Here is a 56263-nt window from a genome sequence, read left to right as displayed (position 1 = left end):
CACTGTGCAGTGTAATCAAGAGCGAGTTCAAGGTTATCCGAGGCTTCGGCATCAATTGCTGCTTTTATAAGCTCATTGATATCTGCTCCTTCCTCGTAGTCGCCCATGGCATAGCATTCAAAGGCGACGAGCGCGCCCATTAAAGAGGTCTGTACCGAATCAATCATAAGGTCAATATCCTCGGAAATAGGTTCGACCTCGGCAAGAACGATATCTCTGATCTCCTCAAGAATATGTAAAGTCATTTCTTTGGAGAGCATCTCCTTTTCAAAGCGTGCGGTCACTTTCAGGCAGGCAAGAATTACATCATCTACCATATTAACGAATACAGCACTTTCCTTGCTGGCTTCTTCTTCAGACTCTTTGATCTGAAAACCGCTTTCCTTTGCCCGTCCGAGCCAGTTTTCCCAGCGCTTTTGGGTATAAAATTCATAGGGGGGGACCTGGTTCATTTCATGTTCAGGCACTTTTAACACCGCTTATAAACCTTTTTTATTAATAATCAGTCTTACTATTACTAAAAGGTGTTTGTTTATGTTCACCATGCAAGCTTTACCTTTTTCAAGGAAATGCCGGCTTCGCATTTTGAATCAAGGCTCTCGAGGACCTCTACAATTTTGCATTTGTCCCCTTTTATAAGCCCTTCAGGGTGGCATGTCTCATACTCAGCACACTCTCTCTTGCCACATTTGGCGGGCTCATACATAATTTTTGCCCCTTGAACTGCTTTTCTGGACTCCACACTTGTTGTGATGGGAGCCCTGCTGACATCCACCGCAAGAACCCCGCTGTCGTGCAGGAAACATTCGTGTATATCATTGCTTTTAATTCTAACAACTTTATACCTGCGACCGGGTTCAAGGTTAAGGCAGGTGTTCTTCAAACGGCATTTCTTGCATTCAGGCATTTCACCTTTGAATATGAATTCCAGACCTTCCCTTGCCAGCCGTGATCCGATGAGTGTTATTTTGGTATCGCTTTCTGTCATAATAGTTCTTCCATTTAAATTTTTTTCGGGCCTTTTCTGAGTTTTCAGGATATACCTGAGTTATCCCAAAAATTTTGAGTCCGGTACTGAATCCTGGCATGAAATAAGGCTTTAGAGTTGGATTATCCCGAATAAGCCGAATTCATCAACCAGATAAATCATTTGAATTTGAATGAACAATTGATCATGATTAAATCGAATCCTGCGTTAAAAGATTCTGCTTATTTATAGCATATTGCTTCGTGATGTTTTGGAGAATTGATAATTTTCTATTTCAGCCTGAATAAAACAACTTTTCAATTTATGACCTTTGTGATTCTTGCAACTTTCTCAGCTGCCGAGAGCGTCAGACCATTTCCGAGAATGGTGTATCTGTCCGGGCGGATGCTGTGCGCCTGCAGGAGCGCTTCAATTATATATTTATCCTCTATGCCGAGCTCTTCAGCATTCGTGGGAGCCCCGATTTTTTTCAGAGCATCCCTGATCTCCTGCCAGTTTCCTCCGTGCAGGTACATCATCATAATTGTACCAACCCCGCACTGCTCTCCATGAAGCGCAGCCTTTGGGGCAATCCTGTCAAGGGCATGGCTGAACATATGTTCCGATCCCGAAGCCGGCCTTGAAGAGCCTGCAATACTCATTGCGACCCCGTTTGAGACCAGAGCTTTTACCACAAGCCTGGCTGAAGTCTCATGGTCTGGCTTTATTGAATCGGCGTTTTCTATTACCACCCTTGCTGCCATTCTGGAGAGGGCAGCAGCGTATTCCCCGAAATACTCGTTTCGGAGACGGCTTGCAAGCTCCCAGTCCAGGACTGCGGTATAATTGGAAATGATGTCTCCACAGCCCGCTGCAAGGAACCGGTACGGAGCGGCCGAAATAATTTCAGTATCCGCAATCACAGCAAGAGGTGCCTGAGCCTGTATGGAAGCATTTTTTCCGTTGTCTATTACCGAGGCGCGAGAAGATGCGATGCCGTCATGAGAGGCTGCCGTGGGCACGCTGATAAAGGGAATTTCAAGCCTGGTGGAAGCGAGTTTTGCAAGATCGATAGACCTGCCGCTTCCCACCCCGAGCAAAAAGGTCGCTTCCGTATTCAGGGCTTTTTCCATTAATTTATCAACTTCTTCCATGGTTGCCCTGCACGTAAGGACCGTTTCCGTACTGTTCCCTGCGTCCTCCAGAAGTCTGCTGACTCTTTTGCCTGCAACATCCTGAGTAGTGCTTCCGGTGACTATCAGCGCATTTCCTTTGAGTTTCAGGTCCCTGCAGACATCTCCCACTTCTTCAAGGACGCCGTGCCCGACAAGCACGTCTCTTGGAAGCTGCATCCATTTTGCGCTGTTTTTATTAATGGTCAATTTCATACCCGCATGAATTTTTGATCGTGATAATGATAATTTATAATAGAGTTAATTAGAGTTAATTGATTGAGTATATAAACCCGGCTTAAACCATCCAGTCAGTGAGTAACCCGCTTGCCGGGAATAATAAATGCACTGTTATGTCAAATATCTATATTTATAAAGTATTTAACACCAGCAGATATCTGCCAGCAAATATCTATAAACTGAGGCTGCGGATAATAATGCCTGCAGAATACATAGGTAACTTACGAAAGATAGTATACATAGTTTAATAGGGAAACTTAATTCTTTAACTTAATCTCAAAAGAAATAAAGGAATGACTCGGGTAATTAAAACCTGAATTCTTTTTCTGGTTTTCAGTCCGTTTGGTGTTTCAGCCCATTTGGTGTTCCAGCCTATTTGGTGTTTCAGCCTATTTGGTGTTTCAGCCTATTTGGTTTCTCAGTCAATTTGGTTTCTCAGTCATTGGTTCTTCTTCCGGAAATGTCAAATTTCAAAGCCTGTTTCAGGTTAAATGCAGATATTTTTCCAGAACACAGGAGTTTATTCAGGGTAATTTACTTAAACCAATTCTCTCTATTGACATGTCTATAAACACTTACTTAAAACACTTACTTCACATGTCTATTAGCACTTATTTGACATGTTTATTAACACTTACCGCAGATGTAACTGCAAAGGTAAATTATAAAAAGATAGTTATATAATGCACATATAATATAAGACTCTCACAATGTGTTTGCTTTTTATCAAAGTTGAGCCTGGAGAAAGCAAAGAGATATCTGTAATTAAACCGAACACGGTTCACGGTTGAGCCACCATACCCGGAATTAAAAGATAAATTTATTCCAGATTATAATGCAGTAAACATATTCAGCTATATACTGTGAGTATTTATTCAGCTATACTGTGAGTATTAATTGTATCAGGTCATTGCCATTTTAAATGAGTGATAAGATGAGTTTTTTAATGGAAAAAATTTCACAATTTATCAATACCTATTATCTTGACCCCATAAAGGGCGATGAGGGGTATAACATTGTAAACACATTTACCTGGGCAGTGGTACTGGGTATCTGTATTTTCGGGGTTTTCAGGCTTCTTGAAAAGATGGAAGTGAAGATAACCCCAAAGTTCATTCTCTCGCTCCTGCCATTCGTGCTTGCGGGCTCCTCCCTGCGTGTGCTCGAAGACTCGCCTGCTAACATCTTTCACCCCCCTTTCAGCTATTTGCTTATAACTCCGAACATTTATTTCCTGGTCTTCGGAATAACAGTGATCTGCCTGTGGCTCTCAATAAGGCTGCAGAAGGCGGGGCTTGTAAAGGATTATCATCCTGCCTTTGCAGGCTTCGGGCTGGCATGGTTTTTATTGAACCTCGGAGCCCTGCTGTATTTTGAGGACATTGTAGTCCCTTACGTTCCGGTTTTTGTGCTTGGGGCAGGTACAGGGCTAACATTTGTCTTTTATCTGGTTGCCCGACACTTAAAATCCGCGATTTTCACTGATCCCCTGAACCTTTCCATCCTTCTTGCCCATATGCTGGATGCTTCTTCGACATATATAGGGATAGATAAACTCGGGTATTTCGAAAAACACGTGCTCCCCTCATATCTTATTAAACTTACGGATACTGCACTGGTTATGTATCCATTGAAGATAATTATCTTCGTAGGGGTTCTTTACGCACTTGATACCCAGTTCGAGAAAGATGATGAGTCAACCAACCTGAAAATGCTGATTAAAATGGTCATCCTGATCCTCGGGCTTTCTCCGGCAACCCGGAATACAATCCGGATGATGCTTGGCATCTGAAAAGTCAGGAAACAGGTGCCTCGCTGATACCGGGGTTCAATGTGTCAGGTTTTATTGGGGATAAACATGGAAAGAGAAGAAGAATATTCACGGGAAAAAAACGGAGAAATAATAGCAGAAACTCCTGACGGGGGGAAGGAAGAAAAAGCGTACCCTCCGCAAGAGAATGCCTATCTGGCTGGCAGCAGGGAAATAAAATCCCTGCCTGAAGAGAGAGGCGCCTCAAAGATATCAGAATTTACGGGCTACCTGCGCTTCATCCAGCCTTATGTCCTTTTTATTACCTTTGTGTTCTTCGGGGCTTTGCTTGCAGGTTATCATTCATCGGCAAATTTTCCGGAGATGGCGGACCAACTCATGGAAGGGTTCAGTGCCCGTTTTGCACCCCTTCTTGCAATGCCCCCGATAGTCATTATGTTCGGGATATTTCTGAACAATGCCTTTGTAAGCCTGCTTTTTCTTGTGCTGGGGCTTGCCCTTGGCGTCCTTCCTGTACTGTTCATCGCTTTCAACGGGTATATTGTGGGAGTTATCTCGCATATAGTAGCCCAGGAAAGAGGTCTCCTTTTTATAGTCCTTGCTCTCCTTCCTCACGGAATCGTGGAGCTGCCTATGGTTTTTCTGTCAGCCGGAATAGGGCTCAGACTGGGGCACCAGGTTTTTGCCGCCCTTATAGGCAGGCCTACTGAAATAAAAAAAGAATTTAAGGAAGGACTACAATTTTATTTTCGCTGGATTTTGCCACTTCTCTTTCTGGCAGCTATAGTTGAGACCTTTATTACACCTTTGATCCTGAGTTTCCTCTAAAAATCAGACAAACAGAGCTGCCGTGAGAGGGCAAACCAGCCCTTCACCATACCTTTATTATATGCCCCCCTCAGCTTACCCTATATTTATAAATGATTACTTCTATTAGAAAGGGTTTTAATAGGTAAAGCCGTTAATGGGGAAAAATCCGATCAGAACTTTTGTTTAACAAAATACGGCAGGCTAGCACAGGGACCTGCATTTCAGGAAATACTGCTTCAATACAGATCAAAAATCACACAGGCCAGTGCCTGATCACCATCTCACGGAAGTATCACTACCTCGAAAAAGCTGAGAGATATCACATATGATTGACAGGAAAGAAATAAAGGAAATTGTTGAAGGCTATTACGCGCACGCTGATAAGATAAAAATAGGGGCAATTGCCTCACACTCAGGGCTCGACATCTGCGACGGAGCAGTTGAAGAAGACTTCAGGACCCTTGCAGTCTGCCAGGCAGGAAGGGAGAAGACTTACACTGAATACTTCAGGGCTCAGAGAGACCATTACGGAAGAATAAAAAGAGGGATTGTCGATGAAACAGTTGTATATAAGAAGTATAATGAAATCCTTCTGCCCCAGAACCAGCAGAAACTGGTTGACGAAAAAGTGCTCTTTATCCCTAACCGTTCTTTTACTTCCTACTGCAGCATAGATGAGATTGAAGATAATTTCAGGGTCCCCATGGTAGGAAGCAGGAACCTTTTGAGAAGTGAGGAACGCAGCGAACAGCAGAGCTACTACTGGATCCTCGAAAAAGCAGGGCTTCCTTTCCCTGAGAAAATAGAATCTCCAGAGGACATCAACGAACTCGTAATGGTAAAACTTCCACACGCAGTAAAGAAACTCGAGAGAGGCTTTTTTACGGCTTCAAGCTATAAGGAATACCAGGAGAAATCCGAAGCTCTTATAAAGCAGGGAGTAATTACGCGCGACGCCCTTGAAAATGCCAGGATAGAGCGTTATATCATAGGACCAGTGTTCAATCTTGACATGTTCTACTCTCCTATCGAGCCGAAAATGAGCAAACTGGAGTTACTTGGCGTTGACTGGCGCTTTGAGACTAGCCTTGACGGGCATGTAAGGCTTCCTGCCCCGCAGCAGATGGCTCTTGCACCTCACCAGCTCACTCCTGAATATACGGTCTGCGGACATAACTCTGCGACACTTCGTGAATCTCTTCTTGACAAAGTCTTTGAGATGGGAGAAAAATACGTAAAAGCCACTCAGGAGCACTATGCGCCTGGAATTATAGGATCGTTCTGCCTCCAGACCTGTGTGGACAAGGACCTTAATTTCTATATTTATGATGTGGCCCCGAGAGTAGGCGGCGGGACAAATGTGCATATGTCAGTGGGTCATTCCTATGGCAATTCACTCTGGAGAAAACCGATGAGTACGGGCAGAAGGCTTGCCTTTGAGATAAGACGCGCTCTGGAGCTCGAGAAGCTTGATATGATCGTCACATAAATTTATTAAGGCTTTCCGGCATTAGTAGATATAAATTGTGCAGAAACCGTAAACTTTAAAAAGATCTCCTGAATCTGCGGGATTCAAGCAGTAATGAGATCTCGCTTTGAGTTACAATTACAATAAACCAAGGATCACATAATAAAATTAAGAATCAGACCAGGTTTGAAATTGAAATCTGAAAGCCCCAGGGAAGAAAAAAGTCCTGAATGCACAGATTTCGGAAAAATACCTGCCTTATATCAGATTATTTTCACTCTACTGGAGGAAACTACAACTTGAGTCAGCCCTGTGTTAATATCGGCATGGTAGGTCATGTCGACCATGGAAAAACCACACTTGTTAGAGCTTTATCCGGCGTGTGGACGGATACGCATAGTGAAGAAGTAAAAAGAGGAATTTCGATAAGATTGGGGTATGCAGATTCCCCATTCATGAAATGCCCGAAATGTCCTGAACCTCAGTGTTATACTGTCGAAAAAACCTGCCCTAACTGCGGAGAAAAAACGGAAGAGCACAGGACAGTTTCCTTTGTAGACGCTCCCGGGCACGAAACCCTGATGGCAACCATGCTTTCCGGTGCTGCAATTATGGACGGGGCAGTGCTTGTAATTGCCGCAAACGAAGACTGCCCGCAGCCCCAGACAAAGGAACACCTCATGGCCCTGGACATCATCGGGATTAAAAACATTGTTATAGTCCAGAATAAAATCGACCTTGTGTCAAGGGAAAAAATTATCGAGAACTACCACCAGATAAAAGAGTTTGTCAAGGGCACTGTTGCCGAAAATGCACCTGTAATCCCTATTTCTGCCCAGCAGAATATTAATATTGATATTCTCATCGACGCCCTGGAAACCCAGATCCCGACTCCTTCCCATAAAGTAGATAAGCCAGCCAGCATGCTGATTGCCCGGTCTTTTGACATTAATAAACCAGGTGCTTCAATTGAGGAAATCCGCGGAGGAGTTATAGGAGGAACCCTTACCGAGGGCGTGCTTCATCCCGGAGACGAGCTTGAAATCAGGCCTGGAATAAAGGTCACAACAGAAGGCAGCACCAGATGGATCCCTATTTTGACCACGGTTTCATCAATTTATGCAGGAGCAACAAAGGTAGATGAAGCAACCCCCGGAGGGCTTCTTGCCGTAGGAACTTATCTTGACCCTACCCTGACAAAGGGAGACTCCCTTACGGGGCAGATGGCAGGTGTTCCGGGTACCCTTCCTGAAACAAGGCACCAGTTTGTTATGGAGCTTCATCTTCTGGACAGGGTTGTGGGAGTTACCAGGGAAGAGAAAATTAATGAAATCAAGACCAGTGAACCCCTTATGCTCAACATAGGAACCGCTACAACTGTAGGTGTGGTCACAAGTGCCCGGAAGAATGAAGCTCAGGTGGCACTCAAGCGTCCGATAAGTGCAGCCATAGGAGCTATGGTTGCGATCAGCAGGAGAGTCGATTCCCGCTGGCGGCTCATTGGAGTAGGGGTAATAAAGAGTTGAAAATTATAATTGACACCAACGGATTCATGATCCCTGTCCAGTTCGGAGTGGATATCTTTGAAGAGCTGAAAAGGCTGGGTTTTAATGAGTTCTATGTGCCTGAAGCTGTTGTATTTGAAATAGAAAAACTCATAAAGCGGGAGAAAGGTTCAAACAGGACAGCCGCAAAGGTTGCCAGGTCCATGATGGAAAGGTGCATGCGGATCGCAGGCAAGGGACCTGCTGATGATGTGATCCTCAGGCTCGCAAAAGAGATGGGAGCGGCTGTTCTGACAAACGATATAGGGTTGAAGCGCAGGCTTGCTGAAAGCGGGATCCAGACCATATCCCTGCGCCAGAAAAACAAACTGGATTTTGTTTGAAAAACCCACCGGAGATTCCGGGGCAGCAGTTCGATTGATTAAGTTTACGGGTGATTAGCAGATGTATAAATTAATGAAACTCGTTGATACGGTTCGTATCCCTCCTACCCTTCTCGGGGAAGAAATAATGCCCACTATTAAAAATGCATTAAGGGAGAAACTTGAGGGGCAGGTAGACAAGAAACTTGGCTCTCTCGTTGCTGTTTACAATATTGACGAGGTCGGAGAAGGACATATCCTTGTCGGAGACGGGGCTGTGTACTACGATGTGACATTTGAAGCGATAATGTTCTACCCTGATCTCCAGGAAATCATAGAAGGCGAAGTCGTTGAGGCTGTAGGCTTCGGAGTTTTCATAGGGATGGGACCAATGGACGGGCTGCTACACGTCAGCCAGATCACTGATGATTTTATTTCCTATGATGCGAAAAATGCAAGGCTTGTTACTAAAAGCGGAGGCAAGTCAATTGCCGAAGGCGACCATGTAAGGGCCAGAATTGTCGCGGTCAGCATTAATGAGAGGGAGCCGAAAGAAAGCAAGATAGGACTTACCATGCGCCAGACAGCCCTTGGAAAACTTCAGTGGCTCGAAGAAGCCCGCAGAAAGAAACAGCCTCAAGAAACCCCAGGTGAAGAGGCTGCCTGAGTAAAAAAAGGCAAAAGAGAGGATTGCAATGCCAGAAAAAGTCTGTCGACACTGCCTGAGGGTTCTCGAAGGGCAAACATGTCCTGTTTGCGGAACTTCAGACCTTGCAGAAGAATGGAATGGACTTGTTATTATTCTTGATACCGAACGCTCGGAAATCGCAAAAAGACTCGGGGTTGACATCCCGGATAGATTTGCTTTGAAGGTGCGCTGAGTTGAGTGTTCATATCGAACTTCCGAGAGAACTTCGCCCACTTATGAAAAAACCCCTCGGTATTTTATACAGAGGAAAGGGCAGGGATACGATAGAGAAGTTTGCAGGGGAACTTTCAAGCCCCACAAAACTTATATCCGTAGGGGATGTTACTACCTTCCACCTGCTCGAAGCCGGAATTATTCCGGACATCTGTATTGTGGATGACCGAACCAAAAGGAAACCGGTATCCAGCGATGTTTCGGTCCGGAACAGGGACAAAGTATATGAAGAAGTTTCGGTTGACAATCCTGCAGGAATAATCACCGATGAGCTTATAAGAACTCTCTGCGAAGCGTTTGCTTCGGAAAAGCTTCTCCGCATTTTTGTAAGGGGAGAAGAAGATCTGGCAACCCTTCCGGTAATCCTTCTGGCTCCACCGGGGTCTGTTGTCCTTTACGGACAGCCCGATGAGGGCGTGGTCTTTGTAGAGGTCACCGAGAAAAAGAAAGAGGAAATAAGAGCTCTTTTTGAAAAGCTTATCAGTAAAAATCAGAATAATGAATTGGATAAAATACGGAGAATCCTAGATGGACATAAAGATAATTAAAGACAAAAAGAATCCACTTTTAAACAGAAGGGAACTGGATTTCATTGTGAAATATGAAGGTTCGACTCCTTCCAGAAATGATGTAAGGAACAAGCTTGCTGCAATGTTAAATGCTCCCCTTGAACTGCTGGTTATCCAGAGGATCAAGACCGAATACGGTATGCAGGAAAGCAAGGGCTATGCAAAGCTCTACGAAGACGCAGACCGCATGAAACAGGTAGAACAGGAATATGTCCTTAAAAGGAACGCTGTCCCTGGTTCGGAAACTGAGGGAGAAGAGGCTTAAGCCTTACCGAGGTGTATAAACATGGCAGTAAAAGATTATTACAAAGTCCAGGGCGACTCCGTAACCAGACTCAAACAGTTCTGTCCCAGATGCGGACCCGGTGTATTCCTTGCCGACCACAAAAACCGCCTCGCCTGCGGGAAGTGCGGCTACACCGAATTCAAGAAATAACCCGCAAGGGAAATCATAACTCATTTTTCAACCCGGAGCGCAGGAATTTTCCTGCAGCTCCTTTTACTCAGGTCTTTTTACAGAAGAAAATACCGCATATCTTTTCTTTGGAAGTTTATGAGGTTTTTGAATTATTCAGGGATGTTTTAAATTATTCAGATCCTTTCTTTGAATATTCCAGGATTTTTTAAATTATTCAGATCATTTCTTTGAATTTTTCAGTCTTTTTTAAATATTTCAAGATTTTTAAATAGGTCAGGATTTTTTAAATATTTCAGGACTTTTTAAAGTTTTCGGTCTTTTTTTGAATTTTTTGAGGATCTCTTTGAAACCTTTCAGTTTTTTCTTTCAGATTTCTTTCAGATTTTTTCCGACATTACAGGGCTCTGTTTTTCCTTAAGTAGCCAGAGTTTGCTTCAATATTATATAATTTCAAATCCCAAAAATTACATTATTGAAAATAAATAAATCAGATTTAAGGACTACTTTTATGCAAGATTTTATCTATTTTGTATGCTAATTTCTATTAGAAGTAATATTTCTGATTTTTACCGTCTCGAAAAAACCTGTGAAAAAACCGGACTTAAAAAGAGAGGCAGAAAACTGCTTCGGAATATATCAGAATATTATACTTAAAAAATACATTAAGGAAACAAAGACGCTTTCGGAAAGGATAGGGATAAAATATGCCTGGGGAAGATAAAACAAAAATAGTCAGAGTAAAGAATATTCGCATAAAAAGCCTTAAAGTAAAAGGCCTGAGACCGAAACCTCTTATTATAAGGAACCTGACATTAAGAGACGTCAGGAAAGCAAAGAGGTAACATGTCAGAGAAAAACACAGAAACAAAAATCATCACAATAAAGGAAGCGAACATAAAAAATCTGAAAATAAAGGGCTTGAGACCTGAACCTCTCATCATCAGGAACCTGACCTTAAGAAACGTAAGGCTGATATTCAAACTCCCGCCAGAAAAGAAGAAATAATGGAATTTAACTTCAAGATGTCTGTTTTTATTTATTTTACCGACTTTTATTTATTCTACTGACTTTTATTTACTCTACTGACTTTTATTTATTCTACTGACTTTTATTTATTCTACTGACTTTTATTTATTCTACTGACTTTTAATTTATTCTATTGATTTTTAATTTCAACACTTATTTTTTATTATTTTTAAGGATTGTTAAATCCATTACTGGTCTTTGCTTTTTTTTGCTGAATTTTAATTTTTATACTGATTATTATTTCATTTTATCAGAAAAATCCAAATTATAGATCAGTAACTCTTTTCTGCAATCATATTTATAGCCGGGAGCGTATATAATTTCACACAAATATTTTTAGAAGAGAACTCCCGGGGGAATATGCAGTCTCTTTACGCCAGAGCCTGGTACAGCAAAGCTCTTGCTCTTTTGAATCTCAAAAATCCTATAGGGTCAGAGAAAAATTTTGAAAAAGCTCTCGAGGCTTTTGATGCCCTGCTTGAGATAACCCCTAAGGACACGGTTGCCTGGCAGTACAGGGGAAATATACTCAGATACCTTGACCGTCCTGACGAAGCCCTGGAAGCTTTTGAAAAGGCTCTTGCTTTTGACCCGGAAAACATCCCGGCCCGCTACTTTAAGGGGCTTACTCTGGGGTATTTGAACCTCCCGGAAAAAGCTCTGGAAGCATTCAGAGGAGTAATCGAAAGAGATCCTGAAAACGCAGGAGCACTCTATTACAGCGGGCTTGCTTTAAACCAGCTCTGGAGGCATACTGAGGCAGTCTCAGCTCTTTCAGAAGCTCTTAAAATAAACCCTGATAACCCCGGAGCCTGGTACTACAGGGGGGTATCTCTCTACATTCTGAGAAAATGTATGGAGGCTCTGGAAGCGTTTGAAAAAACACTGGCACTTGAGCCTTCACATGCAGGAGCATGGGAGGGAAAGGCAAAAGCGTATCTATCCCTGGGCAGGAGAAGAGAAGCTCTGAGAGCGTGTGAGAAAGCTATTGAACTTGAACCCTCTTCCGCAGGAGCATGGGAGACCCAGGGTAAAATTCTGAAAGGCATAGGAAGGAGAGAAGAAGCTCTTGGAGCTTTTGAGAAGAGCCTTATACTTGAGCCCATGAACGCAGAAAACAGGCTGGAAAAAGGCAGGCTGCTGGGGAGTCTGGGAAGATGCGGAGAAGCGCTTCTGGAGTTTGAAAGTGTTCTTCAGATAGACAGTTCCCTTACTGAGGCAAAAATCAATAAGGGAAAAGCTCTTCTGGCTGTTGGGAACTACCAGAAAGCTCTCGATTCGTTCAGTAAAACGCTCAAAGAAGGCACGGAAAATTCAGAGAGCTGGGGAGGAATGGGAAGCTGCCTCCTTGCCCTCGGGAAATATTACGAAGCTATGAAGGCTTATGAAAGAGCCCTCGCGTTAGGAACTGAAAATAGCTGTACCCTGAGCGGAATCGGGGAAATCTATTACGAGCTCGGGGATTTGACCAGAGCCCTGGAGTTTTTTGAACAGGCTCTGAGCCTCGATATTGAAAACGCTTTTGCCTGGAATGGGAAGGGAAATGCTCTCTGCAAACTCGGTAAATACAGGGAAGCCCTGGAAGCTTATGAAAACCTCCTTACTCTTGACTATGAAAGCCTGCCTGCTAGATACAATAAAGGAATTGTCCTTTCCAGGCTTAAAGCCAGACTAAAGAATTCTGGAGAATCACTTGAAAACCAGTTCCAGACCGCTTTTAAAAAATACCTTGAATTGTCAGGAAAGCTATCTGAGAATAAAATAGGCTCTGAGGGATGGAAATGCAGGGGACTTGCTTTTGCCGAACTTGGGGAATACGAAGAAGCTATTAAAGCTTTTGACAGGGCAGCAGAGTACAGCCCGGAAGATATAACTCCAGCTGTTTACAAAGGAATTTCCTTAATATGCCTTAAGAGATATGAAGAAGCTCTGGTGCTCTTTGAGCAGGCAGAAGAGATTTTTTACACAAACATGGGTGCGGAAGGAAAAGGAGATCCGGATGAAGAAAAAAAGGTAGAAGAATCCTGGATGATGAATTTTGCCATGAATTCTGCCGGCAAAAAGCCCATACTGGAAATTCTCAGGAATGCAAAAGGTTTTGCCCTTGATGCTCTTGGCAGGTACGAAGATGCCCTTGAAGCCTTTGAGGATGCCCGAAAGGTTTCGGGAAACGGAAAAATTTCGTTCTCAGGAAAAGGAATTGTTTTTGCGCACTTCGGAAAATGGAAAAAAGCAATTGAAGAATTCGATAGTGTCCTTATTTTAGATCCTGAAAATGTTCCGGCTTCTGTTATGAAAGCCTTTGCACTTATAAAGCTTGAGGAATTTGGGAAAGCTGCCGAATTTCTGGAGAAATTGACATTAAAAGACCGTGATTCTGACCTTTCCTTATGCCTGCTGGGTTTTGCCTTTTCAAGGCAGGGAGAACTGGAGAAAGCCCTTCGAGCTTACAGGAAAGCAATTGAAGCAAACCCGAAAAACATTCATGCCAGAAACGGGCTTGCAGAGATTTACTTCATGATTGGGAACAGCACAGGTGCATTAAAGGAGCTTGAAGCTTCTATTGCGGAAGCCCCTGATAATGCATATTCAAGAAGTCTAAAAGGCAGAGTAGAACTTGAAGAACAGGAATGTGAAAACGCCCTTGATTCCTTCAGGCGGGCTCTTACTCTTGATACTGAGAACCAGAGGCTTATGCTCTGGGATGCATATGGCAGGTATATATATGCAGAATCTTTTTTTGATGAAGACAGCGCACGTTTCAGGTACGCCCTTCTTACAGCTGCCGGAAAACTTGAAAAGGCAACCGTTTGCAGGGAAGCAAAAGACAGTGAATTGAGAGCTTATGCCCTTTATTTCCTCGGGCTTTTCTACTGCAAAGTCCATTACTTCCGAAAAGCTTCCGAAAGGCTCGAAGAGTGCCTGAAACTTGAAAATTCCAGAAAGGTAAAACAGCCTGCAGCCCTGCTCCTTAAAAGTATTCGCGCAAAGAAGCCAAAACACGCCTGGTGGGAATGGTGGTTTGCTCCGGGAGCGCGTTCGTTTATTAAAAAAACCGGATTCGGAATAATTGTAGCCCTTATATTCAGCATACTGCTGTCTCACCCCGCAGCTTCGACCCTGCCTTTTATATCCTGGCCTGCGGCCTATATAAGCCAGATTTTCTACCCGGCTGGGGAAAATATAACTTCGTGGGCACTTTATGGGAGAGAGTATGTAATTTCAGTCCTTATCCTGTCTTTCCTTCTTGTCCTTCCAGGGCTCAGTTCAGGAAGCGTGGAAAATGGGGAAATCGAGCCTGAAACACTCACACCTCCGTTTCCTGACTTCTATATTCCTGTGTCCGTTCTGGAAGATTTTACGGAAAGACTTGAAAAAAGCCTTTTCTCTACGGAGCCCATGAGGGAAAGCATAGAAAAACTTGGAAAATTTTAAAGCAGTAAAAAATGCTCAAAAATATTCCGCAGGTATCAAAAAAGCAAATGTATATAATCCTCTCCTGTATTATCGAAGGCAGTGACAGTAAGCAGAGGAAAAGGAACGGAAAGGAGACCTGAAGCCTTGAAAAAAACATTCATCCTTGGAATCGAAGGCACTGCCTGGAACCTGAGTGCCGCAATCGTGACCGAGACCGAGATCATTGCCGAGGTTACAGAGACATATAAACCTGAAAAAGGCGGAATCCACCCCAGGGAAGCCGCCCAGCACCATGCAAAATATGCGGCAGGCGTTATCAAAAAACTCCTTGCAGAAGCAAAGCAAAACGGGATAGAGCCGTCAGACCTCGACGGCATAGCTTTTTCACAGGGGCCTGGGCTTGGGCCGTGCTTAAGGACCGTTGCAACGGCAGCCAGGATGCTCGGCCTTTCCCTTGGCATCCCGCTTATAGGAGTCAACCACTGCATTGCCCATATTGAGATAGGGATCTGGAAGACCCCTGCAAAAGACCCTGTTGTGCTCTATGTGAGCGGGGCAAATTCCCAGGTAATCTCTTACATGGAAGGGAGGTACAGGGTTTTTGGAGAGACCCTTGATATAGGACTTGGAAATGCCCTTGATAAATTCGCTCGCGGAGCAGGCTTGCCTCACCCGGGTGGGCCCAAAATCGAGGCATATGCAAAAGAAGCAAAGAGATATATCCCTCTCCCGTACGTGATTAAAGGAATGGACCTCTCATTTTCCGGGCTTTCAACAGCTGCAAGTGAAGCCCTGAGAAAAGCCTCCCTTGAAGATGTCTGTTATTCTTATCAGGAGACTGCCTTTGCAATGGTTGTGGAGGTCGCAGAACGCGCCCTTGCCCATACAGGAAAAAAAGAAGTGCTGCTTGCAGGCGGGGTGGGAGCAAACACCAGGCTTCGTGAGATGTTAAATGAAATGTGTGAAGCCAGAGGTGCAAAGTTCTATGTTCCCGAAAAACGCTTTATGGGCGACAACGGGACAATGATCGCATACACAGGGCTCCTGATGTATAAGTCCGGAAATACCATTTCCCTTGAAGATTCGCGCGTAAACCCCAGTTTCAGGACAGATGATGTCAAAGTGACATGGATAAAGGAAGAAGAGATGAAAAAGGTCCCTGAAATCTCCCCTGAAACTTTCTTCAGGATGCCTCCCGGGGAAATTCTCGACAACGGGGCTGAAGCTGTTGTCTACCTTCAAGAGGGACCTGAAGGTAAGAGGGCGCTGGTCAAGGAAAGGGTCCCAAAGGCTTACAGGCATAAAGAGATAGACGAGAGGATAAGAAGAGAGAGGAACAGGACAGAAGCCCGCCTTATGTCTGAAGCCAGGCGCGCAGGCGTGCCCACTCCAATCATCTATGACGTTGAGGAATTCAAGCTTAAAATGCAGTTCATCGAAGGGGTCCCCATAAAGTACCTTATAACCCCCCCACTTTCGGAAAAGGTTGGAGAGCTCGTGGGCAAACTGCACAGTTCAGGCATCGTACATGGAGACCTTACAACCTCAAACCTCCTGCTTGCAGGTGAGAGGCTTTATCTTATCGACTTCGGGCTTGCGTATTTTGACAAAAGCCTTGAAGCCAGAGGTGTGGACGTCCATGTGCTTTTCCAGACTTTTGAGAGCACTCACCGCAACTATGAAGCCCTTGTCAAAGCTTTCGAGAAAGGGTATGCAAGTACTTTTATAGATTCAGAGGATGTACTCAGGCGAGTTGAAGAGATAAAAAAGAGGGCTCGCTATGCATAAGATCGTTTTTGTTACGGGAAATAAAGGCAAATTTGCCGAGGTGAGGGATATCCTCAAGAATTTCGGAATCGAAGCCATCCAGAATAAAGACGGTTATCCCGAACTCCAGGAAGATGAACTTGAACCTATCGCGGCTAACGGGGCACAGTATGTTGCAAACAAACTGAACATGCCTGTAATGGTAGACGACTCAGGAATATTCATAAATGCCCTGAACGGCTTTCCGGGACCCTACTCCCGCTTTGTGGAAGACAAACTGGGGAACCTGAAAGTGCTGAAGCTCATGGAAGGAGAGAAAGACAGGTCAGCGTATTTCAAAACAGTGATCGGATATTGTGAACCGGGACAGGAGCCTCTGGTCTTCCCCGGGGTCGTGGAAGGGAATATCGCATACGAAGAGCGTGGAACAGGCGGTTTCGGTTATGACCCTATTTTCGAGTATAACGGCATGACCTTCGGGGAACTCGGGGATGAAGAGAAAAACAAGGTTTCCCACAGGCGCAGGGCTATTGATAATTTCCTGGAGTGGTTCACAGGCGGGGCGTAAAACCCCTGCACTTAAAAAATTTGAAATTTCAGGAATGACCTTTTCACGTCCCTCAAACTTACTTTTTCACTTTTTCTCTACTGGTTTGTGCCTTACAAGGTCAAGAGCGACATTGAGCTGGTTTAAGCCCAGTTTCAGAGCAGTTGTAATTACCTGGTTATTTGAAGTAATCCCAAGTTCTCTTTTAATGGCGAAGAGATCCATTATACACTGAGGGTCAAGCACCAGAGGGCCATCAAGCAGTTCTTTCGAGACCGGTTTTTTATTTTTAGCTTCTACTTCCTTCAGATCGATTTTGCATTCGTCTTTAGGTTTTCCAGACCCGTTCTCAGCTTTGGATTCTTCGGGTCTCCGCCCGTAGAAGTATTCCATCTGCTGGAGACAGTGAGTCAGGCAAACGCTCTGTATAAATTCCTCAACTTCCATACCGTTAAGAGCTGCATATTTTTTGATCTCCTCGAGCTGCTCCTCAGAAAAAGATATGCATAATAGATTTTCATCACATTCTTCGCTTATTCCAAACCCTCCTGTACTTTCAGATAAACGTCATTTTCATTTTATTTTAAAAAATTATTGATTCAAGCTTTCTTCTGGCAGTCCTCTCCTTTTATCCTTTAACCTGTCTTTCATCTTCAAGTTTTCCTTTTAGTTTTTAGTCTTCAGAGTTCTCTCCTTTCATGAGGTAAAATTTTTTATTATGTAGAGATCATTTACAATCATATGAAAAATATTATTTCCGACACTGAAGCCGCAGATACGATTCCCCTTAAACTTGTGGTGTATCTCGCGCTTCTGGCTGCGGTGGTGGTCCTACTGGCTCAGGCATGGAGTATAGCCTCACCTGCCCTTCAGGATGCGGAAATAAAAGCCCAGGCAGAAACCGCTTCCCTTTCCCTTCTCTCAATTCAGGGAGGATACGCCCGTAATTCGGAAGACAGATACAACCCTGAAGGCAGCATGTGTACCCTCAAATTTTCTCTTCCGCCGTCTGTCAGGTATGTCAGTTTCGGAGTGGACCCTGACCAGGAATGCAACGGCAACCTGACTGACTCGGAATGGGTTATTGAGAATAATACCCTTATTTGCCAGTACAAAAACGGAGTTAAAAAGAGAGTGTTTCTTGAAGGGGCGCCGATCCATTTTATAAAAGGCATAGAAAACTCAGAAGGCATATGGATTCCGGCCGCCAGCCAGGAAGGTGATGAAACTTTAGATCTCCAAAACACATCAGTGATAATAGAATACCCTGTTTCAGGTGAATTCCTTTTTGAGATGGTTACCCACAACGGTACAAGGTATACAATGGCGCGCTTCTGAAAGTCAGGAAAAAAACAGGCGAAAGCCAGAGGGGAAAGGGAAATTCAGAAAAAACCGGGGAAAATCAGGAGTAAGGTATCAGCAATGCTCTTGCCGGAGCACCGTCGCAGCCCTCAATTTTCAGAGGCAGGCACAGGAAAAAATAAATTCCTGCTTCCACCGAACTCATGTCAAGGCATTCCACTATATTCACGTTGTTTGAAAGCAATATATGATGGGCAGACAGATTTTCCGAAGAGAGATTGTCAACGGAAAAGCTGTCAATTCCAACTGTTTTGAACCCATTCCGGACAATCCATTCCGCAGCGCCGGAATCAAGATAAACAGAATTTTCAGGCGGCTCCTCAAATTCTATTCCTTTATTGCTTTCGCCCGCCTGAAGACCTGAAACCCTTGAGTTATTTTCATAATGGAAAGAAGGTTTTGTCTTTAGAAGTAGAATTGAGACATGGTCAGTGTTCTTCAGGTGATTGTAAGCTTTGTCAAGAATATAGTCTGTCAATGCCCCATTTCTGAAGGAGAAATCCAGAACAACCGCCTGACCTATAAGATTTTCAAGATTTAAATCGTCAACAGCGAGTCCATCTTTCAGGATGTGAGAAGGAGCATCGACGTGCGTGCCTGTATGGCTTCCTAAAATCAGCCTGGATACTGCACACCCGTCTTTTTCTATAGTAAAGGCACTTTCGATTGAAGGTTCCGGGTCTCCGGGAAAGATAGGAGTGGAAGGAGAAATTGGAACTGTAATATCTGTAATTTTTCCCTTGAAAGGCATTTTTTCCGGAGGAAACATCTCATTTCACCTTTTCCTGAATTTTCTGACTCTTTTAGGTTTCATTTTAGTTTTTTCTCTAAATTCATTCTAATTTTCTTCAGTTCCCATCTTGCTTTGCTGTCACATCATTCCATATAAATAATGGATCTGTTGGTACATTCGTCTATGCATTTCATGCAGAGGTTACATTTTTCAGTATCGATTTTAGCAAGCTCGTTTTCTTCATAAATAGCGCCCACAGGACATACATCCCTGCACTTGCCGCACCTTTTACAGCCGAAAACCACAACATACCCATTCATCTCTGACATCAGTGAACCTTTGGAAGCTGAAGAATATATTAGTTTCTGAACAGGCACAGGGAAATTATATTTCATAAAAAATCATTGTTCCACCAGCAACCGAAAAAGAGGTCAGGAAACAATCCTTATATAGGACAAAAGGATATGCAATCTCAGAATGGAAAAGTTCACAGAGGATGAAACAGGCTCTTTTTGCAGTTACCTTTCAGAAGGCTGTAAACTCTGCCAGCAGGGTGCCAAGATGGTACTCTTTGTAACCGGGCTCTGCCCTAAAAGCTGTTTTTACTGCCCTCTTTCCGACGAAAGGCGCGGTAAGGACCTTGTTTTTGCAAACGAAAGGCATGTAAAAAACGACGAGGACCTGATCAAAGAAGCTGAGATTATGGACGCGCTGGGTACAGGGATCACAGGCGGAGAACCCTTACTTAAGGTAGAGAGAGTCCTGTACTATATCCACCTGCTTAAAGCTTATTTCGGGAAAAACCACCATATTCACCTTTATACTTCTCTTGCTCCGGATAGGGAAACCCTTGAAAAGCTGGCAGAAGCAGGCCTGGACGAGATACGCTTCCATCCGCCTCAGTCAGTCTGGGGAGAACTGGGAAAAAGCCCTTACGCAGCCGCCCTGAAAAATGCGAAGGATCTGGGAATTGAGGCAGGGATTGAAATACCTTCTCTCGAAGGCGCTGAAAAGGTCGCAGCTTTTGCAGAGGAAATGGGGATTTTCCTCAACCTCAACGAACTGGAATTTTCCGACAATAACTCCGAAGCGCTTCTGAAAAAAGGGTTTTCCCTTGAGTCAGATATTTCGTGCGCTGCAGAAGGCTCCTCCTTGCATGCTGAAAAGGCTTTCTTCGCCTGCGAAAGGGTGCATTTCTGCTCTTCCACCTATAAGGACGCAGTCCAGCTGCGCAAAAGGTTTCAGAGAATTGCAAAAAACACAGCAAGGGAATTTGACGAGATTACGGAAGAGGGAACTCTTATTTACGGGGTTATCGATGGGGGAGACCAGGCACTTGCAGAAGAAATCCTGACGGAAGCAGATGTTCCTGAAGAACTTTTTGAATTAAAGGAAGGGAAAATAGAGCTGGCATGGTGGGTTCTTGAAGACCTTAAGGATGGGCTTAAAGAAGAGCTGGAACCCTCCGGAACAAAGATACTCATTATTGAGAGGCATCCATTTGAAGACGGGATGCTTGTAGAGCTCATTCCTTTATGAGCATGAATATCCGAACTTATACCCTTATTCTTTTAACAAAACCAATTCAAAATCTGTCCAGCAAGCTCAGAAAGGGTCAAAATTTTATAGAAGATTGACCAATAAAGTTTAAAGAATTATTAATCTTCCGGGGGGCCATATATGAAAGACTCTGAATACTCCAGACACCCCACGTATGGAAAAAATAATAGATACATTTGAAAAAGGGTTTCTGATGCCATATCCAGTTGTACATGTTTTGTTCTTCCTTTTTTGTGTGGGCATAGTAGCCGTATATGCCATAACCGGGCCTCTTTACCGGAGAGAGCTATCTTTCAGTGACGCCAGAAAACTGCTCTTACTGGCGTTTGTGGGCGGTGCATGCACTCTCTTCCCTGATATAATGGTTGTATATAACATAATTATAAACAACACCATGGAGCACTGTTCTATCGGCTCTATCCCGACACACTCACTCCTGTTCAGTTTCACAGCAATCCTTTTCGGAGGGCTTGTCGGATACGCTGCATTCAGGGAGTTCAGCAAAGCAGTCTATATGGCAATCTTTGCAGAGTCTGCTTTTCTTACACACCTGCTCCTGGACGATATCGCAGAAGGCGGCTGTGAGTACCTTTATCCGCTGTACAGCAGTCCCATCAGTGTATTCTCAATGATGGACACGGGATTTGCAGCAGCAGGAAGCCTGTTTCACTATCTGATGGTATCTATTGTATCCGTTTTCTGCGTATTTGTTGTAATATTAATGGCACTGTTTGCTCTGGATAAATTCGGGTTTGAGTTCGGTTACAGGAAAGAAAAATAGTTATGAACCCTGGAAAGATTTGAAATAAAGGGTATGAGATAAAAATAAAAAATAAAAACGGATAAAAAACTAAATTAGATAAAAGAACTAAAATAAATATAAAACTAAAATAAATATAAAACTAAAATAAATATAAAACTAAAATAAATATAAAACTAAAATAAATATAAAACTAAAATAAATATAAAACTAAAATAAATATAAAACTAAAATAAATATAAAACTAAAGCAAATAAAAAATAAAGTAAATATAAAAATAAAGTAAATATAAAAATAAAGCAAATAAAAAATAAAAACAGATAAAAAATCAAACTGCGGGCGGCCACCCCACCCTAAAGGATGGGGTATGCTTCGGGCCGCCCGCCCGGTTACTCGGGGACAGATAATTAAGCATCCTCTAACAAGGTTTCATGAACATAAGTGATTGAAATTTGCCTCGGTTTCCGGTCCGATTTACGATTATTATACAAGGAAGCTATGATTTAGAGATTTAAAGAGAAAAACGAAGAGGCGAGGGTTCACTTCATCCCCTACCTAAAGGAAGGGGTATTCGTGACCCTCTGCGCTCCCGTTGTAATAAAGAAAAAGCAAAAAATTAAGAATAAATTAAGAATCATCAAAACTGGTCTGGAGCTCACCCACACCGTCGAGTTTTTTGATAACTCGAGCCGGATAACCAAGGGCAAGGCTGTTTGGAGAAATGTCACGAGTAACCACGGAACCTATACCGATTATTGAGTTATCCCCGATCTCGACCCCCTGAGTAATTATGCAGCCCGGATTTACAGAAACTCCACACCCTATTTTTATGGGCTCTATGGTCCTCGGATATGCCTGCCTTGTGGTCAGACTGCCTCTGGAATGGGCAGAGAGAATGCAGCGGTCTCCTATTTCAGAATAATCTCCCACTGTGATCATTTCAGGGTGAAGCCTGTCAAAAACCACATCGTAGCCTACATACACGTTTTTTCCGAGATTCACGCCTCTCATTTTATGAAATTTAGCTCTCCATGAAGGAATCGGGAACCACGCAGCAACGCGTTCCAGAACCCAGTTCTTAAAGTACTTCAGCCCAAAAATGAGTTTATTGCTGTGGTAATGATCAGCCACTTCACCAAAAGTTACTTTATCTCTGTTTGATATTACGGCAGTTATGGTAATGCCCCCCATTTTGCGGTCAAAAACGCCTGGTACTTATATTCATTACTTTTCTACTGATAAATATATTTCCCATTGTCAGCCCTGGACCGGAACATTTCCTACCGGATTCTGACCGGAAAAATTTGCTTCGGACTAGCATCCTGAATAAAGAGATTGAAATAAATAACAATAAATTAAAGAGAATCTTATTTTCTGCATTCCCATTATTGGATTATTTCCTCATATCCTGCTTTTACTCAGGCTCAGCTTTTCTTTATGTTCTGCTTCTGGTCACCACCTTCATCAGGAAGGACTTCCTGATTTCTACCGCATCATTAGGGCAGAGTTCGCGGCAGCAATAACACTGGATGCATTTTTCAGGGTTAATTTTGAGTGTTTTGTTCATTTCCTCAATTGCATGTGCCGAACAATTCAAAACGCAGGCTTTGCAAAGTGCACATTTTGATGTATTTATGAAAGGCTTTACAGTCAAATATTTTCTAAGAGTCCTCATAAGAAAAGGAGGCACCATAGCAGTTACTCCGCCTTCTGCCATCTTAAATTTGAGACCTGCTTCTTGCAGAGGCACTCCTGCAAGCTCTGGCTGTCCGTTCCCGAACCCTCTCGAAAGCGCAGCTTTATTTGTGGGCACTTTTAACGGGTCGATCCCTATGAGTTCGGAAGCAACCATATCAAGGGCTACGCAGTCATAACTTGCAAGAATCAATCCAGAATTTATGGGTGTCCCGTTGGCAGGGCCGTTTCCTTCCATCCCGACCACCCCGTCCATGACTGCAAGGTGGGGCTTGACGATTGAATATATGTCAACTATCGCCTCTCCAAAACGGTCACGGTCTTCCAGAGCATGTGCCTGCTTTCGGATCTTATGCGGCACAGCCCCGAAAAAATTTTTGAGAGCCCCGGTATAGAGGGTCAGTTCATGTGTTTTAAGTTTAGGAAGCGAAATAACAACATCAGCTTCAAGGACTGCTTTTGCGATATAAAGGCGTGGAAACTGCCTGGCTGCGGGGACAGAGACCTCAGTATACCCCGATGTCTCGAAATTAATGAGCTCTGCCCCGCAGGAGGACGCAGCAGCCTCAATTCCGGATGCACGAAAAGCCTCCGCAGTACTAACATCGGGTCTCACAACCCCTGACCCGTCTCCTATTATCGGGATGCCGCCCACTTCCCTGATAAGCTCACACATTGCAGATACTACTGCAGGGTGAGTGGTAACAGCATCCTCCGGAGGCCGGATAGCAAGTACGTTGGGCTTAAGCAGTACACGATTGCCAGGAGCAATAATACTCTCAAGTCCTCCTATCAGGGAAAGTGCCTCTTTGATTGCACTTTTCACTTTTGAGTAGTCGGAACAGCGTACAATTGAGACTGTTGTGTTCATGCTTATCCATCTGAATTGTGGATCAGATCCATATGAAATTTTGATGTAGAACCTGTTTTTGCGGCTTACCTATCCAGATAATAAACAGGAGGAGCCGAACGCACATATTCTGTAGTATCTCTTATTCTGTCAATATGCCTCCAGGCTTTTTCTATGATATCTCCGGGAAGGCCAGTGTTCCTTTCAGCAACCTCTAAAGGCAGTTTATGTTCCTGGGCATAGAGGAGCTGGTCCATGATATATATTGGCATACGCCAGTAGAACTCCTCGTCGCTTGTGTAATGGCTCCATGTATCAGCACTTGGAGGGCGCTTTATAATTTCCTCATTTACCTCCAGATATTTTGCCAGAGCATAGATCTGGGTCTTATAGCAGTCTGCCAGAGGTTCGAGGTCCACACCGCCGTCCCCGTATTTTACAAACTGGCCCAGGACAAGTTCGGTTTTATTGGTTGTGCCGCAAACAACATAATTTAGCTTTTCGGCATACATGTACTGGACTATCATTCTTGACCTCTGCTTGACATTCTGAAGGCCAATCAACTCCAGGTAGTCATTTGCTTTTAACCTGTATCTGGAGATAGTTTCCCCGTCCTTTATCAGCCTGATGTACGGGACATTCAACAGCCCCTGGTTAAGGAAATCAGGCAGCACAAGAGATGTTTTGTGTATTTTCGGGTCGTATTCAGGACAGGTTTTTTTAATTATCTGTTCTTTTTTGTCATAAATTCCCAGAGCCTCAATGATTGGGGAAATAGGGACCTCCTCATACTGGACACCCAGGCTTTCACAGATTTCTGCTCCCAGGGTCTTGCTTGAAGGAGCCGATTCTTTTTCAGGGAGGAGGAGACCATATACATTTTCTTTGCCGAACTCCTGAACACATAGCGTCAGGGCTACAGCTGAATCTATACCTCCCGATACCCCCAGAACCACTCCTTTTTTCTTAAAGCCGGTGACCTGGTCTCTTATAAAACCCCTTATATTTTTGGCAAGCTCACCGATATCCCTGTTCAGTTCGTTCAGAATCAGAACATCACTATAATCTATTTGCTTTCCGGCACCTTTCTTTGATAACGCCCTTACATGACTCTCCGTAGTTTTCTCTACGCTACTTCCAACAATCTGCATAAAACTACTCCCCTAACAGAATATTTGTTATGTAAACTGGTTATGAATTCAGAAATTTGTTATGTAAACTGGTTATAATTCTGTATAATAATTTCAAATCACTGAATAAATTTAAGCTACAGGCAAGCTTATTACTGTAGGTAAATGCTGATTAACTGCAGGTAAATGATTATTGAACCTGCAATTGAGCCTTCGGATCCCTTTATTTAAACTGTCCTTTGCTCAGAGAAACAGCTTAAATTTTAAGCAGGATTTTTTTCGGATTATTTACCTTAACCTCCAGCTTTTCTGCGGCTTCCTCTATCAGTGGCTCTGAAAGTTCCTGGTGGAGCTTTTCCAGCCCTTCTCCCCTTGGCATCTCCCCGCTTCTGACAAGCCCAGCTATGTCAAAAGCATATGGATGGAAACCATACTTTTCCAGATGGTTATAACATGCAAAAGAATTCAGCGTGCAATTTGTAGAATTGCTGTCATTAAGTTCAGGAGGCTTCCACCCGAGCCCAATTACTGTCTCAAGCACTTTATCCTCACTGTACTCCCACAGGCAAAGCGGGTGCAGAATGGATGGAGCAGGCTCACCTATATTTTTAATGACCTCATTTTTAATAATGAACTGCTCGTCCCTGTCCTCAACACCTATTTTTTGAAGCTGCTTTTCAAAGAGGTTCCTTGACCACTGTATGAAATTAGCTGACAGATTGATTATGGGATTGGGAGACTGCCCTGCTGTAAAAGCAAATACAATAAAAGGCGCTTTCTGAATTATTGCCTGTTCTATAAGCTTCTGTTTAATTACACTGATACAGATATTGCAGATGTCGCTTGCCCTGTATTTAGCAAACTTCGGGAATGCATCATAAGATTCGGCTGCTTTCCGGAAGAGGTCATAAAGCACCTCTTTTTCCATTGACAGCTTAAAATAGTCGCATCCGGTAATCTCGCACATTTTTTTTGCGTTTATTACGGCATAATCCGAAGTGAACCCGTTATCAAACTGGACGGCAAGTATTTTCAGGAAGGGATAATCTTTTTTGAGCTTGTAAAGCGTGTATGAAGAGTCTTTTCCCCCCGAAAGTGCAAATATCACATCATAGTTGCCCGTACCACTGTATTTTTTAAAAAGCCCTTCAATCCTTTTAAGATATTCTTCCTTTTCCTGTAAAGAAAGAGGGACATATGTCTCGCAAAAATGGCAGAGACCGCTTTCTTTATTGATTTCTATGCCTGGAATATCAGAATCCAGAACACACCGCTTACATACTAGCTTTGACATGCTGGTACTCCTCTATAATAGACCTGTTGGATATTTTCCCGTTCTCGCTCAGTGGGAGATGGTCAATGAAGAGGATCTCCCTCGGATAGAGATAACCCGGCAGGTTCTTCCTGCAAAAAGAAAAAATTGTATCGATCTCGGTTCTCTCATTTGGTATGACCATGAGGCTGATTGCATTTCCCATTAGCTCATGGGATACGGGCACAACAAAAACACTGGAAACCTCATTATTCATCTCTATTTCTTTTTCAATCTCTCTCGGGTTAACCCGGTGATCCCCTATTTTGATGAGATCGTCCTTGCGCCCAAGCAGCTTTATATACCCGCAGCGAAGTTTCTGTGCCAGATCCCCTGTATGCAGCCACCCGTCAATGATCTTTTTTTCCGTTGCAGCCTCGTCATTCAGATAGCCAAGCAGAATATTATCCCCTCTGGCAACAAGCTCACCTGTGACGCCGGGCTCTACCGGCCTGTTTTCAGTATCAAAGACTTCCAGTGTGACGCCGGGAATTGCTTTTCCTATCGTGTCGATAAACTCGTCCACGTCTTCTGCAGGCAGGTAGGAAAGCCTTGCCGTAGCTTCGGTCTGGCCGTACATTGGCAGGATCTGCGTATCCGGACTTAATTCCCTGATACTCCTTACAACGGTTCTGTCCATGGCTCCGCCAGCGGAGGCGGCAGTCCTGACATTTTGAAAGGCTTTTCGGAACCTCTCCGGATATTTGAGAAGAATGCGATAGGTGCTGGGCACTCCATAGAATATGGATACTCCGGATTCGATGAGACTGAAAACGGGGTCTATGAAATTCATTGTCCCGATTTGAATTGAGCTTCCAGCCATCAGATGGGAGTTAATTATCGAATTCCCGAAGGCGTGATGGGGAGAGATTACCAGTGCTGCTTTATCTTTTGAGCCTATGCTGAGAATCCCGGTTATTGACCTGGCATTTGAGACCAGGTTTTTATCGCTCAGCATAACTCCCTTGGGAGTCCCTGTTGTTCCCGAGGTGTAAAGCACCAGCCGAAGCCTGGGATCATTTCTTTCGAGGATCATTCTTCTGCTGAGCGTCTCTACTGAAGTATCATCCGAAACGACGATTACGGTTCCAAAACGCTCAAAAAATCCATCTCCAAACCTTGAATACTGTTTTTTCGTTGCAATTATGTTGTTAATGCATGCAGTATCAAGAATTCTTTCAAGGCTTCTCCCCTGCATTTCGATTGGCAGAGGTATTGCAATATTGCCTGACCTGTATACTGCCATAAGTATTTTGACATACTGTATTCCAGACTCTGCCAGTATTGCAAATTTGCAGTGCTCAAAGCCATCCAGAGATGAGGCAACCTTATTTATGTCCTCATCAAGGCAACTGTAAGAAATGGACTTTTTACCGTCTTCAAGAGCTAGCTGATCAGGATTTTTTCTGGCGTGCTCAGCGATATAAGCATCAATTCTCATGCCCCTCACTTCGCCAGTCTGGTTATCAGGTTGGTAATCCCCTGTAAAGAATCGAAATTCTCCGGAGTCAACATATCTTCAGGAATTTCGATGGAATATGTTTCACAGATATAATCTATCAATTCAAGTAAACCGATAGAGTCCATGATCCCGCTCTGGGTGAGAGAATCACTATCACTGATAGTCGTTTCCCGCTCCATGAAAGAATTGTTCTTCAAGTAATCGAGTATATCGTTCTTTATCTGTTCCATATAATCTTACCCCTTTAATTAATTGAAATTTTCAGTATAAGTAACACACACTTATCTATAAAGTAACACACACTTATCCATATTAGTTGAAAGCCCCACAGGTAATTATGTAATACAACTATATAAATAATTTGAGAGTATTTAATAGACAAATGCTGTGAGATGAAGAATAGAAAAAAAGTTTGTATGAGCCTGATAACGGTATCGGATGTATATGAGTCCGACAATTATATATATGGGATCGATAAAAAGACTATTGCCAACAATATTTAATAAATTCGATTGTTTTGAAATAGAGTTGTTCCGGGATAGAATGTTCTGGAACAAAATGTTCTGGAACAAAATGCTCTGGATAGAATTTAGAGTGAAATTGTTTTAGAGTGAAATTATTTTAGAGTAGGATTATTTCAGAGCTAAAATTGTTTCTGAGTGGAATTGTCCCGGGTTGATAATATCCTCCTTATTTAAAGATGAATTTCCTGCGAATGATTCTTCAAATACTTATTCCTGTTTTGATAGATTTTCAGTGGTTTTCCAGACAGCTTCGCCTTGATAAGAATTTATTTTCTCAAGACAGCTTAGATCAAGATAGCTTAGATCAAGATAGCTTAGATCAAGATAGCTTAGATTAAAAATGTGCTGGCCCATTTCAGTAACAATAGACAAGATATATTTACCGTTCAGTAAAAAGTTAAAATAAGAAACATTATCGAGGCCAGGCTTCTTATTTAGAGAGGAAAGCATATCTATATTAGAATATTTACAATACGCCTCTTTCAAAGTCCATGCCTTTAGAATGCCCACATCATCTACAGGCTTGCCGGAATAAAAAGGGGTATTGTGAAGGTATTTTAAAGTTTTTTTCAGTTCAAACGGCCTTTTAATTTCAATGTCAATTCCAATCTTAACTCTTGATATTGCAATAGCTGCAATGTTTTCAGAGTAAGAAATGCAGATGTGCAGATCATCGTGGTTGAATATACGGACTTCTCCATGCCTATCTTTATAAGTAGAGATATCCAGGGAAGACTCCTTATTAAGAAGACAGCACAGGATATGTTTCAATACTGTCCTGGAGACAATAAATCTTTTTTTAAAATACAGTGTTTGGAGTTTTTCCAGGTTTTCTTTTTCGTGATTATCCAGAAATTCCGTACCCGGTGAATCGTAAGAATTCATATCAATAAAAAATATCAGGATATCATTTTTTGCCCATAAGAAAGGAATATTTTCCAGAGTAACCGAAGGGAGTATTAAATTCCTGGTGTGCATACAGCTCCATCATATACATATTGCGATCAGTGGATATAAAACAATTAGTAAGTGTTAACCTGTCTTTTAAACAGACCTTTTCTCTGCGCCTGTCTTAAATCTCCTTCTGTCTTAAATTTCCTTATCCCTGAGAGGTAATAAAACCTTTATCAGTATAAAATAAGAAAATTAAATAAAGTAATCCAGGATTTTTCTTTCTTCGAGATATTTTTCTTTCTTTAAAGCATCCTTACACAAAAAATATAAAGTAATATATTTGAGATAAAAGAATGTTTTATTCTCAGTTAGCTCTCATGAAAAACGTGAAGCTCAGCTCTTTTTTGCATAGGAAGCAGGGTCTGAAAGGCGCCCGAAGATCCGGGGTATGCTTCAATATAAATATTTAAAAAAAAGTAATCCTAAAATATATAAACGATAAGGATATAGGGTATTCGATTCTTAGCTCCCCCTTAACGGGGTCGCATCCCTCTGGAAATACAGCCGGAACAGGATGAATACGGTATAAAAGAATATAATTAAGAGAAGAATATAATTCAAAATTATCATTAAAACTGAGGTGTCCGAAACTGCAGACTGCGGAAGAAAGGGTAAGAGCGAGATTGATAAAGTATCTCGGCAGGGACGAAAACGGGATACGCAAGGTTGTGCTCAATCTCTTCCTGACCGGAGACAAGTTCACCACCGGTGAAGTTTATGACTACCTTGATAAAGGAAATTTCGAGGTAAGCTACCGGGGAGTGTCAGCCATGGTCGGGCTTATGAATACGAGACTCGGAATACTGAGCATAAACGTTACAGGGGATCATAATGTGTATTCCCTGAAAGAGACTTACAAAAACATTGTCGGCTCTGTTCTAGAGAACTACTGAGCCGCCTTATTGCTGTAACTCCTGTTTTTATGTGAGAAGAACTTTCCAGATCTCCTGTTCTATTCTGTTGATATCGAAACAATAAATTGTAAATTTGAACATCTATTAAAAATTAGTGTCTTGTTATAAAAAACAGAAATATAGAGAGTTAGCATTCCATAAAAATCGGTATAATTAATTTTACTTTCCCCTGGAGTTGATATCCCGAAAAAGTTCTGTTGTATCAGAATGCCAGCCCAAAAGTGTTTAAAAATATTAAAATAGTTTTACATACATAACTGCAATTCCCATCAACAGGTCATATAGCATTTCCAGAAAATATCATAAGCATTTCCAGAAAATATCATAAGCATTTCCAGTAGATACCATAAGCATTAACAGGACTTTACTATTTCAATGTATTGCACTATTAAAGGGCGGAAATAAAGCTTAAGCTTCATGCATCAGAATAGGCCATAAGACCTCCAGAAAAAAATAAAATTTAGCTTTCCAAATATGTGAAAAATTTAATACCACACCGCAAAAAATGTATATGAATATTCCTGTTACCTATAATATTCCTGTTATCTATCATATTGCCAGGGGGAAAAGAAATAATTAACCTTAAAATGGGATCATTGAATAAAGGAGCCTTTCAGGCAGGGCTTCGCTTCATGAAAAATCGGACTTTCAGTGTGTTCTACCGGAAATACGAGCAGATCCTGGAAAAGGAGATTCTGAGTTCTGAAATTCCCGAGCACATAGCTGTAATTATGGACGGAAACCGCAGATACGCCGGACAGCTGGGAAAAGCCCGAATTTTCGGACACGCTATGGGAGCAGAAGTTACTGAGCAGGTTATTGAATGGTGCTATGAGATAGGAGTAAAACAGCTTACTCTCTATGCCTTTTCCACGGAAAATTTCCAGCGTTCGGAAGAAGAGGTCGGTGGGCTCTTTAACCTTATCAATGAGAAATTTTTGAAGCTTCATACTGATAAGAGAACTTATGAAAAAGAGATGCAGGTCAGAGTTATAGGGGACAGAACAAAACTGCCTGCATACCTGAACGAATCCATTGACAGAATTGAGAAAGCCACGGAGCATCACAGGAAATTCAGCCTGAATGTGGCTATTGCTTATGGTGGAAGGCAGGATATAATGCAGGCTGTAAGGGATATCGCAACCTGTGTATCCAGCGGGAAACTTTCTCTGGAAGATGTTAACGAAAGCCTGATCTCAAAACACCTCTATCCTGCCCCCGGAGTCCCTGTCCCCAATGTGGACCTGATCATCCGCACCGGAGGGGATGAGAGAATATCAAACTTCCTTCCCTGGCAGGCTAACGGCAGTGAATGTGCAACTTATTTCTGCGCTCCTTTCTGGCCCGAGTTCCGAAAAATCGACCTCCTTCGTTCTGTCAGAGTTTATCAGGCCAGAAAAGAAGAAAAGAAACGTGAGCATTCGTATCGCATCTCAAAAGTTAAGAACTTTCTCAGGGTAGGGAAATATGAGAATAAAAGTGAAGACCTGGGACAGCTCCTTCCTTTAAAAAAGCAGGGAGTCTCCTGAGCTACTTAAAGCTTTGGGGAAAGACTGGGACTGAATTAAGAACAGCAATTAATCCCATTCTTAACCTGGATCTTTACACTCATTATAAAAACTCTTTTTTCGCAAACTGCAGGTCCCATACCTTTTTTTCAAAACTTACTTTCCTGCCGGCTTTCTTCCGGGAAAAATAGCCCCGAAAACACCGTTATATTGATATTCCGGGGGGACTATTTTAATTGGGGAAAGTCTGGCTATATCTAATTTTACAATTCCCGTAGTTATCATCATCTCTGAAAACCTGGTACAAACCAGAAAGTAAAAACAGGATCAAATAAGGCAAGCCGGCAAAATTGTCCGGCAGGTGATCAAATACTTACTTATTCGGATTAGGGGAGTTATTATGAATATTTATGAAGAGTTCAGTCCTTTTATGAATATTTATGAAGAGTTCAGTCCTTATGCCTGCGAGGAGTACACTTCAGGGCTTGAAAGGCAGGATCTGGATCTTGATGAAGAGCAGGAGTGATTATACTGGAAAAAGAACAGAAAGAACCTAACCGCCTGATTAAAGAAAAAAGTCCTTATCTTCTACAGCATGCCTATAATCCTGTAGACTGGTACCCATGGGGAGAAGAGGCTTTCGAAAAAGCCAGAAAAGAAAACAAGCCTGTTTTTCTCTCAATCGGATATTCGACCTGCCACTGGTGCCATATGATGGCACATGAGTCTTTTGAGGACGAAGAAGTTGCAGGGCTTATGAATGAAGCTTTTGTCTCCATAAAAGTGGACAGGGAAGAACGGCCAGATATCGACAACATTTACATGACTGTCTGCCAGATTATCCTTGGCAGAGGAGGATGGCCTCTCAATATCATCATGACTCCGGGCAAGAAGCCTTTTTTTGCTGGCACATATATCCCGAAAAATACACGCTTTAACCAGATAGGAATGCTGGAACTGGTCCCCAGGATAAAAGAAATCTGGGAACAGCAGCATGAAGAAGTGCTTGATTCAGCTGAAAAAATTACATCCACCATCCAGGAAATGATTAAGGAGTCTTCAGGAGAAGGGCTCGGGGAAGAGGTAATAGAAGAGGTTTATGAAGAACTTCTCAGCTCGTTTGATACGGAATACGGAGGTTTTTCAGGAGCTCCGAAGTTCCCCACTCCCCACAAGATTTCCTTTTTGCTCCGTTACTGGAGGCGCAGCAGAAACCCTGAAGCCCTTCATATGGCAGAATACACACTGGACAAAATGCGCAGGGGAGGGATCTATGACCACCTGGGATCAGGTTTCCATAGATATTCTACGGACAGCATGTGGCTTCTGCCTCACTTTGAAAAAATGTTATACGACCAGGCTCTTACTGCAATTGCATATACTGAAGCCTATCAGGTTACCGGAAAAGACCTGTATAAAGAAACAGCAGAAGGAATCCTCGATTACGTCCTGAGAGACCTTACATCCCCGGAAGGAGGTTTTTACTGCGGTGAGGATGCGGATGTAGAAAGGGAGGAAGGAAAATACTACTTATGGACTCTGGAAGAGATCAGGAGCATCCTTGATCCTGAGGATTCCGAATTGATAATAAAAATGTTCAATTTGAGAGAGGAAGGAAATTTTGAAGAGGAAATAAGAGGTAGAGAGACCGGAACAAACCTTTTCTATATGGCTCGGTCTCCAGGGTCACTTGCAGCTAAGATGAAGATTCCTGTAGAAGAAGTCGAAAAGAAGGTAAAAGCTGCCAGGGAAAAACTCCTTAAAGCCAGATATGAGCGCAAAAGGCCTTCACTGGATGATAAGATCCTTACCGACTGGAACGGGCTTATGATTGCTGCCTTTGCAAAAGGTTATCAGGTTTTTGGAGAGCAGAGGTATCTGAAAGCTGCAGAGAAAGCTGCGGATTTTATTCTTATGGCTCTTTACAGTCCAGGGGACGGGCTGCTTCACCGCTACAGGGACGGGGTTGCAGGAATCTCAGGAACTTCCGATGACTATGCATTTTTGATTCATGGGCTCCTGGAACTTTACGAGGCGGGATTCAAAATGCGCTACCTTAAAGCTGCAGTTTCTCTTAACAGCGAGCTTCTCGAATGCTTCTGGGACCCTGTTAACGGCGGACTCTACTTTACAGCAAATGACAGCGAGGCTCTTATATTCAGAAAAAAGGAGTTTATGGATTCGGCAATACCTACAGGTAACTCATTCGAAATGCTGAATCTTCTGCGCCTCTCCAGAATAATTGCAGACCCCGGACTTGAGGAGACGGCTGACAAACTCGAACGCGCGTTTTCAAAACAGATTATGAAAGCGCCTTCTGGATATACTCAGTTCCTGTCAGCCTTTGACTTCAGGCTTGGGCCTTCATACGAAGTGATAATTTCGGGAAAAGCCGAAGCTTCGGACACGGAACAGATGCTGAAAGAGCTCTGGAGTTATTTTGTGCCCAACAAGGTGCTTATTTTCAGACCTGAAAGAGAAAAACCTGAAATTACTGAGCTGGCAAAGTATACAGAAGAGCAGGTCCCAATTGAAGGAAAGGCAACTGCATACGTCTGCCAGAACTACGAATGCCAGCTTCCCACCACAGAGATCAGAGAGATGCTAAGGATGCTGAATGTTTGAGCCCGGTCTCAGGCTGGTTGCGGATTCCAGGATGGCAGATTCAAATTTATAAAACCAGATTATGACTTTAACGTGAAAGAACTGGAGGATATGAAAATGAAAGAATACACGCTTGAAGAACTTTCAGAGTTTAACGGCAAGAACGGTAAGACCTATGTTGTATATGACGGCCAGGTGTACGATGTATCAAACAGCTATCTGTGGGAAGACGGAACTCACCAGGGGCTCCATGAATCAGGAAAGGACCTGACGGAGGATATGGATGAAGCGCCTCACGGACCAGAAGTCTTTAAGGACTATCCTGTTGTCGGGACTTTGAAGAAGTGACCTGTTATCTAACAGTTTATTTTTTTTAAAAAGAAAAAGGAAAACTGAAGAGTTGTGACTGTGAAAGATAAAAATGAATCAGTTATCCCGCACGGAGTTATCCAGCATGGGCCAGAAGAGGGAATAAAGGAAAGTTCCAGAGAAAAAACAGGGCTGGAGAAAGAAGAATGCATAAGACAGTTGAAAACTTTCTTTGAATCCCAGCCCCATGCAGTTCTGGCCACTCAAAACGGAAAAGCACCTTATGCAAGCCTTGTTTCCTTTGCCTCAAACGAAAAGCTTACATATCTGCTTTTTGCGACTCCGAAGGCTACCAGGAAATACTCAAACATTCTGGAAAACCCTTCAGTGGCACTTTTAATAGATAACCGGAAGAACACAAAAGAGGATATTCAGGAAGCAACTACAGTAACGGCCCTGGGGAGGGTTGAACAGATAGAAGATTTCGAACGCAGCATAATGGAAAAAATCTATTTAATGAAGCACCCGCACCTTGCGGACTTTCTTAATTCCCCTAAAACTGCTTTTCTGAAAATCCGGGTGGAGAAATACATTGTTGTGACCCATTTCCAGCGGGTTGTGGAAATTTCGGTTTATAGTCTTCACATAAATTATTTACATTTATAAAACCATCTTTATACTTATGGGGAGACCTGAAATCTATCATATTGACCAAAAGATTTCTCTTGAGAAACTTGATTGGCTCATAAAGATTGAAAGAAATACTAAAGTTCAACAGAAGTTATATTTTATTCGGTTTAGATATTTAGGCGATTCTATAGAGGAAGCAACATCGAGATTAGGAGTCACTAAAAGAATTGGTTATTATTGGCAAAATAGATGGAATGAACAAGGTTATGAGGGTTTACTTCACAAATCTGGTGCAGGTAGACCTTCTTATTTGAGTGATGAGAAAATACTTGAACTCAAGTCAATACTGGAAAGTAAAGACTTTTGGACTACAGATGAAGTTAAAGATTTGATAAAAGATAAGTTTGGCATTGATTATTGCTTGAATTCCATAAGAAAACTATTGAAGAAAATAGGTATGCACTATAATATTCCTTATTGTTTGGACTATAGAAGACCTGAAAATGCAGAAGAGATTTTAAAAAAATTTAGAAAATGCAATAAAAGAAAAAACTTCTCCTGATAAACATTATGTAATAGGCTTCCTTGACGAATCTTCACCACAAACAGCACCAGACACACCAAGGCTGTGGTCATTCGTGAAAAAACCTAAAATGTTCAAAAATACAAAGAAGATGAAAGCAAATGCAAATGCTTTCTATGCTATTAATGGGAATAGCGTTATCGATTTTAAAGAAAGTTCAAAGGCAAAAGATGTATGTGAATTTTTAGGAAGAATAAAAGAAGAAAACGAGTATGACCCAATAGTTGTACTGGACAATTCTAAAACACATCATGCAGACATTACAATTAAAAAGGCGAAACAATTGGATATTACATTAGTGTTCCTGCCACCATACTCACCCGACCTAAACCCAATTGAATTTATATGGAAGAGTGTAAGGAAGGAAATCTTAAAAGAATTTATTGAATCAGTTACACAACTAAGAGACTTGATTAAAAATGAGTATATGAAGTTAGCTAAATCAAAATCTTTTGCAAATAATTGGATGAAAATATTTGATGAACAAATTAAAAGTGTAATGAATTCGTGAGTTGACTATAATACGCTTATTCGGCCTGGGACATTTACTTGGGGTGACGTCTTTAAAAACCAGACATTTTAGATTTAATCAGAACTTTTGTTGAATCTTCTCATTTTCTCATTTTTCATTCAAGGATGATGAAACAATGAAAAAAATAACCACTTATTTGTTATTAATACTCTTATTGATAGTATTAACCGGACTATTCATTGTTGAGATGAATCTAAGAGACTGGAGGGCTGACGAATTAAGGCCACATTACGAATATACGGTTAAAATAAGTGGTCTTTCAGGAACTGAAGTATTGGGAACAACTAAAATTTTAGTTCCAATTCCTGCAACAAAAGAAGGAGTTTTTGCAATCACACCTTCTCAGAAAGAACCGTCTTTTTTCAAAAGTCTCCTGCAAGAGCATTTTTTCCACACACCAGAGAAGTACATAAAAGGAATATATTTTGAAAATACTACTGAGTCACTCGACAATGAATCACTTAATGGAAACTGGACGAGTTCTATTGTAAATACCAAACATGGTCCAATGCTGGAATTCAGGACAAACGAATCTGTTCTTACAGATATTTCCTTTTCAAAGATTGTAGTATTGGAACAGATGAACAATAAAGACCCTATTAATGAAAACAGTCCTATATTATATCCGATTGCAGGTGAAGTATCATTAGTAGGAGAAGATTATCAATACTTTCGATTAATGTCCCGAGTAATCACATATGAAACTTATATTGAAATGAGTGATAATATCAACAGTAAAGCCATAAAATTTGATATTAGCCTTGAAGTCTATCCAGATGTTACTGAACGCGATAGAGGTAAAGGAACTTATAAAAATAAACTGGATGTGGTTGTTGCCGAATCCGGCGAATTAAAAAAGAATGCCACAATTGAAACATATTTGTAACTTATTTTTTAATTTCATTGTTAATTTCCATTTTTTCGGGAAAGGTCGGTCGTGCTCTCACGACTGGTGAAAGCATGGGGACCCGAATAGCCGATAGACACAGGCACTGGTACAGAAATCCCAGCACTCAGATTTTTCAGGGCGGCATTAAGTATAACTCCGATAAACCCTATCTCCTCCTCCATGCTCATAGGACTCACAGGTACGCCGGGAACAGGAAAAACCTCAGTAAGCAAACTTCTCGAAAAACGCAGGGGATGGAAAGTGGTCTACCTTAATGATCTCATAAAGGAAGAACATCTGTACTCAGAAGTCGATGAAGAAAGGGACTCCGTAATTGCTGACATGGAACTCATCAGGGAGCGCCTTTCCGGCATTCTTGAAGAAGAAAAGGGACAGCATGCCGAAAAGGCAAAAGTAAATGGGGAGGAAAAGGAAAACATTACCATCATCGAAAGCCACCTTGCTCATTACATAACAGACATTGTAATAGTGCTCAGGGCTTATCCTCCCGAACTGAAAAAAAGGCTTGAAAAACGAGGATATTCTGAAGAAAAAATTAACGAAAACGCAGAAGCCGAGTCAATTGATTTGATCCTGGCAGAAGCTTTTGAATGGTGCAAAAAAGTCTTTGAAGTAAATACGACCGGCAGGACTGCAGAAGAGACTTTGGGAGATGTGGAAAAGATTATAGATTATATTCTTGCTGGCAAAGAAAACGAACTGCAGGAATACATTCCGGGCTCACTTGACTGGATTGATTCTGTGCCCTGAAAGATACTCTAAAAACCATAAGAAGCTTAAAAGAAGATTATTGCATAAAAATGGTCATAAAGAAAAATTGCTGTCACTGGTAGAAACATTCTTCAGACGGGAAACTCCGTCGAAGCTTTTGATTACTTCTGCAACCGGTTTCGGGACAAGGTGCTCCCATTTTTCTCCTTCAATCATCCGCCTTCTGATCTCAGTGCCGGAGTACCTTTCTCTAACGTAAAGGGGAGATTCCTTAACACAGAACCCGGCTTCCCTGAAAAGCTGGATGACAAGAGGGTTGTTCGAGTACACCACGTCAAAACGGGGAGTTCTGGATACGACGTGGTGAACCCAGATAGAGTTATATCTGACATCTTCGATGGGGACGACGTAATGACGGATAGAAAGGTGCTCAAGTGCATTATAAACCATAAGAACCCTTTCCCCTGCAGTGAAAGGATCAATGGCTTCATGGCTTTTCTGGGCACTCCCTATGCCTATGACCAGTTCGTCCACCTCTTCTGCAATCCGCGCGATTACGGCATGGTGTCCGAAGTGATACGGCTGAAAACGTCCTATGTAAAAAGCTCGCGTCATCGTATCCAACCTCGAATGTACCATATTTCTTTTTTGAATTAAGTTTCGGATTTAAATTAAGTTTTGAATTTAAATTAAGTTTCGGACTTCAGACTGTTTCACTGCGGATTCCGGTCTCAAAGCTGAATTCCTTGCAGACTTCCTGGAAATGTTCCGCATTACCCTTGCGCTTCATTTCGATAAGCTTTCCAACAAGTTCGAGGCCTGGCTTGGGGTCTTCCATTATCTCCATCTCATCCCGGACCATATCGAAGTATTTTTCCCCGATTTCAGTCCTTATGAAAACAGAGTTCCACCCGTCAGGTGCTCCAACAGAACCCACAGAGATATCGGCAAAGACAGAGGTATAGTCGCAGCAGTGATGGCAGGGATTCCTTGCATACTTTGCAATATCCTTGATAGGCACGGAATGGACTTCCCCATCCTTTGTGTAGACCCAGAACTTGCCTTTTGTGAATTCCATCTTTACGATATCCCTGACGTTTACTTTCATGATCTCAGGGATAATTTTGTCGAGCATGACATCATGATGGAAACTTTCCATGCAGAGCAGGCCAATAATGAGCACAATCTTCTCGTTTACGTTTTCCCGGATCAAACGTGCAGCATGAGCCTGGCAGGGCACCCCTACAACTGCAATCCTGTCGTACTTCTCAAAAGCTTCCCTGAGAGCTGCTACTACGGGATCAGAAGTATATTTTGTTCCTCTTGTCCTCTCAACGTCTTCCGCACTTGTGAGCAGAACAACTTCGGGTTCCCAGTTTTCGTTCCGGGTGATTCCCACAGCACAGTCAATTTCACCTTTATTGAAGAGGGCTTTGAGAATTCCGCTGGTTACGCCTCCGTCCTGGCTGCCGGCATTATCTTTAGACTTTGCGCCAAAGAATTTGCGGACATTTAAAAGCTCGTTTTCAATGAAACCGTCCACTACGGGACAGATCCTGCTGCAGGTCAGGCAGCCTTCGCAGACCTGGAACGCAGCCCCTTTTTCATACAGGCTCAGATCGTTCGGGTCTCGAATTTCTGCCGCCTTCTTTACTGTAACAGCTCCAATGGGACATACAGCCTCGCATGCCCCACAGGCTGCGCATACGTCATGTTGAATGACTTCTGCAATCTTTGGTGGCAATCAGTTACCTCCACTGCCTTGATAAGCTTGCCTTACTGGCAAGATGTTTTTAAAAGTATAATGAGATAAATTAAAAAAAATTATTGCAGGATGTAATAAAATTACATCTTTGCAATGATCTCTTTGCCTATAAGCTTTATTGCCTTTTCTTTGTCAGGACCGATAGGGGATCCGGCAACAATCTGGGTTACTCCGATTGCTTCAAGGTCTTTAATCCTCTTCATGCAGTCTTCTGGAGTTCCGCAAATTGAGAAAGCCTCGATCATCTGTGGGGTAACAAGCCCGCCCATGAGAGATCCGAAGTCTCCTTTGGCAATGGCATCTCCGATCTGTTTCTTTGCTTCGACAGAAATGCCGTGGCGTTCGAGGACAAGGTCGGGGGATCCTGCGACAATGAAAGCGACCACTACTTTTGCAGCATTGACTGCTTTTACAGGGTCTTTGTCAATGGAGAAACAGGCATATGCAGTTACATCGACTTCACTCGGGTCGCGGCCGACTTTTTCGGCGCCCTTGCGGATCTGTTCTACAGCGACTTCAAAGTCCTTGGGGTGAGAAGCATTGATCAGGACACCATCTGCAACTTCACCGGCAAGTTCGAGCATCTTGGGACCCTGGGCACCCATGTAGATTGGTATTTTTCCAGCCTTGAAGGCGAGCTTTGCACCTGCGAACTTGACCATTTCGCCGTCCATGGAGACTTTTTTGCCGTCTATGAAGTCTCTGATGGCCTGGATTGCCTCTTTTGTGGTTGCAAGAGGTTTTTCCCATGCAATGCCCATGGCATCGAAGGTTGCTTTGTCTCCGGGGCCGAGACCAAGAACTGCCCTGCCGCCTGAAATCTCAGCAATGGAAGCAATGCTTGATGCTGTAATTGCAGGGTTTCTGGTGTAGGAGTTTGTAACACCGGAGCCGATCTTGATGCTGTTGGTGTTCAGAGCGAGAACAGTAAGAGTGGAATATACGTCACGGTTGTTGTAGTGGTCAGTGATCCAGACATAATCGAATCCCTGCTGTTCTGAGAGCTTTGCGTAATATGCGATCTTTAAGGCAGGATCGGCTGGTACAAATTCAATTCCGAACTTCATCTTTGATTACTCCTTAATCTACTATTTAATAACTAGATGGGGGATTTTTATCCCATGATGAATATAGAGATCAAATTATAATTAACGTCTATTACAATAGATGTTAATTGCAACCTCTAACTAGAATTCACATAACAGTATTTAAGAATCTATATATAATTAACTGTATTAAAGGAAATGTATATAAAAGGACTGATAAAACAAATCCTCATACAGTCATTACACTGAAAACCTGCACAACGCAGGGCTCATTCAAAAGAAATAACCAAACCATATAAACCTTATCTAGAAGCGGATATTTTTCATGCCGTGTTTTAAATGGGGAAAAAAAGAGACATGAAAAAAAGATAATTAGGATATTTTAAAGGAAGTTTTCCGCCAGAAAAAGGAAAAGATTTATATTGTAAAGATGTGGCGCGTCGAAATAGACAGAAAATTTCGCAGCCGTTAATTAAGAAAAATCAGGGATACAGACGGTGGAAATAGAAAAAGAAAACCCTGAAAGCCCTGATATAAACATGTGAAAAAAATAAGAAATGTTGGAAGGGAATGGGGAGACCTATGTTACTTTTTTAAAAATCCTTAGAATTATATACAAAGAATGGTTAATGAGTATGGATGTTGTGAAATTCGGAGCCTTCTCCGAAGATTACAGGGCAAGGGGAAAGCCCGTGTAAGAATTTTAAAAAATTGGAACCAGAAGGAGGTGAAGTAGCTGTGGGCGTATCCAAGAAAGGAGAAAAATACCTCTGCGAGATCTGCGGTAATGAGGTCACCGTAACAAAAGTCGGAGGCGGAACGCTTGTTTGCTGTGGGGAGGAAATGACCCTGATAGAGGAATAATGAAAGAGCCAGAGACTTTTTCATATAAAAATTAAATCAGACCTGAAATAACTGGTACTGGAATAATGTTTTCTGATCTGGAGGTCGACGAGCAATGAAATGCTATGAATGTGCCCTTGAGGGCAAAGATACGGATGCTGTGGGAATTTGTATCGTATGTGGGAGAGGGGTTTGTAAAGAGCACCTTATACATGAAGAAACCCCTGTATGGGAAGGCAACTATCCTATTCAACTCAAGCCTGACCAGGAACACATAAAAAGAATTGTCTGTGTTCCCTGCCACATAGCTTTGAAAGAGAACTGTCTGTTTAACGAAGTGTGTTGAGGTGGTCAAATATGCTGAAATGTTACGATTGCCTTGAAAATAATAAAGATAGTGAAGCAGTAGGAGTATGCATCGTCTGCGGAAAAGGCCTTTGCATGGAACATATCAAACAGGTAGAATTTCCAATGAAAGGGGGATACCCTCTACCTGAGCTAAAACTCAAGAAAGATCTTCCCAGAATGATGTGCCGTGAGTGCATCGACGCTACTGTTGGAGAAGATTTCTGCGTATAATTCTATGATTGAATATGCGTAGAACTGGATTTTTTCTTTATCCGGGGTAGAACAGTAGAAAGATTGCGGAAAGATAAAAGTCAAAATAACTGCGGAATGGTGACCCGTACGCAGACGGCATTTATCAGAGCAATTAGAGCTATCTCAAGGAATATAACAACTAAAAAATAAAAAGGATTCAAAAAAGGAGGCTATCAATTGACAGAGCATAAAGAAGTAATGGAAAGTATCGGAAAAAAAATGGGATTCAAGCCCAATATCCTTGAAACGCTAGGGGAACTCGATCCTGAATTTCTCGGAAAATACAGACGCTGCGACGGAAAACTCCTATCGGATGGGGCCCTACCCGCAAAGACAAAGATCCTCATGGCTCTTGCAGTTGTGGCATCCAAACAGTGCGAATCCTGTACCGTAGCTCAGATGAAAAGCGCCCTGAACCATGGAGTAACCAAAGAAGAAATTATGGAGACCATGGAAGTTATCTTTATCACCTCAGGAGCTCCGGCTGTAGCTGCATGCAGGGAAGCCCTGAAGCTTCTGAAATAAATCATTCGGAAGTTGCATGGAATACAGGCCTGTTAACCTGGCTGAGTACTTGATTATAGATTAGATGCAGAAATGAATAGTATGTATCCAGAAATCCCTGTGGAAAACTTCCGGATACATACATTCTAAATTCGGCAAGGGTAAAAGCTCGAAGTAAAAACATACTGAAGAAGCAAGATTGTAAAAAAAGGTAGGTTATGACCATGATAGGAAATGAAGAAAAAATAAATAAGCCAGCAGATCCGGCAAACCTTACAGAAGGAGAGAAAAAACACGTACCGGTTATTGAAGCTCCTGAAATGGTAATTGCAGGAAGGCCTTTTGAAGTTGCCGTCACGGTTGGCAGTATTCCCCATGTAATGGAAGAAAAACATTTCATAGAATGGGTTGAACTTTACCTGCACAACAAACTTGTAGGGAGAAAAGAGCTGGATCCTTCCGGAGAAAAAGTTGCAACAGTGATTTTCGAAGTGGAAGCCGATGAGGCCCTGATTGCTATCAAAGAAATAGAAACATGCAGGGTCCGTGGAGTTAATATCTGCGGCAGCTGCGGAGAGAAATCAGTAATAGCAAACCTTCGTGCAGTGGAAAAATGCAATGTCCACGGCATATGGGAAGAATACAAAAAAATAGAGATAATGTCAGGGGAAGAAAGAGAAGAAGGCAAAAAATGCGTCTGGAAAGCCTGAAAATTTGAACAAAATAACTGGGGGAAAGGCAGTGAAAAGCCCGGGACTTCTAAGTCTAATCATTACTATTCTTTTTGCAGGATTGATCATATTTGCCGGAGCCGCAGAGCCGAGTGGACCCGGTGATTTCACATCCAATCAGTTTTCGAAATCAGGAATCTGTTCGAACTGCCATGGGAGCAGTTTCGGAGAATGGGCCGGCTCCATGCATTCGCTTGCAGACAGCGACTTTTTTTACAATGCAATGCTTCAGGAATATGGTGTAGCTGCAGAAGCCCAGGGGCTTTCCCCGGAGTTTTGTTCCCGTTGCCACACCCCTATAGGAGTGGTTTCTTCCGAAATACCTCCCCTTGATGGGTCTCACCTGAGCGAAGTTTCAAAGGAAGGGGTACAGTGTGACTTCTGCCATGTAGTTGCCGAAAGCGAAGGGATCGGAAACGCCCCCTATATCCTTGAACCGGGAAGTGTAAAATGGGGAAACAGGGAGGATGCAGAGTCTCCATCCCACGAAACAGAGGGACATGAGTTTTATGACGATTCAGCATACTGCGGCATGTGCCATAACATCTACCATCCGGTAAATAATTTGACTCTTGCAGCCACATATACGGAATGGGAAGAAAGCCCTTACGCTGAAAATGGGGTAAACTGCCAAGCATGCCACATGACCCCCGGAATTGTTAAATTCGAAAAAAATCCGGGAAAAGCTGCCTCATCAGGCCCTAAGAGGGAACATGTTTATACTCATCACTTTGTGGGTGCAAACGCTTTCGTAACCGGTGAAATGGGTGAAGGCAGGCATGAAAAGAGAGCTATTGAGTATCTCCAGAACGCCGCAAAACTTGAAGTAAATGCTTCTGATTCGGCTGAACCTGATGAGAATGTGGAAGTTGAAGTCAAAATTACGAATGTAGGAGCAGGGCATAAAATTCCAACCGGAGTCACCGAAGAAAGAGAAATGTGGCTTGAGCTTACGGTAAGTGATTCAGAAGGGAAGGCACTTTATCATTCCGGAGCTCTTGACAGCAACGGTGGAATTGACCCCGAAGCAACTGTCTACCACACAGTCTTTGCTGATGCCGATGGAAAGCCAACAGTCAAGGTGTGGGAGGCAGCAAGCATCTTTTCAGACAACAGGATAGGCCCGAAAGAATCCGTAATTGAAAAGCATTCTTTCATAATGCCTGAAAATGCTTCAAACCCTATCAGTACAAAGGCAATTCTTCACTACAGGTCGGCTTCTCAGGTGCATATTGACGAGCTTTTCGGAGAAGGAGCCTATGATGTGCCTGTAATTGATATGGCAACATACCCTGAAGAAGAAGAAAAATCATCAACTCCTGGATTCGGAATGCTTGGAGCAGTCGTCGCCCTCTCTCTGGGCAGCGTCTTCAGAAGGATTATTCAGAAGGATTAAGAAGTAAAACGGAAGGAAAAACTAAAAATCAGGGTTAAAATCGTAAGGGCATAAGATTATTGCCCTGAAGCCACAACATCATATGGATGAATCCGGAAGTTGCCGACTTCGATAAACCCTGAATCTGATTCAAAAGACCCTTAATTTAGAGATACAGGAGAAGGGACATGCAGGAAACCGAAGCCAAACCTATAAGGATCCTGGGAATATCGGGAAGCCCCAGAAATATGGCAACTGATTATCTGGTTCAGGAAGCCCTGAAAATCGCAAAGGAGAAGTATGGTGCAGAGACGGAATATTTCTCCGCAAAAGGAAAAAAACTGAATTTCTGTATCCACTGTGATTTCTGTATTAGAAAGAAAGAAGGCTGCATCCATAAGGACGACATAGCGGCTGAACTTTACGATAAAATGATCTGGGCAGATGCCTGGATAATAGGAACTCCTGTTTATCAGGGAACAATAAGTGCCCAGACTAAAACGATAATGGACCGCTGCAGGGCTGTGGTCGCAAGGGACCCTAAAGTATTTTTAAATAAAGTAGGGATGGGGATTGCGGACGGAGGAGACCGCATAGGCGGACAGGAACCTGCTATTCAGACAATTCATACTTTTTACATAATTAATGAAATGATTCCTGTTGGAGGAGGCTCTTTCGGGGCAAACCTGGGAGGCACCTTCTGGTCAAAGGACAAAGGGGCAGAAGGGGTTTCTGAGGATTCGGAAGGCATGCGGAGCCTTAGAAGAACCCTTAAGAAGCTTATCCAGACAGCCCAGCTCGTAAAGAGGGCTGATGCCTCGGAAGAGCCTCAAACTCCTGCGCCTGAAATATCCGGAGAAGCACATAAGCAGTAACTCCAGGCGGGGTAAAGGGTTAAAGATTCGGAAGTCCGGGAATAATCACATGATCATGGTAATAAGTCATCAGAGATTGGATTGAAGCCCAGGAAGGTGTTATCTTGGTAGAATCGTTAGACAAACAGGTTAAACGCATAGCATGGGGAATTACAGGTTCCGGAGACCAGATGATTGAAACTTACAGCATTCTGGTAGACATAAAGAACAGAACAGGCGTTGAGACAATGGTTTTCCTGTCCAAAGAAGGGGAAACCGTAATGAAGTGGTATCATCTATGGGATAAAATTCAAAATGATTTCCCTAATTTTAAAGTGGATGCAGGCCCGAACTCTCCATTCATTGCAGGCCCGCTGCAGATGGGATATTATGATTTCCTGCTGATAGCCCCGGCAACCGCCAATACAGTAGCAAAAATAGTGTACGGAATTGCAGATACCCTTGTTACGAACGCGGTGTCTCAGACAGCAAAAGGAAAGACGCCCATATTCATCCTTCCTGTGGACCAGAAGAGGGGAACTGTAAAAACTGCCGCACCCAGTGGCAGGGCGTTTGAGCTTACAATGCGTGAAGTAGATGTTACAAACTCGGAAAAGCTTGCGCAGATGGAAAACATAAACATACTTACCAGCCCCTATGAAATATATGACATATTCGGGATTGAAAGGCCTACTGAAGATATAACTGTAAAAGTTCGGGAACAGAAGAGAAAGAAAGCAAAGAAGGTAGCTGAGAGTTGAAAACTCTTAAAATAAGGGGAAACCTGAAAAATAAAATGGGGGAAAAATATGGAAAGCGCATACCAGAACACTGTAGATGAAGTAAGGAATCTTAAAGGGATTGAAGAAGCTCTGGCTCTTGCAATTGAGAGAGAAAAGGAAGCAAAAGACTTCTACATGCAGCAGGCTGCCATGATGGAAAACCCGAAATTTAAGGAGCTTTACGAGCACCTTGCAGGCGAAGAAGTAAAGCATCTGGGTTATCTCGAAGAATACCGCGATAAAAAAGAACTGCCTGCTATCAGTACGGAAGTTCCCAGCGGGCAGTCTTTCAGCCCTGAGTTCGACCCTGCAAGGACAAAAGTGGGAGAGATTACCCTCGGAGATGCAGGCATACTGCTGGCAGCCATGAGGCATGAGAGAAAGAGCGAGGACTTTTATTCCGAGCTTGCAAAAAAAACAGAAGACGAAAATCAGAGAAATTTCTTCCAGATGCTGTCAAGGTATGAAAGAGAACATTATGAGATTATTGACAGTTACCTGGAAAATGTCACAAGTTTCCGCATGCAGACCTGAAAAGTATAGAAGGCCATCAGCGTATGGAAACTGGGATAACAGGCGGAACAGCCGAACTTGCCAGAAGAATCTACTGGGTAGGATCAATTGACTGGAACGGCAGGGAAACATCAGGGAGTTTCACGGGTTTACCACCCCGGGTAGGGGTGGGACGACCTGTAACTTCTGCCTTATTGTCGGAGAAAAATTACCTTATTGATACTGTGAAGGCTCCTTTTGCAGAAGAGATGTGAGGTGCATACGCCAGTTTATTGACCCCTCAAAGCTCGATTATATAGTAGTAAACCATATGGAGCCTGACCATAAAGTTCCCTGCTGGAGCTAAAAAAGCAGGCGACGCAAAAATCCTCATCACAGGAAGAGGAGTCTGTATTCTTAACGGCTACTTCAAAGATTCCGGCAGTAAGGACTGGAATCTTGAGATAGTGAAAACAGGCGATGAGCTTGACCTTGGAGGCAGGACCCTCATTTTCCTTGAAGCTGCCATGCTTCACTGGCCTGACAGTATGGAAATTTTTCGGAAAGAGGACAGGATTCTCTTCTCAAACGATTGTTTCGGGCAGCATTTAGCCTCAAAGAGGTATGATTTTGAAGTGGGAGACGCCCTTCCTGACGCTGTAGAGTATTATGCAAACACTTTAATGCCTTTCCACATATCCTAACACTTTAATGCCTTTCCACATTCCTCTTCTCCGCTTTCAGGGAGTTCTGGAAAAACCTGGAGTCGAGGCCCTGCAGATAGCCCTTTCCCATTAAATTATATGGAAACAGGATCTCAAGCACCAAGATGACCTTTTTACTTGTTCCACCTGTTAGAAGGGCTTATTTTTAATTAATTAGCGGCATAAAGCTCTTTTTCGCTTGCTCCGCTTCGCTCAGGAGACTAATTTATGAATTAGAAAAGTGAGCTTCGTCCATGAGGACTCACAGATCAGGCATTGCTTTTTTTTGAAAACATTTAGAGGTTATTTAAGATTTACTTTTTGGGCATTTTCAGATTCGATAGCCGTAGAGGTTAGAAATATTCAGTCCTGAGATTTATTAGAAAAATACTTTCACCCTGCTTGGCGGAAGTTAATAAGTACAGAAGTCATTTTCAGGAGTAGAGGTGAATACAATGGAAGAGATATTCAAAGGATTGGTAGAACGAGCTCAGTACTATGAACAGTTTGAGAGCTTCAGAAACCGGGATATTTCTGGACAGTTCGGGGATATAACAGAAATGAACCTGAGGATAAAAGTTTCAGTACCGAATATGTGAGACCGGAAAGGAATTAACAATTGTATCCGGAATATGCTGGAAACGGTAAATCCGGATAATGAAGGCTGCAAATCTCTAAAAAGGCGGAATGTTGAGATTTAACTTCTCAACACAACAAAAATTAAAAAAATCAAATGAAGAGGATGAAAAAGAAAAAGAAACGAAACTAACAGACAACCGGACAGACAGACCTAAAAAATTAACAAGATCGATATTAGAAAAACAGAAATTTAATTAAGAAGAAGTGAAGGATTAAATGAAAAATTAGAAGGGAGTGGAGGGGCAAAGAAACATAATTTTTAACGAGTAATTTTTTAATGATTAATGAAATTTTTGAGGGGCCAGAAAATAAAAAAATAAGAGAAGAGAATTTTTTTTCAAAATGCGACCGGAAATAGTGCAAAACTTTAAAGTCTGGAGATTACTTTTCAACTTTTTCCAGATCTTCCTGAAGGTTCTGGCCAAGTTCCGCATTATAGAAGTCTCCGCTAGCAGGAAGCTCCATTAAGAATATACTGGTGATATCAAGTGCAGCATCTCCTTTTTCCATTTCAAGGTCAAGAACGTGCCCGCCTGCGCTTCTGTTCTCTGTGATAAAGTGAAGGTGATATCCCGGTACATTTACGCCCTTTACGTATTCGGGAGTTCGGAATCCTACCAGTGTACCACTTACGTTTTCAAATTCAAAGACGGACTGGGAAGATACTGCATCTGCCAGTTGAAGATAAGGCTTCTCCTGCCGGGGTACACTCCGTGCTTTTACGTAAGAGAAATTTCCGTCAACCTTTACAGCATAAAAAAGATTTTCCGAAGGCAGATTAAGGTCAAGAAAATCTTCGAGCTCGGAAAGGTTTGCAGATTTCTCAAGCCTAAAAGTTTCATCAGCTTCAAAATAGGTGACAGTGGCAAAAGGAGTTGTTATTTCCCCGGAAACAGGATAAGCAATACCATCTGTTTTTATTTGATAGTAATTGCCATCAAGAGCGAGCATTTCCCCTTCGAGCCCATCAAAAGTCCCTATACCAAAGTCCCCATGAGTTTTAAGATCAGAAACAGGCAGAACCCCATCATAGACTCCCAGAAGCAGGGCATCAATTGTTGAGACCTGATAGAGTACGTCAGAGGCATTATTGCTGATATCCGGAACTAAGTTCTCAATGCTTTCGACGTTGCTATTTTTGCCAGAGGTCTCAGGAGTGTTGCCAGCAAAACCTGTGCAGCCTGAAAATAAAGTAAATGAAGTAACTGCTAAAAGGATTAAAAAGATTAGAAAATATTTTATGTTCATCCGTGTTCCTCACAGAATTCTTTTAAAAAATTATTGTTTCTGAAATTACAAATAAGTTTAGTATGTTTTTTAGAATACTCAAAAAATTTATAAGAAATGAGGCTGAAGTACTCTATGGGAAAGGGAACAATATGGAAGAATATTTTGAATATCTTGTTGAGAGGGCACGGTATTATGAAAGGTTTGAAATTTTTAGAAAAGGAGACCCGAAGGTCCAGATCGGTTTAAACAGGAGTGAACATATCAAGAAAGAGATATCTGTTATTGAACTCGTTTTCAAGCAGGATTTGGAAAAAAACAATTAAGGATCAGGAAAAAAGTTAAGAATGAACTGCAGATATCATACGAATAATTTTTAAAGGAATTTCCTGTTTTTTCCGAACAGGCTACTCTTTAACCAGCATTATTCTTGCCGGAGTCCGACCGCGCCCTTAAGAAGGGGCAGGCCAGGGAATGTATATCCCTATATAGAGACTCCCTATATAGAGACCCCGAGGTTAAGCCAGATAAAAGGACCATGTTATTGATGAGCGGCTCACGAACTTCTTCATCTTCTTCATGCCTGTTTACTCTCAGATGATAAAACTCCGGGCTTTTGACGCCGGCGTCAACAGGATTCCTGTAAATTTTCGAGGCTTCGGATTCTGAGTTAAAGTTCTGCATTATCCTGAATTAAGGCTCTGCATCATTCTGAATTAAGTTTCTGCATTATTCAGAGTTAAAGGTTCTGCATTATATACTTTGCAACCGCATTACCCACTTCTGCAGTGCTCGCCCTGCCTCCCAGGTCAGGAGTAATTATTTTTTTCTGAAGGAGGTCAGCTATTGCAGCATCAATTAGTCGGGCTTCGGGTTTGCCCATCCATTCGAGCAGCATTTTTACGCAGAGAATTGCTGCAAGAGGGTTTGAAATTCCTTTTCCCGCAATATCAGGGGCACTCCCGTGCACGGGTTCAAAGAAGGCGTACTTTTTCCCTATATTGGCGCTAGGGACAAGCCCAAGGCTTCCCACAAGGGCTGCACACATATCACTCAGGATATCTCCGAAAAGGTTTGTTGTTACCACAACATCATACTTTTCGGGGTGCATTATAAGGCTGTAAGCCATGGAGTCAACCAGCATGTCTCCATACTCAACTCCATAAGAGCTGGCAGTTTCCCTGCAGACATCAAGGAAAAGTTTGTCTGACTTCAGGACATTGGACTTGTGGACAATGGTTAATTTGCCGGACCTTTTTTTTGCAAGCTCGCAGGCGTATTCCGAAATCCTCTCAGAACCCTTTCGGGTTATCACCCTTTTTGTCCAGGAAAGATCATGTCCTATCTCCTCGATCCCGGAATAAAGCCCTTCAGTATTTTCCCTTACGATAATGAAATCAAAATCGCTTCTTCCGGAAACTCCCACAACGCCAGACAGGGGTTTTACAGGCCTGACATTGGCGTAAAGGTCAAGCTCTTTCCTGATAGTCAGGAGAACACTTTTATAACCTGGGTCAGGTACCGTGGTGACTGCTCCGAAAAGCACAGCATTGCAGCTCTTTATAATTTCCATATCTTCTTCTGACATTGCAGTGCCTGTTCTTTCCCACCTTGCATAGCCGATTTCCAGAGGCACTTTTTCGAATTCAAGCCCGAAGGCGTCCAGGACCTCAACAGCTGCGGGAATCACTTCCCTGCCGATACCGTCACCTTCGATTACCGCGAGTCTCATGGTACTGCATCTATGGCTTGAGGTATATGAATCTGGCGTAACTTTATAAGATTCTAAGGTAATTTTCAGATCCAGTCCATATGTTCGGCAAGGATTTTTACTCCAAGCCCTATGAGGATCAAACCGCCCAGGATTTCAACCTCATTCTCGAAAAAGTGGCCGATCCTGTACCCCAGAACTGCCCCGCAAAAAGACATGACAAATGTTACACAACCTATGATAATTACGGGCTCGAGAATGGGCGTCCCCAGAAAAGCAAAGCTGATCCCCACTGCAAGGGCGTCTATGCTTGTTGCGACTGCTAAAAGGAAAAGCATGGAGTAGTTAAGGGAATTTACTTTTCCGTCCGGGTCTCCGTAGAGGGCTTCATAGATCATTTTGCCCCCGATGAAAGCCAGGAGCCCGAATGCAATCCAGGGGGCATAATCTGAAACAAAGCCACTTACCGCACTTCCCCCAACCCAGCCCAGTACCGGCATCAGGGCCTGGAAGCCCCCGAAAAAGACAGCCAGCTTGAGGGCATCACTTACCTTAAAGGGCCGGACTGTGGTGCCGCTTGACATGGAAACTGCAAAAGCGTCCATTGCAAGCCCCAGTCCTAAAAGGAAATTTGTAAGAAAAGACATGAAAAAGTAACTCCGACTTCGTTTTATACATGAGATCCCGGGATAATAGGTTATCCGGCACTTAAAGGTTTTCTGGCTGCATTTACCGGTCCTGGGCGGAACTGTTTTTATTCCTGATCCTGGTTACAAGATTTCGGACCGCTTCGGAAACCTGGTATTCCGATGCTCCCCAGTGGACAACAGCCCCTTCAAAACCTGAAATATTTACAAGCCCTGACTTTTCCGACCTGCAGCAGCGTGTAATAAAGGATTTTGAAGGCACAACTATTTCGGATTTAAAAGGGCAGATGTTTATGAAAGAATATTCAAGTTCAGGAAAACGCATCTCAAAAAGAGTCTTTGAGATTTCGCATCCTACAAGCAGGTGCCCGTCTTCGGTAAGAATATCCGAGTCAAGGCATTTCCCTTCAAGCCCTGATGAACTGCATGGGAAGACAGATTTTTCCCCTTCAAAACGCCTGAGGTCAACAATATTCTCAGTAAACCTGACCTGCAGATCCCCGAAAATCCCACTGGCTTCAAGCCTCCTCACTACCTGGGAAAGCCATGCAGGCTCAGGAGGAGCAACATCAAGAATTTCTATTTCGAGAATAGCGGAAGGGTCCGGCTCGTGGACTATGGTAACATGCCTGTCCACACCCGTAAAAATGACAGTGTTTACCCTGCCAGTACAGAGTTTTAACGCCGTCTCGATCAGGAGGGCACGGTCCTTGATGTTCAGTTCCTTATCATATTTGACAACCTCTTCTCCTGAGGCGATCGTCTCAAGGGCTTCCACTTTCCTTAGAAACCCGTCTCCGCTTTTTTTAACGCGGTAAACTGTATACTCAGAACTGCCTTTCTCAGAACTGCCTTTTTCGGGTTTTTCCCTTTCTTCAATAAGGTACTCCGTAAGGAAATAAACCGGCTCCTCAGTGCTTTCGGGGAGCACTTTAGTCACTCCCACATATTTGTACTCGTCTGGAAAAATCATAAATATCGCTTTTGATGCTGTTACCCTGCTGGCCCGATCAATCTACAGACCAGGCAACAAAGCATATTTCATTAATTTTGCTATAATCGTCCGTTAAACTGATTTATTTAATTGTCCATTAAGCTGATTCTTCTTTCTCCTGATCCCGGACTTTTTTTCTATGGGCAACAAGCCCGCCGTCAGTGAGCATATCGAGAAGGAAGTCAGGAAGTTTGTTTCCCCTGAAAACACCTTTTCCGGAAACTTTAACTTCACCTTTAAGCAGGTCAACTTCAATTTGGTCCCCTTCCTCACATTCAATGTCGGCTTCCATTAGAGGCAGACCAATATTAATTGCATTCCTGAAAAAGATCCTTGCAAAAGATTTTGCGACGATACAGGCTATTCCGGCGTGCTTCAAAGCCAGAGGAGCCTGTTCTCTTGATGACCCGCACCCGAAATTGTCCCCTGCGACAATGATATCTCCGGGCTTTGCTTTCTTTGAGAACCCGGGGTCAATACCTTCCATTGCATGAGCCGCAAAGACCTGCATATCCTTTGTCCTCAGGTATTTTCCCGGAATAATTACATCAGTATCTATATCGTTTCCGAATTTCCAGACCCGGCCTTTAATAGGGTTTTCCATCACACGTCACCTTTAAAATAGGTTTTTTTAATAGTATATCTAGATAGCGATATAAAAAGGAAAAAATAATAAAGGAAATTAAAGACTGGAAGAAAGCAGATGTGCAGAGAACCAAGCTTTACATCTTGCTGCTTTATTTTTTTACTTCCAGGCGAAATACCCCTTCAAACCTTTATTTCTTCTCCATTTAATACTGCTTCTTCACTTACCCTCACTTCTGTGGTCGTATCCCCATAGCTTACGACATAAGCGCCTGTCGGTGCAGTGTCGAACTGTGTTTCTCCGGGGATGGGGCCTTCGGTTGAGTAAGGAACAATAAACTCATACCTGCCTTCAGAGTCGGAACTTGTCGACTGGGAATACTCAAACGTTCTTCCCTGACCTGTCAAAATTGTTGTGTTTATATTGACAGTTTCATTGGGGGAAACTGTTCCTGTAATCTTTGCACCCTTTACGTACTCGAAAATCTTGACATAGCCGGAGTCAACTTCAGGGATGCTGCTGCCATAAAGGAAATTATAGACCTGCTTGTATCCTGCTTCCTGGGTTTGATAAGCCCATGTTTCATAAACAAGACGGTACTGTTTAAGCCCGTTTCCGTCCAGAAAATGGAGTCTGGATTCCATCGAATCAAAATAACGTTTGGAAGGGAGGTACTGGTAACCGTCACCTGTCCAGTAAGGTTGCATATACCCTTCGGTATCAAGAGTCCATTCCGGCATTGCCATAAATATATCAACAGCCATCCTTTCATCGGACATAATGTAACGCGCCCCGGATTTTTCAGGGTCTGGGTGAATAGATTCCAGCACTTCTGTTGCTTCTTCTTCGGATTGTGCAGTTAAAAAGGGTGCAGCACCTGGCACATTTGTTTCATTAATGCTTCCTCTGCGCCCACCTATCCCTGCCTGGAAAGGGTTCGCATTGGGCATCCTGTGGCCCAGGGTTTCTATGTAATGGCCGTAGTCCCACCAGGACATGACCCCATATGCAGATTCAGGGTAATCGAAAAGCTTCCCGTCTTCAGGGGCTTCATAAATAGCGTTGTAGTCCATGCCTGGGTCAGGAGTGCTGGATTTGAGCCACAAACAGGCTTCTATCCATGCCCAATCCGGGTCATTTGAACCTGTTGATTGTACCATTGCAGCCCCATATACAGGGTAGATAAGAAAAACTGCTATAGCCAGGACCGCAAGAACCTGCTTTGCCCTGAAGGACTTCAGGAAACCCGGAATATCTGCAGGAGATTTTACACTGGACTTGAATTTTTCATCAAGTTCATTCCACTTTACCTTTTCAAGGAGTAAACCTCCTATGTAGGCACTGAGAATTGAAACATTAATTGAGTAATAGTACGCGAAGCGGTTCTGGCCGTAAATTGCAAAAAGCATCAAAATACTCCAGACCAGAACCAGCACTTCTTCAGGTTTTGCTTTCCGGATTACGCTCACAAGAAGGATAATTAATCCAATTATTGAGGCAAAAAATCCGGAGACTGTGAAGTTTCCAAAGGCTCTCGATAAAGTGAAAGTGCCTCCATAATAAAACATAGAGGAAACTTCACCAATTGTAGCCGCTCCTCCTGTCAGGACTCCAAATACGGTATTCGGAGCGCTTATAATAAGAGAATAAACGGACGGAGATGCAAATCTTATTGCAAGGAGTCCCAGGAAGCCAAGTAAGAATATTGCCAGAGGATAGTAGTAAGCTTTTAGATTCCTGTTTTTAAATTCCCTCTGGATAAGACTCAGAGCTGCAAAGCCTGCCATAGTGCCAATGGCTGTCGCCACATGGAACCAGGTGTAATAGTACATTGAAAAGCCCAGTTCAGGATGAATAAAAGGAAGAATAAGAATCGCACTTACCAGAAATGTGATAATACCTGTGAACCCGAGATAATCACTCGATTCGCCATTAAAGTTATCAAGGATATACTGGACAACAGCATAAACCAGGGCAATAAACAAGAAAAGAGAAGCTCCTGGCCAGGAAAGCTGGTAAGCGGAATACATGACACCAGCAATTATAGAATAAATAAGCGGCTCCTTAACCACATTGAAGTTTTTATTGAATAAATCTTCAAAACGCAAATTCTTTTTCTTTGCAGTGATTATTGCCAGCATGAAAAACATCATGAAGAAAGTGCTGAATAGAGACTCAGCCACGTGATGGTCCGTGAAACCAATAAGTGAGCGTGACAAAAACTGTCCCGGAGCAAAAGCAATAAAGACTGCAGCGAGGATGCCGGTTTTACGGCCTCCGAGGTATTTTCCGATATAGTAAACAGGAATAACAGTAAGAGCACCCAGAACTGCAGGGAAATAAGCACCAACAGTATTGATAAGATCCTGACTCGGGCTGCCCAGTCCTAAAATTAAGGATGTTATCGCCATCATCTGGTCGTAAAGAGGACCGAAATGGATGTAACTGCCATAAGGATAATTGGTCATAGGGTTGAAAAACATCCTTTGAGGATAATTTTCGAGAAGAACATTCAGGGTACGAATATGGTACCAGGGATCGTTACTCGTGAACTTTACAAATCCGTTGGACAAAAACACATGATCGTAAGGGCGCATTCTGACCCACAGGGAAACAAAGCCAATTATCGCAACTGCCAGGGTATAAGGCAAGCTGGACTTTATTCTAGACTTGAACGTTGTTGCAGGATGATTCTCAGAATTCATAGTAATTCCTTTTAGGACTAGATTTTTACAATCAAATATATAATTTATGTGAGA

General features: G+C 42.7%; 65 protein-coding genes (1 of these 65 running past the window's edge). 41 read left to right on the top strand and 24 right to left on the bottom strand.

Features of this window, described 5'->3' with window-relative positions:
• The 3 genes from MSMAS_RS03820 to MSMAS_RS03810 form a co-directional block, all read right to left on the bottom strand.
• On the bottom strand, positions 1-467 hold the 5' portion of the coding sequence (locus tag MSMAS_RS03820) for a DUF2150 family protein (RefSeq protein WP_011032539.1). The gene continues 169 nt to the left of window position 1, outside the view; only the first 467 of its 636 coding nucleotides appear in the window; the start codon lies at positions 465-467; the stop codon falls past the left edge of the window.
• Positions 468-538: 71 nt separating this feature from the next.
• Positions 539-988, bottom strand: a complete 450-nt coding sequence (locus tag MSMAS_RS03815) for a UPF0179 family protein (RefSeq protein WP_011032540.1) — start codon at positions 986-988, stop codon at positions 539-541.
• Between the two features lie 296 nt (positions 989-1284).
• Positions 1285-2355: an NAD(P)-dependent glycerol-1-phosphate dehydrogenase gene (locus MSMAS_RS03810; RefSeq protein WP_011032541.1), complete on the bottom strand. Its 1071-nt coding sequence runs from the start codon at positions 2353-2355 to the stop codon at positions 1285-1287.
• Positions 2356-3313: 958 nt separating this feature from the next.
• Between MSMAS_RS03810 and MSMAS_RS03805 the strand changes: the two genes are divergently transcribed.
• The 15 genes from MSMAS_RS03805 (at position 3314) to MSMAS_RS03745 (ending at position 16982) form a co-directional block, all read left to right on the top strand.
• The gene (locus MSMAS_RS03805; protein WP_011032542.1) at positions 3314-4171 is read left to right on the top strand and encodes a DUF63 family protein; all 858 of its coding nucleotides are present in this window, start codon (positions 3314-3316) and stop codon (positions 4169-4171) included.
• A gap of 66 nt (positions 4172-4237) precedes the next feature.
• Complete coding sequence (locus MSMAS_RS03800; protein ID WP_011032543.1) at positions 4238-4978, top strand: stage II sporulation protein M; 741 nt, start codon at positions 4238-4240, stop codon at positions 4976-4978.
• Between the two features lie 307 nt (positions 4979-5285).
• Complete coding sequence (locus MSMAS_RS03795; RefSeq protein WP_011032544.1) at positions 5286-6449, top strand: formate--phosphoribosylaminoimidazolecarboxamide ligase family protein; 1164 nt, start codon at positions 5286-5288, stop codon at positions 6447-6449.
• A 278-nt stretch (positions 6450-6727) separates the two neighbouring features.
• Positions 6728-7954 (top strand): translation initiation factor IF-2 subunit gamma, encoded by a 1227-nt coding sequence (gene eif2g, locus MSMAS_RS03790; RefSeq protein ID WP_048039828.1) that lies wholly within the window; start codon positions 6728-6730, stop codon positions 7952-7954.
• On the top strand, positions 7951-8316 hold the full coding sequence (locus MSMAS_RS03785) for a PIN domain-containing protein (RefSeq protein WP_011032546.1): 366 nt from the start codon (positions 7951-7953) through the stop codon (positions 8314-8316). Before eif2g ends, MSMAS_RS03785 begins: the two co-directional genes overlap by 4 nt.
• A 61-nt stretch (positions 8317-8377) precedes the next feature.
• A complete protein-coding gene (locus tag MSMAS_RS03780) occupies positions 8378-8962 on the top strand; it encodes a DNA-directed RNA polymerase (RefSeq protein WP_011032547.1) in 585 nt (194 codons plus the stop codon).
• Positions 8963-8990: 28 nt separating this feature from the next.
• Positions 8991-9176: a transcription elongation factor subunit Spt4 gene (gene spt4, locus MSMAS_RS03775; protein ID WP_011032548.1), complete on the top strand. Its 186-nt coding sequence runs from the start codon at positions 8991-8993 to the stop codon at positions 9174-9176.
• A gap of 1 nt (position 9177) precedes the next feature.
• The gene (locus MSMAS_RS03770; protein WP_011032549.1) at positions 9178-9765 is read left to right on the top strand and encodes a GTP-dependent dephospho-CoA kinase family protein; all 588 of its coding nucleotides are present in this window, start codon (positions 9178-9180) and stop codon (positions 9763-9765) included.
• The gene (locus MSMAS_RS03765) at positions 9746-10051 is read left to right on the top strand and encodes a 30S ribosomal protein S24e (RefSeq protein WP_011032550.1); all 306 of its coding nucleotides are present in this window, start codon (positions 9746-9748) and stop codon (positions 10049-10051) included. Before MSMAS_RS03770 ends, MSMAS_RS03765 begins: the two co-directional genes overlap by 20 nt.
• A gap of 21 nt (positions 10052-10072) precedes the next feature.
• Complete coding sequence (locus MSMAS_RS18045) at positions 10073-10222, top strand: 30S ribosomal protein S27ae (RefSeq protein WP_011032551.1); 150 nt, start codon at positions 10073-10075, stop codon at positions 10220-10222.
• 686 nt (positions 10223-10908) lie between these two features.
• Entirely contained in the window at positions 10909-11046 is a 138-nt protein-coding gene (locus MSMAS_RS18600; RefSeq protein ID WP_155395182.1) for a hypothetical protein, read from the top strand.
• A 1-nt stretch (position 11047) separates the two neighbouring features.
• Positions 11048-11209, top strand: a complete 162-nt coding sequence (locus tag MSMAS_RS18595) for a hypothetical protein (protein WP_155395183.1) — start codon at positions 11048-11050, stop codon at positions 11207-11209.
• 381 nt (positions 11210-11590) lie between these two features.
• Entirely contained in the window at positions 11591-14665 is a 3075-nt protein-coding gene (locus tag MSMAS_RS03755; protein ID WP_048046323.1) for a tetratricopeptide repeat protein, read from the top strand.
• Positions 14666-14746: 81 nt separating this feature from the next.
• Complete coding sequence (locus tag MSMAS_RS03750) at positions 14747-16435, top strand: bifunctional N(6)-L-threonylcarbamoyladenine synthase/serine/threonine protein kinase (protein ID WP_011032553.1); 1689 nt, start codon at positions 14747-14749, stop codon at positions 16433-16435.
• Entirely contained in the window at positions 16428-16982 is a 555-nt protein-coding gene (locus tag MSMAS_RS03745; protein ID WP_048046322.1) for an XTP/dITP diphosphatase, read from the top strand. Before MSMAS_RS03750 ends, MSMAS_RS03745 begins: the two co-directional genes overlap by 8 nt.
• A gap of 66 nt (positions 16983-17048) precedes the next feature.
• On the opposite strand, the gene MSMAS_RS03740 is transcribed toward MSMAS_RS03745, so the two are convergent.
• Positions 17049-17408, bottom strand: coding sequence for a hypothetical protein (locus MSMAS_RS03740; RefSeq protein ID WP_011032555.1), 360 nt, complete (start codon positions 17406-17408; stop codon positions 17049-17051).
• 294 nt (positions 17409-17702) lie between these two features.
• Between MSMAS_RS03740 and MSMAS_RS03735 the strand changes: the two genes are divergently transcribed.
• Positions 17703-18299 carry a hypothetical protein gene (locus MSMAS_RS03735; protein WP_011032556.1) on the top strand — a complete coding sequence of 199 codons (597 nt, stop codon included), beginning with the start codon at positions 17703-17705 and terminating at the stop codon, positions 18297-18299.
• 64 nt (positions 18300-18363) lie between these two features.
• On the opposite strand, the gene MSMAS_RS03730 is transcribed toward MSMAS_RS03735, so the two are convergent.
• Positions 18364-19092, bottom strand: coding sequence for a cyclase family protein (locus tag MSMAS_RS03730; protein ID WP_011032557.1), 729 nt, complete (start codon positions 19090-19092; stop codon positions 18364-18366).
• A gap of 107 nt (positions 19093-19199) precedes the next feature.
• Entirely contained in the window at positions 19200-19385 is a 186-nt protein-coding gene (locus MSMAS_RS03725; protein WP_048037890.1) for a DUF362 domain-containing protein, read from the bottom strand.
• Between the two features lie 148 nt (positions 19386-19533).
• Here MSMAS_RS03725 and MSMAS_RS03720 point away from each other — a divergent pair, with 148 nt between their 5' ends.
• Both MSMAS_RS03720 and MSMAS_RS03715 read left to right on the top strand, forming a co-directional pair.
• A complete protein-coding gene (locus tag MSMAS_RS03720; RefSeq protein ID WP_048039834.1) occupies positions 19534-20595 on the top strand; it encodes a radical SAM protein in 1062 nt (353 codons plus the stop codon).
• A gap of 175 nt (positions 20596-20770) precedes the next feature.
• Complete coding sequence (locus tag MSMAS_RS03715; protein ID WP_230633338.1) at positions 20771-21397, top strand: metal-dependent hydrolase; 627 nt, start codon at positions 20771-20773, stop codon at positions 21395-21397.
• A 606-nt stretch (positions 21398-22003) separates the two neighbouring features.
• Here MSMAS_RS03715 and MSMAS_RS03710 read toward each other — a convergent pair.
• The 7 genes from MSMAS_RS03710 to MSMAS_RS03680 all read right to left on the bottom strand — a co-directional run bounded on the left by MSMAS_RS03710 (position 22004) and on the right by MSMAS_RS03680 (position 29234).
• A complete protein-coding gene (locus MSMAS_RS03710; protein WP_048039835.1) occupies positions 22004-22567 on the bottom strand; it encodes an acyltransferase in 564 nt (187 codons plus the stop codon).
• A 244-nt stretch (positions 22568-22811) separates the two neighbouring features.
• Positions 22812-23942, bottom strand: a complete 1131-nt coding sequence (locus MSMAS_RS03705) for a DUF362 domain-containing protein (RefSeq protein WP_048039836.1) — start codon at positions 23940-23942, stop codon at positions 22812-22814.
• A 65-nt stretch (positions 23943-24007) separates the two neighbouring features.
• On the bottom strand, positions 24008-25072 hold the full coding sequence (nadE, locus tag MSMAS_RS03700) for an NAD(+) synthase (RefSeq protein WP_048039838.1): 1065 nt from the start codon (positions 25070-25072) through the stop codon (positions 24008-24010).
• A gap of 235 nt (positions 25073-25307) precedes the next feature.
• A complete protein-coding gene (locus MSMAS_RS03695; RefSeq protein WP_048039842.1) occupies positions 25308-26345 on the bottom strand; it encodes an adenine nucleotide alpha hydrolase family protein in 1038 nt (345 codons plus the stop codon).
• The gene (locus tag MSMAS_RS03690) at positions 26326-27804 is read right to left on the bottom strand and encodes a class I adenylate-forming enzyme family protein (protein ID WP_048041322.1); all 1479 of its coding nucleotides are present in this window, start codon (positions 27802-27804) and stop codon (positions 26326-26328) included. Before MSMAS_RS03690 ends, MSMAS_RS03695 begins: the two co-directional genes overlap by 20 nt.
• A 5-nt stretch (positions 27805-27809) precedes the next feature.
• Positions 27810-28055 (bottom strand): acyl carrier protein, encoded by a 246-nt coding sequence (locus MSMAS_RS03685; protein WP_011032566.1) that lies wholly within the window; start codon positions 28053-28055, stop codon positions 27810-27812.
• Between the two features lie 501 nt (positions 28056-28556).
• Positions 28557-29234 carry a 4'-phosphopantetheinyl transferase family protein gene (locus MSMAS_RS03680; RefSeq protein ID WP_193334226.1) on the bottom strand — a complete coding sequence of 226 codons (678 nt, stop codon included), beginning with the start codon at positions 29232-29234 and terminating at the stop codon, positions 28557-28559.
• 692 nt (positions 29235-29926) lie between these two features.
• On the opposite strand from MSMAS_RS03680, the gene MSMAS_RS03675 reads away from it, so the two are divergent.
• Positions 29927-30196 (top strand): DUF2551 domain-containing protein, encoded by a 270-nt coding sequence (locus MSMAS_RS03675; RefSeq protein WP_011032568.1) that lies wholly within the window; start codon positions 29927-29929, stop codon positions 30194-30196.
• Between the two features lie 653 nt (positions 30197-30849).
• On the top strand, positions 30850-31746 hold the full coding sequence (gene uppS / locus MSMAS_RS03670) for a polyprenyl diphosphate synthase (protein WP_175413379.1): 897 nt from the start codon (positions 30850-30852) through the stop codon (positions 31744-31746).
• 135 nt (positions 31747-31881) lie between these two features.
• On the opposite strand, the gene MSMAS_RS19705 is transcribed toward uppS, so the two are convergent.
• Entirely contained in the window at positions 31882-32013 is a 132-nt protein-coding gene (locus tag MSMAS_RS19705; protein ID WP_015411224.1) for a hypothetical protein, read from the bottom strand.
• Positions 32014-32125: 112 nt separating this feature from the next.
• Between MSMAS_RS19705 and MSMAS_RS19700 the strand changes: the two genes are divergently transcribed.
• From MSMAS_RS19700 to MSMAS_RS03640, 6 genes are all read left to right on the top strand, one after another.
• Positions 32126-32251: a hypothetical protein gene (locus MSMAS_RS19700; protein WP_015411225.1), complete on the top strand. Its 126-nt coding sequence runs from the start codon at positions 32126-32128 to the stop codon at positions 32249-32251.
• A complete protein-coding gene (locus MSMAS_RS03665) occupies positions 32248-34350 on the top strand; it encodes a thioredoxin domain-containing protein (RefSeq protein WP_011032570.1) in 2103 nt (700 codons plus the stop codon). The genes MSMAS_RS19700 and MSMAS_RS03665 overlap by 4 nt, the downstream gene beginning before the upstream one ends.
• A gap of 96 nt (positions 34351-34446) precedes the next feature.
• Positions 34447-34677, top strand: coding sequence for a cytochrome b5 domain-containing protein (locus MSMAS_RS03660; RefSeq protein ID WP_015411227.1), 231 nt, complete (start codon positions 34447-34449; stop codon positions 34675-34677).
• A 60-nt stretch (positions 34678-34737) separates the two neighbouring features.
• Positions 34738-35304, top strand: coding sequence for a pyridoxamine 5'-phosphate oxidase family protein (locus tag MSMAS_RS03655; protein WP_015411228.1), 567 nt, complete (start codon positions 34738-34740; stop codon positions 35302-35304).
• A gap of 16 nt (positions 35305-35320) precedes the next feature.
• A protein-coding gene (locus MSMAS_RS18040; RefSeq protein ID WP_155395184.1) for an IS630 family transposase occupies positions 35321-36362 on the top strand; the annotation gives its coding sequence in 2 pieces (ribosomal slippage) (positions 35321-35794 and positions 35796-36362; 1041 coding nt in all).
• Between the two features lie 136 nt (positions 36363-36498).
• On the top strand, positions 36499-37269 hold the full coding sequence (locus MSMAS_RS03640) for a hypothetical protein (protein WP_048036898.1): 771 nt from the start codon (positions 36499-36501) through the stop codon (positions 37267-37269).
• Positions 37270-37289: 20 nt separating this feature from the next.
• Here the strand turns inward: MSMAS_RS03640 and MSMAS_RS18590 are convergent, their stop codons facing one another.
• A complete protein-coding gene (locus MSMAS_RS18590; RefSeq protein ID WP_155395185.1) occupies positions 37290-37460 on the bottom strand; it encodes a hypothetical protein in 171 nt (56 codons plus the stop codon).
• Here MSMAS_RS18590 and MSMAS_RS03635 point away from each other — a divergent pair.
• Positions 37453-38043 (top strand): adenylate kinase family protein, encoded by a 591-nt coding sequence (locus MSMAS_RS03635; protein WP_011032576.1) that lies wholly within the window; start codon positions 37453-37455, stop codon positions 38041-38043. The genes MSMAS_RS18590 and MSMAS_RS03635 overlap by 8 nt on opposite strands.
• Before the next feature lie 54 nt (positions 38044-38097).
• Here the strand turns inward: MSMAS_RS03635 and MSMAS_RS03630 are convergent, their stop codons facing one another.
• The 3 genes from MSMAS_RS03630 to mer form a co-directional block, all read right to left on the bottom strand.
• Positions 38098-38619 carry a nicotinamide-nucleotide adenylyltransferase gene (locus MSMAS_RS03630; protein WP_015411232.1) on the bottom strand — a complete coding sequence of 174 codons (522 nt, stop codon included), beginning with the start codon at positions 38617-38619 and terminating at the stop codon, positions 38098-38100.
• Positions 38620-38707: 88 nt separating this feature from the next.
• Positions 38708-39748, bottom strand: coding sequence for a F420H2 dehydrogenase subunit FpoF (fpoF, locus tag MSMAS_RS03625; protein ID WP_011032578.1), 1041 nt, complete (start codon positions 39746-39748; stop codon positions 38708-38710).
• A gap of 101 nt (positions 39749-39849) precedes the next feature.
• Positions 39850-40836: a 5,10-methylenetetrahydromethanopterin reductase gene (gene mer / locus MSMAS_RS03620; RefSeq protein ID WP_011032579.1), complete on the bottom strand. Its 987-nt coding sequence runs from the start codon at positions 40834-40836 to the stop codon at positions 39850-39852.
• 536 nt (positions 40837-41372) lie between these two features.
• Between mer and MSMAS_RS18585 the strand changes: the two genes are divergently transcribed.
• The 13 genes from MSMAS_RS18585 (at position 41373) to MSMAS_RS18580 (ending at position 48299) form a co-directional block, all read left to right on the top strand.
• Positions 41373-41513 carry a hypothetical protein gene (locus MSMAS_RS18585; protein ID WP_155395330.1) on the top strand — a complete coding sequence of 47 codons (141 nt, stop codon included), beginning with the start codon at positions 41373-41375 and terminating at the stop codon, positions 41511-41513.
• A gap of 13 nt (positions 41514-41526) precedes the next feature.
• Entirely contained in the window at positions 41527-41679 is a 153-nt protein-coding gene (locus tag MSMAS_RS03615) for a desulfoferrodoxin FeS4 iron-binding domain-containing protein (protein ID WP_226987683.1), read from the top strand.
• A gap of 94 nt (positions 41680-41773) precedes the next feature.
• A complete protein-coding gene (locus MSMAS_RS03610; RefSeq protein WP_011032580.1) occupies positions 41774-42004 on the top strand; it encodes a DUF2180 family protein in 231 nt (76 codons plus the stop codon).
• 11 nt (positions 42005-42015) lie between these two features.
• Entirely contained in the window at positions 42016-42237 is a 222-nt protein-coding gene (locus tag MSMAS_RS03605; protein ID WP_015411235.1) for a DUF2180 family protein, read from the top strand.
• Positions 42238-42435: 198 nt separating this feature from the next.
• Positions 42436-42783 (top strand): carboxymuconolactone decarboxylase family protein, encoded by a 348-nt coding sequence (locus MSMAS_RS03600; protein ID WP_011032582.1) that lies wholly within the window; start codon positions 42436-42438, stop codon positions 42781-42783.
• A 197-nt stretch (positions 42784-42980) separates the two neighbouring features.
• Positions 42981-43472: a class II SORL domain-containing protein gene (locus MSMAS_RS03595; RefSeq protein ID WP_015411237.1), complete on the top strand. Its 492-nt coding sequence runs from the start codon at positions 42981-42983 to the stop codon at positions 43470-43472.
• 31 nt (positions 43473-43503) lie between these two features.
• Positions 43504-44889, top strand: coding sequence for a multiheme c-type cytochrome (locus MSMAS_RS03590; protein ID WP_048041324.1), 1386 nt, complete (start codon positions 43504-43506; stop codon positions 44887-44889).
• Positions 44890-45056: 167 nt separating this feature from the next.
• Positions 45057-45743 (top strand): flavodoxin family protein, encoded by a 687-nt coding sequence (locus tag MSMAS_RS03585; protein ID WP_011032585.1) that lies wholly within the window; start codon positions 45057-45059, stop codon positions 45741-45743.
• 104 nt (positions 45744-45847) lie between these two features.
• A complete protein-coding gene (gene afpA, locus MSMAS_RS03580) occupies positions 45848-46483 on the top strand; it encodes an archaeoflavoprotein AfpA (RefSeq protein WP_011032586.1) in 636 nt (211 codons plus the stop codon).
• A 48-nt stretch (positions 46484-46531) separates the two neighbouring features.
• Positions 46532-47038, top strand: a complete 507-nt coding sequence (locus MSMAS_RS03575) for a ferritin family protein (RefSeq protein ID WP_011032587.1) — start codon at positions 46532-46534, stop codon at positions 47036-47038.
• Positions 47039-47061: 23 nt separating this feature from the next.
• Positions 47062-47271: a hypothetical protein gene (locus MSMAS_RS03570; protein ID WP_011032588.1), complete on the top strand. Its 210-nt coding sequence runs from the start codon at positions 47062-47064 to the stop codon at positions 47269-47271.
• 192 nt (positions 47272-47463) lie between these two features.
• Positions 47464-47700, top strand: coding sequence for an oxygen-binding di-iron domain-containing protein (locus tag MSMAS_RS03565; protein ID WP_011032589.1), 237 nt, complete (start codon positions 47464-47466; stop codon positions 47698-47700).
• A 455-nt stretch (positions 47701-48155) separates the two neighbouring features.
• Positions 48156-48299 (top strand): hypothetical protein, encoded by a 144-nt coding sequence (locus tag MSMAS_RS18580; protein WP_015411241.1) that lies wholly within the window; start codon positions 48156-48158, stop codon positions 48297-48299.
• A 421-nt stretch (positions 48300-48720) separates the two neighbouring features.
• On the opposite strand, the gene budA is transcribed toward MSMAS_RS18580, so the two are convergent.
• A complete protein-coding gene (gene budA / locus MSMAS_RS03560; protein ID WP_011032590.1) occupies positions 48721-49587 on the bottom strand; it encodes an acetolactate decarboxylase in 867 nt (288 codons plus the stop codon).
• Positions 49588-49649: 62 nt separating this feature from the next.
• Here budA and MSMAS_RS03555 point away from each other — a divergent pair, with 62 nt between their 5' ends.
• The gene (locus MSMAS_RS03555) at positions 49650-49892 is read left to right on the top strand and encodes a hypothetical protein (RefSeq protein WP_011032591.1); all 243 of its coding nucleotides are present in this window, start codon (positions 49650-49652) and stop codon (positions 49890-49892) included.
• A 413-nt stretch (positions 49893-50305) separates the two neighbouring features.
• Here the strand turns inward: MSMAS_RS03555 and MSMAS_RS03545 are convergent, their stop codons facing one another.
• From MSMAS_RS03545 to MSMAS_RS03525, 5 genes are all read right to left on the bottom strand, one after another.
• The gene (locus MSMAS_RS03545) at positions 50306-51298 is read right to left on the bottom strand and encodes an isocitrate/isopropylmalate family dehydrogenase (RefSeq protein WP_011032593.1); all 993 of its coding nucleotides are present in this window, start codon (positions 51296-51298) and stop codon (positions 50306-50308) included.
• A gap of 65 nt (positions 51299-51363) precedes the next feature.
• On the bottom strand, positions 51364-51924 hold the full coding sequence (locus MSMAS_RS03540) for a manganese efflux pump MntP (RefSeq protein WP_011032594.1): 561 nt from the start codon (positions 51922-51924) through the stop codon (positions 51364-51366).
• A gap of 82 nt (positions 51925-52006) precedes the next feature.
• Positions 52007-52897: a DUF7714 family protein gene (locus MSMAS_RS03535; RefSeq protein WP_011032595.1), complete on the bottom strand. Its 891-nt coding sequence runs from the start codon at positions 52895-52897 to the stop codon at positions 52007-52009.
• Positions 52898-53015: 118 nt separating this feature from the next.
• Positions 53016-53522 carry a homoaconitase small subunit gene (gene hacB / locus MSMAS_RS03530; protein ID WP_015411247.1) on the bottom strand — a complete coding sequence of 169 codons (507 nt, stop codon included), beginning with the start codon at positions 53520-53522 and terminating at the stop codon, positions 53016-53018.
• A 164-nt stretch (positions 53523-53686) separates the two neighbouring features.
• The gene (locus MSMAS_RS03525) at positions 53687-56209 is read right to left on the bottom strand and encodes an oligosaccharyl transferase, archaeosortase A system-associated (RefSeq protein ID WP_048039851.1); all 2523 of its coding nucleotides are present in this window, start codon (positions 56207-56209) and stop codon (positions 53687-53689) included.
• Positions 56210-56263 lie beyond the last annotated feature (54 nt).

This window comes from Methanosarcina mazei S-6, assembly GCF_000970205.1.
GTDB classification, from domain to species: domain Archaea; phylum Halobacteriota; class Methanosarcinia; order Methanosarcinales; family Methanosarcinaceae; genus Methanosarcina; species Methanosarcina mazei.
This window is presented reverse-complemented; position numbering and strand designations above follow the sequence as displayed.

Bases quoted from the DNA above. Each gene is read 5' to 3' on its own strand.
- MSMAS_RS03545 (WP_011032593.1), bottom strand. From the start codon at position 51,298: ATGAGACTCGCGGTAATCGAAGGTGACGGTATCGGCAGGGAAGTGATT.
- MSMAS_RS03605 (WP_015411235.1), top strand. From the start codon at position 42,016: ATGCTGAAATGTTACGATTGCCTTGAAAATAATAAAGATAGTGAAGCA.
- MSMAS_RS19705 (WP_015411224.1), bottom strand. From the start codon at position 32,013: ATGATGATAACTACGGGAATTGTAAAATTAGATATAGCCAGACTTTCC.
- MSMAS_RS03630 (WP_015411232.1), bottom strand. From the start codon at position 38,619: ATGACGCGAGCTTTTTACATAGGACGTTTTCAGCCGTATCACTTCGGA.
- MSMAS_RS03800 (WP_011032543.1), top strand. From the start codon at position 4,238: ATGGAAAGAGAAGAAGAATATTCACGGGAAAAAAACGGAGAAATAATA.
- mer (WP_011032579.1), bottom strand. From the start codon at position 40,836: ATGAAGTTCGGAATTGAATTTGTACCAGCCGATCCTGCCTTAAAGATC.
- MSMAS_RS03640 (WP_048036898.1), top strand. From the start codon at position 36,499: ATGAAAAAAATAACCACTTATTTGTTATTAATACTCTTATTGATAGTA.
- MSMAS_RS19700 (WP_015411225.1), top strand. From the start codon at position 32,126: ATGAATATTTATGAAGAGTTCAGTCCTTTTATGAATATTTATGAAGAG.
- nadE (WP_048039838.1), bottom strand. From the start codon at position 25,072: ATGCAGATTGTTGGAAGTAGCGTAGAGAAAACTACGGAGAGTCATGTA.
- MSMAS_RS03570 (WP_011032588.1), top strand. From the start codon at position 47,062: ATGGAAACTGGGATAACAGGCGGAACAGCCGAACTTGCCAGAAGAATC.
- spt4 (WP_011032548.1), top strand. From the start codon at position 8,991: ATGCCAGAAAAAGTCTGTCGACACTGCCTGAGGGTTCTCGAAGGGCAA.
- MSMAS_RS18595 (WP_155395183.1), top strand. From the start codon at position 11,048: ATGTCAGAGAAAAACACAGAAACAAAAATCATCACAATAAAGGAAGCG.
- MSMAS_RS03585 (WP_011032585.1), top strand. From the start codon at position 45,057: ATGCAGGAAACCGAAGCCAAACCTATAAGGATCCTGGGAATATCGGGA.
- MSMAS_RS03660 (WP_015411227.1), top strand. From the start codon at position 34,447: ATGAAAGAATACACGCTTGAAGAACTTTCAGAGTTTAACGGCAAGAAC.
- MSMAS_RS03730 (WP_011032557.1), bottom strand. From the start codon at position 19,092: ATGTTTCCTCCGGAAAAAATGCCTTTCAAGGGAAAAATTACAGATATT.
- MSMAS_RS03525 (WP_048039851.1), bottom strand. From the start codon at position 56,209: ATGAATTCTGAGAATCATCCTGCAACAACGTTCAAGTCTAGAATAAAG.
- MSMAS_RS03795 (WP_011032544.1), top strand. From the start codon at position 5,286: ATGATTGACAGGAAAGAAATAAAGGAAATTGTTGAAGGCTATTACGCG.
- MSMAS_RS03815 (WP_011032540.1), bottom strand. From the start codon at position 988: ATGACAGAAAGCGATACCAAAATAACACTCATCGGATCACGGCTGGCA.
- MSMAS_RS03695 (WP_048039842.1), bottom strand. From the start codon at position 26,345: ATGTCAAAGCTAGTATGTAAGCGGTGTGTTCTGGATTCTGATATTCCA.
- MSMAS_RS03555 (WP_011032591.1), top strand. From the start codon at position 49,650: ATGTTTTTTAGAATACTCAAAAAATTTATAAGAAATGAGGCTGAAGTA.
- MSMAS_RS03595 (WP_015411237.1), top strand. From the start codon at position 42,981: ATGACCATGATAGGAAATGAAGAAAAAATAAATAAGCCAGCAGATCCG.
- MSMAS_RS03610 (WP_011032580.1), top strand. From the start codon at position 41,774: ATGAAATGCTATGAATGTGCCCTTGAGGGCAAAGATACGGATGCTGTG.
- uppS (WP_175413379.1), top strand. From the start codon at position 30,850: ATGAAAAATCGGACTTTCAGTGTGTTCTACCGGAAATACGAGCAGATC.
- MSMAS_RS03710 (WP_048039835.1), bottom strand. From the start codon at position 22,567: ATGGGGGGCATTACCATAACTGCCGTAATATCAAACAGAGATAAAGTA.
- MSMAS_RS03780 (WP_011032547.1), top strand. From the start codon at position 8,378: ATGTATAAATTAATGAAACTCGTTGATACGGTTCGTATCCCTCCTACC.
- MSMAS_RS03575 (WP_011032587.1), top strand. From the start codon at position 46,532: ATGGAAAGCGCATACCAGAACACTGTAGATGAAGTAAGGAATCTTAAA.
- MSMAS_RS03720 (WP_048039834.1), top strand. From the start codon at position 19,534: ATGGAAAAGTTCACAGAGGATGAAACAGGCTCTTTTTGCAGTTACCTT.
- MSMAS_RS18045 (WP_011032551.1), top strand. From the start codon at position 10,073: ATGGCAGTAAAAGATTATTACAAAGTCCAGGGCGACTCCGTAACCAGA.
- MSMAS_RS03705 (WP_048039836.1), bottom strand. From the start codon at position 23,942: ATGAACACAACAGTCTCAATTGTACGCTGTTCCGACTACTCAAAAGTG.
- MSMAS_RS03755 (WP_048046323.1), top strand. From the start codon at position 11,591: ATGCAGTCTCTTTACGCCAGAGCCTGGTACAGCAAAGCTCTTGCTCTT.
- MSMAS_RS03685 (WP_011032566.1), bottom strand. From the start codon at position 28,055: ATGGAACAGATAAAGAACGATATACTCGATTACTTGAAGAACAATTCT.
- MSMAS_RS03810 (WP_011032541.1), bottom strand. From the start codon at position 2,355: ATGAAATTGACCATTAATAAAAACAGCGCAAAATGGATGCAGCTTCCA.
- MSMAS_RS03725 (WP_048037890.1), bottom strand. From the start codon at position 19,385: ATGTCAGAGATGAATGGGTATGTTGTGGTTTTCGGCTGTAAAAGGTGC.
- MSMAS_RS03535 (WP_011032595.1), bottom strand. From the start codon at position 52,897: ATGATTTTTCCAGACGAGTACAAATATGTGGGAGTGACTAAAGTGCTC.
- MSMAS_RS03745 (WP_048046322.1), top strand. From the start codon at position 16,428: ATGCATAAGATCGTTTTTGTTACGGGAAATAAAGGCAAATTTGCCGAG.
- MSMAS_RS03765 (WP_011032550.1), top strand. From the start codon at position 9,746: ATGGACATAAAGATAATTAAAGACAAAAAGAATCCACTTTTAAACAGA.
- MSMAS_RS03805 (WP_011032542.1), top strand. From the start codon at position 3,314: ATGAGTTTTTTAATGGAAAAAATTTCACAATTTATCAATACCTATTAT.
- MSMAS_RS03690 (WP_048041322.1), bottom strand. From the start codon at position 27,804: ATGAGAATTGATGCTTATATCGCTGAGCACGCCAGAAAAAATCCTGAT.
- MSMAS_RS03735 (WP_011032556.1), top strand. From the start codon at position 17,703: ATGAAAAATATTATTTCCGACACTGAAGCCGCAGATACGATTCCCCTT.
- MSMAS_RS03680 (WP_193334226.1), bottom strand. From the start codon at position 29,234: ATGAATTCTTACGATTCACCGGGTACGGAATTTCTGGATAATCACGAA.
- MSMAS_RS03715 (WP_230633338.1), top strand. From the start codon at position 20,771: ATGGAAAAAATAATAGATACATTTGAAAAAGGGTTTCTGATGCCATAT.
- hacB (WP_015411247.1), bottom strand. From the start codon at position 53,522: ATGGAAAACCCTATTAAAGGCCGGGTCTGGAAATTCGGAAACGATATA.
- MSMAS_RS03540 (WP_011032594.1), bottom strand. From the start codon at position 51,924: ATGTCTTTTCTTACAAATTTCCTTTTAGGACTGGGGCTTGCAATGGAC.
- MSMAS_RS18585 (WP_155395330.1), top strand. From the start codon at position 41,373: ATGTTGGAAGGGAATGGGGAGACCTATGTTACTTTTTTAAAAATCCTT.
- MSMAS_RS03740 (WP_011032555.1), bottom strand. From the start codon at position 17,408: ATGGAAGTTGAGGAATTTATACAGAGCGTTTGCCTGACTCACTGTCTC.
- MSMAS_RS03635 (WP_011032576.1), top strand. From the start codon at position 37,453: ATGCTCATAGGACTCACAGGTACGCCGGGAACAGGAAAAACCTCAGTA.
- MSMAS_RS18590 (WP_155395185.1), bottom strand. From the start codon at position 37,460: ATGAGCATGGAGGAGGAGATAGGGTTTATCGGAGTTATACTTAATGCC.
- MSMAS_RS18600 (WP_155395182.1), top strand. From the start codon at position 10,909: ATGCCTGGGGAAGATAAAACAAAAATAGTCAGAGTAAAGAATATTCGC.
- budA (WP_011032590.1), bottom strand. From the start codon at position 49,587: ATGAACATAAAATATTTTCTAATCTTTTTAATCCTTTTAGCAGTTACT.
- MSMAS_RS18580 (WP_015411241.1), top strand. From the start codon at position 48,156: ATGGAAGAGATATTCAAAGGATTGGTAGAACGAGCTCAGTACTATGAA.